Annotated in this window: 41 protein-coding genes and 1 tRNA gene (1 of these 42 running past the window's edge); 26 read left to right on the top strand and 16 right to left on the bottom strand. The window is 42.8% G+C overall.

Features of this window, described 5'->3' with window-relative positions:
• Positions 1 to 161: 161 nt before the first annotated feature.
• Positions 162 to 788, bottom strand: a complete 627-nt coding sequence (gene upp / locus IEY48_RS11550; protein WP_188920446.1) for a uracil phosphoribosyltransferase — start codon at positions 786 to 788, stop codon at positions 162 to 164.
• 239 nt (positions 789 to 1027) lie between these two features.
• Between upp and purM the strand changes: the two genes are divergently transcribed.
• On the top strand, positions 1028 to 2065 hold the full coding sequence (purM, locus tag IEY48_RS11555; protein WP_188920448.1) for a phosphoribosylformylglycinamidine cyclo-ligase: 1038 nt from the start codon (positions 1028 to 1030) through the stop codon (positions 2063 to 2065).
• Positions 2065 to 2709: a phosphoribosylglycinamide formyltransferase gene (purN, locus tag IEY48_RS11560; protein ID WP_188920450.1), complete on the top strand. Its 645-nt coding sequence runs from the start codon at positions 2065 to 2067 to the stop codon at positions 2707 to 2709. The genes purM and purN overlap by 1 nt, the downstream gene beginning before the upstream one ends.
• A gap of 69 nt (positions 2710 to 2778) precedes the next feature.
• Here purN and cysB read toward each other — a convergent pair whose 3' ends face one another.
• On the bottom strand, positions 2779 to 3753 hold the full coding sequence (gene cysB, locus IEY48_RS11565) for an HTH-type transcriptional regulator CysB (RefSeq protein ID WP_188920452.1): 975 nt from the start codon (positions 3751 to 3753) through the stop codon (positions 2779 to 2781).
• 617 nt (positions 3754 to 4370) lie between these two features.
• On the opposite strand from cysB, the gene IEY48_RS11570 reads away from it, so the two are divergent.
• The 3 genes from IEY48_RS11570 (at position 4371) to IEY48_RS11580 (ending at position 7000) form a co-directional block, all read left to right on the top strand.
• Positions 4371 to 5150 (top strand): hypothetical protein, encoded by a 780-nt coding sequence (locus IEY48_RS11570; protein WP_188920454.1) that lies wholly within the window; start codon positions 4371 to 4373, stop codon positions 5148 to 5150.
• Positions 5151 to 5348: 198 nt separating this feature from the next.
• Entirely contained in the window at positions 5349 to 5756 is a 408-nt protein-coding gene (locus IEY48_RS11575; protein ID WP_188920456.1) for a LexA family protein, read from the top strand.
• Positions 5744 to 7000, top strand: a complete 1257-nt coding sequence (locus IEY48_RS11580) for a Y-family DNA polymerase (RefSeq protein WP_188920457.1) — start codon at positions 5744 to 5746, stop codon at positions 6998 to 7000. Before IEY48_RS11575 ends, IEY48_RS11580 begins: the two co-directional genes overlap by 13 nt.
• Before the next feature lie 73 nt (positions 7001 to 7073).
• Here the strand turns inward: IEY48_RS11580 and topA are convergent, their stop codons facing one another.
• Complete coding sequence (topA, locus tag IEY48_RS11585; RefSeq protein WP_188920459.1) at positions 7074 to 9713, bottom strand: type I DNA topoisomerase; 2640 nt, start codon at positions 9711 to 9713, stop codon at positions 7074 to 7076.
• A 382-nt stretch (positions 9714 to 10095) separates the two neighbouring features.
• Here topA and astB point away from each other — a divergent pair, with 382 nt between their 5' ends.
• The gene (gene astB / locus IEY48_RS11590; protein ID WP_188920461.1) at positions 10096 to 11430 is read left to right on the top strand and encodes an N-succinylarginine dihydrolase; all 1335 of its coding nucleotides are present in this window, start codon (positions 10096 to 10098) and stop codon (positions 11428 to 11430) included.
• Between the two features lie 137 nt (positions 11431 to 11567).
• Here the strand turns inward: astB and IEY48_RS11595 are convergent, their stop codons facing one another.
• A complete protein-coding gene (locus IEY48_RS11595; RefSeq protein ID WP_188920463.1) occupies positions 11568 to 14024 on the bottom strand; it encodes an Ig-like domain-containing protein in 2457 nt (818 codons plus the stop codon).
• Between the two features lie 222 nt (positions 14025 to 14246).
• On the opposite strand from IEY48_RS11595, the gene IEY48_RS11600 reads away from it, so the two are divergent.
• Both IEY48_RS11600 and IEY48_RS11605 read left to right on the top strand, forming a co-directional pair.
• A complete protein-coding gene (locus IEY48_RS11600) occupies positions 14247 to 15554 on the top strand; it encodes a dicarboxylate/amino acid:cation symporter (RefSeq protein ID WP_188920464.1) in 1308 nt (435 codons plus the stop codon).
• 128 nt (positions 15555 to 15682) lie between these two features.
• Complete coding sequence (locus tag IEY48_RS11605; protein WP_188920467.1) at positions 15683 to 16348, top strand: LysE family translocator; 666 nt, start codon at positions 15683 to 15685, stop codon at positions 16346 to 16348.
• Positions 16349 to 16359: 11 nt separating this feature from the next.
• On the opposite strand, the gene IEY48_RS11610 is transcribed toward IEY48_RS11605, so the two are convergent.
• The 3 genes from IEY48_RS11610 to IEY48_RS11620 are packed head-to-tail and all read right to left on the bottom strand — an operon-like array spanning position 16360 to position 19419.
• Entirely contained in the window at positions 16360 to 17877 is a 1518-nt protein-coding gene (locus tag IEY48_RS11610; protein WP_188920541.1) for a PhnE/PtxC family ABC transporter permease, read from the bottom strand.
• Between the two features lie 10 nt (positions 17878 to 17887).
• Entirely contained in the window at positions 17888 to 18565 is a 678-nt protein-coding gene (locus tag IEY48_RS11615) for an ATP-binding cassette domain-containing protein (protein WP_188920469.1), read from the bottom strand.
• Complete coding sequence (locus IEY48_RS11620) at positions 18565 to 19419, bottom strand: putative selenate ABC transporter substrate-binding protein (protein ID WP_188920471.1); 855 nt, start codon at positions 19417 to 19419, stop codon at positions 18565 to 18567. Before IEY48_RS11620 ends, IEY48_RS11615 begins: the two co-directional genes overlap by 1 nt.
• Before the next feature lie 270 nt (positions 19420 to 19689).
• Between IEY48_RS11620 and IEY48_RS11625 the strand changes: the two genes are divergently transcribed.
• Positions 19690 to 20364, top strand: a complete 675-nt coding sequence (locus IEY48_RS11625) for a response regulator (RefSeq protein ID WP_188920473.1) — start codon at positions 19690 to 19692, stop codon at positions 20362 to 20364.
• Entirely contained in the window at positions 20355 to 21716 is a 1362-nt protein-coding gene (locus IEY48_RS11630) for an ATP-binding protein (protein WP_188920475.1), read from the top strand. Before IEY48_RS11625 ends, IEY48_RS11630 begins: the two co-directional genes overlap by 10 nt.
• Here the strand turns inward: IEY48_RS11630 and IEY48_RS11635 are convergent.
• On the bottom strand, positions 21713 to 22408 hold the full coding sequence (locus IEY48_RS11635; RefSeq protein ID WP_188920477.1) for a 2OG-Fe(II) oxygenase: 696 nt from the start codon (positions 22406 to 22408) through the stop codon (positions 21713 to 21715). The two genes, IEY48_RS11630 and IEY48_RS11635, sit on opposite strands and share 4 nt — an antisense overlap.
• A 115-nt stretch (positions 22409 to 22523) precedes the next feature.
• On the opposite strand from IEY48_RS11635, the gene IEY48_RS11640 reads away from it, so the two are divergent.
• The gene (locus tag IEY48_RS11640; RefSeq protein WP_188920479.1) at positions 22524 to 23771 is read left to right on the top strand and encodes a cyclic di-GMP phosphodiesterase; all 1248 of its coding nucleotides are present in this window, start codon (positions 22524 to 22526) and stop codon (positions 23769 to 23771) included.
• 107 nt (positions 23772 to 23878) lie between these two features.
• On the opposite strand, the gene corA is transcribed toward IEY48_RS11640, so the two are convergent.
• Both corA and yejK read right to left on the bottom strand, forming a co-directional pair.
• Positions 23879 to 24826, bottom strand: a complete 948-nt coding sequence (gene corA, locus IEY48_RS11645) for a magnesium/cobalt transporter CorA (RefSeq protein ID WP_188920481.1) — start codon at positions 24824 to 24826, stop codon at positions 23879 to 23881.
• Between the two features lie 212 nt (positions 24827 to 25038).
• Positions 25039 to 26067 (bottom strand): nucleoid-associated protein YejK, encoded by a 1029-nt coding sequence (gene yejK, locus IEY48_RS11650; RefSeq protein WP_188920483.1) that lies wholly within the window; start codon positions 26065 to 26067, stop codon positions 25039 to 25041.
• A gap of 182 nt (positions 26068 to 26249) precedes the next feature.
• Here yejK and IEY48_RS11655 point away from each other — a divergent pair, with 182 nt between their 5' ends.
• The 4 genes from IEY48_RS11655 (at position 26250) to IEY48_RS11670 (ending at position 30034) form a co-directional block, all read left to right on the top strand.
• Positions 26250 to 26462: a YejL family protein gene (locus IEY48_RS11655; protein ID WP_188920485.1), complete on the top strand. Its 213-nt coding sequence runs from the start codon at positions 26250 to 26252 to the stop codon at positions 26460 to 26462.
• An 83-nt stretch (positions 26463 to 26545) separates the two neighbouring features.
• Positions 26546 to 28336: a DUF3413 domain-containing protein gene (locus IEY48_RS11660; RefSeq protein ID WP_188920487.1), complete on the top strand. Its 1791-nt coding sequence runs from the start codon at positions 26546 to 26548 to the stop codon at positions 28334 to 28336.
• A gap of 246 nt (positions 28337 to 28582) precedes the next feature.
• Positions 28583 to 28659: transfer RNA gene (locus IEY48_RS11665), tRNA-Pro, on the top strand.
• 436 nt (positions 28660 to 29095) lie between these two features.
• Positions 29096 to 30034 carry an alpha/beta hydrolase gene (locus IEY48_RS11670; protein WP_188920489.1) on the top strand — a complete coding sequence of 313 codons (939 nt, stop codon included), beginning with the start codon at positions 29096 to 29098 and terminating at the stop codon, positions 30032 to 30034.
• Between the two features lie 154 nt (positions 30035 to 30188).
• Here IEY48_RS11670 and IEY48_RS11675 read toward each other — a convergent pair whose 3' ends face one another.
• Positions 30189 to 31898: an AMP-binding protein gene (locus IEY48_RS11675; RefSeq protein ID WP_188920492.1), complete on the bottom strand. Its 1710-nt coding sequence runs from the start codon at positions 31896 to 31898 to the stop codon at positions 30189 to 30191.
• Between the two features lie 323 nt (positions 31899 to 32221).
• On the opposite strand from IEY48_RS11675, the gene IEY48_RS11680 reads away from it, so the two are divergent.
• Positions 32222 to 35578 carry an MHYT domain-containing protein gene (locus IEY48_RS11680; protein ID WP_188920494.1) on the top strand — a complete coding sequence of 1119 codons (3357 nt, stop codon included), beginning with the start codon at positions 32222 to 32224 and terminating at the stop codon, positions 35576 to 35578.
• Positions 35579 to 35590: 12 nt separating this feature from the next.
• Positions 35591 to 36586: a response regulator gene (locus IEY48_RS11685; RefSeq protein WP_283106252.1), complete on the top strand. Its 996-nt coding sequence runs from the start codon at positions 35591 to 35593 to the stop codon at positions 36584 to 36586.
• Positions 36587 to 36824: 238 nt separating this feature from the next.
• On the opposite strand, the gene IEY48_RS11690 is transcribed toward IEY48_RS11685, so the two are convergent.
• From IEY48_RS11690 to IEY48_RS11700, 3 genes are all read right to left on the bottom strand, one after another.
• Positions 36825 to 38438, bottom strand: coding sequence for a PepSY-associated TM helix domain-containing protein (locus IEY48_RS11690; protein WP_188920496.1), 1614 nt, complete (start codon positions 38436 to 38438; stop codon positions 36825 to 36827).
• Positions 38435 to 38734 carry a hypothetical protein gene (locus tag IEY48_RS11695; protein WP_188920498.1) on the bottom strand — a complete coding sequence of 100 codons (300 nt, stop codon included), beginning with the start codon at positions 38732 to 38734 and terminating at the stop codon, positions 38435 to 38437. The genes IEY48_RS11690 and IEY48_RS11695 overlap by 4 nt, the downstream gene beginning before the upstream one ends.
• Positions 38735 to 39105: 371 nt before the next feature.
• On the bottom strand, positions 39106 to 41241 hold the full coding sequence (locus tag IEY48_RS11700; RefSeq protein WP_229786415.1) for a TonB-dependent siderophore receptor: 2136 nt from the start codon (positions 41239 to 41241) through the stop codon (positions 39106 to 39108).
• A 272-nt stretch (positions 41242 to 41513) separates the two neighbouring features.
• On the opposite strand from IEY48_RS11700, the gene IEY48_RS11705 reads away from it, so the two are divergent.
• Both IEY48_RS11705 and IEY48_RS11710 read left to right on the top strand, forming a co-directional pair.
• Positions 41514 to 41690 (top strand): DUF6435 family protein, encoded by a 177-nt coding sequence (locus IEY48_RS11705; RefSeq protein WP_188920500.1) that lies wholly within the window; start codon positions 41514 to 41516, stop codon positions 41688 to 41690.
• Between the two features lie 244 nt (positions 41691 to 41934).
• Entirely contained in the window at positions 41935 to 42264 is a 330-nt protein-coding gene (locus tag IEY48_RS11710; protein WP_188920502.1) for a hypothetical protein, read from the top strand.
• 8 nt (positions 42265 to 42272) lie between these two features.
• Here IEY48_RS11710 and msrQ read toward each other — a convergent pair whose 3' ends face one another.
• The gene (gene msrQ, locus IEY48_RS11715; RefSeq protein ID WP_188920504.1) at positions 42273 to 42878 is read right to left on the bottom strand and encodes a protein-methionine-sulfoxide reductase heme-binding subunit MsrQ; all 606 of its coding nucleotides are present in this window, start codon (positions 42876 to 42878) and stop codon (positions 42273 to 42275) included.
• Positions 42878 to 43915, bottom strand: a complete 1038-nt coding sequence (gene msrP, locus IEY48_RS11720; RefSeq protein WP_188920506.1) for a protein-methionine-sulfoxide reductase catalytic subunit MsrP — start codon at positions 43913 to 43915, stop codon at positions 42878 to 42880. Before msrP ends, msrQ begins: the two co-directional genes overlap by 1 nt.
• A gap of 267 nt (positions 43916 to 44182) precedes the next feature.
• Here msrP and rmuC point away from each other — a divergent pair, with 267 nt between their 5' ends.
• The 7 genes from rmuC to recB form a co-directional block, all read left to right on the top strand.
• Positions 44183 to 45700 (top strand): DNA recombination protein RmuC, encoded by a 1518-nt coding sequence (gene rmuC / locus IEY48_RS11725; protein WP_188920508.1) that lies wholly within the window; start codon positions 44183 to 44185, stop codon positions 45698 to 45700.
• Between the two features lie 97 nt (positions 45701 to 45797).
• Entirely contained in the window at positions 45798 to 47726 is a 1929-nt protein-coding gene (locus IEY48_RS11730) for a transglycosylase SLT domain-containing protein (protein WP_188920510.1), read from the top strand.
• 116 nt (positions 47727 to 47842) lie between these two features.
• The gene (locus tag IEY48_RS11735) at positions 47843 to 48754 is read left to right on the top strand and encodes an AAA family ATPase (RefSeq protein ID WP_188920513.1); all 912 of its coding nucleotides are present in this window, start codon (positions 47843 to 47845) and stop codon (positions 48752 to 48754) included.
• A gap of 20 nt (positions 48755 to 48774) precedes the next feature.
• On the top strand, positions 48775 to 49869 hold the full coding sequence (locus IEY48_RS11740; RefSeq protein ID WP_188920515.1) for a DUF58 domain-containing protein: 1095 nt from the start codon (positions 48775 to 48777) through the stop codon (positions 49867 to 49869).
• Positions 49869 to 51920, top strand: a complete 2052-nt coding sequence (locus IEY48_RS11745) for a transglutaminase TgpA family protein (protein ID WP_188920517.1) — start codon at positions 49869 to 49871, stop codon at positions 51918 to 51920. Before IEY48_RS11740 ends, IEY48_RS11745 begins: the two co-directional genes overlap by 1 nt.
• Before the next feature lie 126 nt (positions 51921 to 52046).
• Entirely contained in the window at positions 52047 to 55802 is a 3756-nt protein-coding gene (recC, locus tag IEY48_RS11750; protein WP_188920519.1) for an exodeoxyribonuclease V subunit gamma, read from the top strand.
• Positions 55799 to 57671, top strand: partial view of an exodeoxyribonuclease V subunit beta gene (recB, locus tag IEY48_RS11755; RefSeq protein ID WP_188920521.1) — the start only. It continues 1916 nt past the right edge of the window; only the first 1873 of its 3789 coding nucleotides appear in the window; the start codon lies at positions 55799 to 55801; its stop codon lies beyond the right edge, outside the window. Before recC ends, recB begins: the two co-directional genes overlap by 4 nt.

The following is a 57671-nucleotide window of genomic DNA, read 5'->3' on the forward strand; positions in this document are numbered from 1 at the left end:
CGGAAAGCGATTAATCCTACCGAAAAAAAGAAAGCGGAAACCATTTCCAAGACAAGTGCTATATAAAGCACCACGCTACCCCCATAAGAAAAGAGCCGCTCACTGTTAAGCGAGCGGCATTAAGCCAACTGGCTCCCATTTTTTACGGCATCATAATGGTGCTATTTAGTACCAAATATCTTATCACCCGCATCACCTAAACCCGGTAAAATATAACCTTGTTCGTTAAGGCATTCATCGATTGCTGCTGTGTAAAGCTCAATATCAGGGTGCGCTTCTTCTAATGCTTTAATCCCTTCTGGTGCAGCGACAAGCACTAATGCTTTAATTGAAGTACAACCGCGCTTTTTCAACAAATCGATAGTCGCAATCATTGAGCCGCCAGTGGCGAGCATAGGGTCAACCACTAATGCGATACGCTCTTCTACATTACTGACGATTTTTTCAAAGTAAGGCACAGGTTGAAGCGTTTCTTCGTCACGGTAAATACCTACAACTGAAATACGCGCACTAGGGATATGCTCTAATACACCGTCCATCATGCCTAAGCCCGCACGTAGAATAGGCACTACTGTGACTTTTTTACCTTTTAATTGCTCAATACTGACTGGACCATTCCAACCATCAATGGTTACGGTTTCAGTTTCAAAATCAGCTGTTGCTTCATAGGTTAATAAACTGCCCACTTCTGTGGCCAATTCACGAAATCGTTTGGTGCTGATATCCGCTTCACGCATCAAACCGACTTTATGACGAACCAGTGGATGCTTAACTTCAACGACTTTCATTTCTTTCTCCTAGATTTCCGACTTTTCAGGCAAATTTGACAAATGTTAGTCGATTTACCTCATCTATAAAACATAAAGTTTCAAAATTGCAGTAAATCGTGAGCTAAACCAATAAAAAATAGGCAATTCATCGTTTTCTTTTAAGGATAAAGTAAAAACATGGCTTTCGACTGATGAGACAAACTGGTAGAATACTGCCGCATAAAATTCCTAAAACGATGTACCCTAGAGGATCCTCCGTGAGCACTCCTACCCCCCTAAGTTACAAAGACGCCGGCGTTGATATCGATGCAGGTAATGCGTTAGTAAGCAACATTAAATCTGCGGTAAAACGCACTCGCCGTCCAGAAGTTATGGGCAATTTAGGCGGTTTTGGCGCACTTTGCGAATTACCGACTAAATACAAACATCCTGTATTAGTTTCTGGTACTGATGGCGTTGGTACTAAATTACGTTTAGCCATTGATTACAAAAAGCACGACACCGTTGGTGTTGATTTAGTTGCTATGTGCGTTAATGACTTAATCGTATCTGGTGCTGAACCATTGTTCTTCCTTGACTACTATGCCACTGGCAAACTTGACGTTGAAACAGCGACCTCTGTAGTTAATGGTATTGCTGAAGGTTGTTTCCAGTCTGGTTGTGCATTAATTGGTGGTGAAACGGCTGAAATGCCTGGCATGTACGAAGGCGAAGATTACGATCTTGCAGGCTTTTGTGTAGGTGTTGCTGAAAAAGCAGACATTATCGATGGCACTAAAGTTAACGCTGGCGATGCGCTAATTGCGTTAGGTTCAAGTGGTCCTCACTCAAACGGTTACTCGTTAATTCGTAAAGTGTTAGAAGTTAGCCAAGCAGATCCTAAACAAGATCTTGCGGGTAAGCCATTAATTGACCACTTACTTGAGCCAACAAAAATTTATGTTAAGCCATTATTAAAACTGATTGAACAATCAGAAATCCATGCAATGGCTCACATCACTGGCGGTGGCTTCTGGGAAAACATCCCTCGCGTATTACCAGACAATTGCAAAGCTGTCGTCAAAGGTGATTCTTGGAAATGGCCTGTGGTATTTGACTGGTTAATGCAAAACGGTAACATCGCTCAACATGAAATGTACCTAACCTTTAACTGTGGTGTTGGCATGGTTATCGCGCTGCCCGCAGACAAAGTTGATGCGGCATTAGCACTGCTTAAAGCTGAAGGTGAAAACGCATGGTTAATTGGTGAAATTGCGACTCGTCAAGATGACGAAGAGCAAGTGGAGATCATCTAATGAGCCAAAGCTGTCGTGTTGTTGTGCTGATTTCTGGCGCTGGCAGTAATCTTCAAGCCATTATTGATGGCTGTGATGATAACGTAAACGCTGATGTTGTCGGAGTGATCAGCAACAAACCGGATGCTTATGGTTTAATTCGCGCTCACCATAGTGAAATTGATACCAGCTGCGTTATTGCTTACAAAAACGAGTCACGTAGCGAATACGATGCTCGTTTGTTGGCGGCGATCGACAAATACCAGCCAGATTTAATTGTACTCGCTGGATTTATGCGTATTTTAACTGATGAGTTTGTCAGCCGTTTTATTGGTAAGATGATCAATATCCATCCATCATTATTACCAAAGTATACCGGATTAAATACCCATCAGCGCGCCATAGATGCTGGAGATAGTGAACACGGTGCCAGTGTGCATTTTGTGATCCCAGAGTTAGACTCAGGCCCTGTGATATTACAGGCTAAAGTGCCTGTTTACCCTGGTGAAGATGCTTCTGTATTAGCAGAACGTGTACACGAGCAAGAACACGCTATATACCCATTAGTGGTAAAGTGGTTCAGCTTAGGTCGATTAACAATGACTGACGGTAACGCGTTTTTAGATGGTGAGTTAATTGGTCCTTCAGGCTTTGCGCCTGACTAACTTTAATTAACCTGCACGACTCAAACATAAAAAAACCTCGCCGCGGCGAGGTTTTTTATTACGTCAGGATTAACGTACTGGCAAAGTGATATCGGCAAACATCTCGTCAATCAATTGTTGGTCACGCAGTGCGACCGCCTTTTCGACTACATCACGGGTTAAATGAGGCGCAAAATGCAGCATAAAGTCATACATGTAACCCCGTAAAAAACTGCCCCGTCTAAAACCAATCTTAGTGGTACTGTGAGCAAATAAATGACTGGCATCAATCGCAACTAAATCGTTGTCTACTGCGGGATCAATCGCCATAGAAGCTATCACCCCAACCCCAAGCCCGAGTCTGACATAGGTTTTAAGCACATCTGCACTAGTCGCACTAAACACCACTCTAGGGTCTAGGTTCGCACGATTAAATGACTTTTCAATTTCTGAGGCTTTGTCAAAACCAAATACATAGGTCACTAACGGGTGTTCAGCTAAATCTTCGATGCTGATTGTCGTTCTGCTTGCAAGCGGGTGATCGCGCTTAACCACAATAGAGCGATTCCAGTGATAACAAGGCAGCATAATTAAATCGGTATACAGATGCATCGCTTCTGTTGCAATCGCAAAGTCCGCATCTCCTCTGGCTGCTTGCTCGCTGATCTGTGACGGCGTGCCCTGATGCATATGTAAATTGACTTTGGGATAACGCTTAATAAATTCACGAATGATTTGCGGCAATGCATAACGTGCTTGTGTATCTGTGGTCGCAATATTCAGCTCACCTTGATTTGGCTTGGTGTACTCTTCAGATACTTTTTTAATACTGTCGACTTTGCTTAATATGTCATTTGCTATATCAATAACTTGCTGGCCTGCAGGTGTCACATGGGTTAAATGTTTGCCACTTCGACCAAATATTTGGATACCTAACTCATCTTCCAGCATACGTACTTGCTTACTTATACCTGGTTGTGAGGTATAAAGGTTTTCAGCGGTCGTAGATACATTAAGATTATGTTTAACGACTTCTGCAATATATCTTAGCTGCTGCAGTTTCATGGTTTTATCCTTGATTGACCTTTAGCTATTCACACAATATTGGAATAGTATTCAATCGTTCGGGGCTCACCAAAGCAGAACCACTGTTCAACTATGACGAAACGTTATACTTAATGTGAAATATAATATAAACAGTAATAACGAGCAAGTAAAAAGCCGTGCAAAAATGCGATATCGATATTAGATAAAAGGTTTAATTGATCTGTTTAATGAATTATCACCAAAACGACTTATTATTCAACGACAGCCGCAATAACATACGCTAAGATATAAAGTACTTTTGAGCCAACTATTTTGGCTGCTTTTACCCTGCTAAATGCTAGGGCCTGTTGATCTTTCAAGGTTGTTTTTGCAGCGAATTGTTGACCATTATTCACATTTACAACTGCGCGGCAGAGACTTCGAGGTGTAGTTATTCTACATAAAAAGTCGATAACGCAGTAAAAATGGCCAACAAACGCGACCCGAAGGGTTCGGCTAAAAACGTTTTACTCTTTGTTGAATGAATTTTGCTTAGATGACTAGGCATCAATCCATTCGCCTCGATTAACACGTTTTTGACTCGAACAAAATTTAACCTGCAAAGATCAATAGTCCCTCGATAAAATGGAACCTTTATGTCCTTAATTGTAGTATTAATTCTTATTGGTGCACTGCTATTACTCATCATTGGTTTTAGTATTGTCCAACAACAAAAAGAGCGTGCTGAAGCTGAACGCCGTATTGAAGTATCTCGTCAACGTGCCATTATTGACGAAACCGATGCAGTGCTGTCCAACACAGGTATGGCACCATGCTCCAGCCATATTATGTTAGTGCTTTACCGCCGCATTCAAGACGCACTGGAACAATCACTAACCCATGCTAGTGGTCAATTAAAATCAGACTATGAACGTCGCCTCGGTGATATCAAAGCACAAGTCACCACAGTGTCAAATTCACCAAGCCAAGTTCCTGCCGTCGAAAACTTTCGCTTGCCCGATAACGACAGACAAATCCTTGAATTAGTCAAAACGCTTAAAAAGCTGAAAGCGATATTGCGCGCTGAGCATAATAAAGGAAAAGTTGACCCTACAGTGTTTGCCGAAGAAGAAATGCGCATCGACAATTTGCAACTACGAATTAACGTTGAGTCGATGATAAGCCGTGCTCGTGCAGCCTGCTTTATGAAACAATATGGCTCGAGTAAACAAATGGTGACTAAAGCATTAAACACCTTACACACCATTAAAGCGCAAACCCCAAACGACCCATTTATTGCACGTAAAGTTGATGAAGCAAAGCAATTACTCGATGAAATTATGGGCGCGCAACGTCGTACAGAACCAAGTACGCCAGCACCGAAAAAAGAAGGTGATGATATCGACATGCTGTTTCAGCCTAAAAAGAAATGGTAATGGCGTTCACCTCCATCTGTTTGTCATCTAATTAGCCTCGTTAAGAGGCTTTTTTGTACCCTCTGTTCGCATTCATCGCCCTTCACAACAATCTTTCGCAATCATTATTTGATCATTTCTGTTTCACTGCTAAAATACTGTCTATTTATACAGTGTTATTGTTTACACAATGCAATTATGTGATGGCTTGGTGCAGATATGAAAGTGATCCCGATATACATAGCTGGCGGCATTAGCGGTTTTGAGTCGCCTGCGGCAGAATACCAACAAAGACCATTAAGCCTAGATGAGCTACTGATTACGCACCCAAGTGCAACGTTTATTGGTAAAGTTCAGGGTGATTCGATGACAGGCATTGGTATTTTTGATGGTGACTTAGTCATTGTTGACCGCAGTTGCTCTATTAAAAATGGTCAAGTGATTGTCGCCAATCTTAATGGCGAATTCGTGTGTAAAATGATCGACCTTAAGCGGCGATTATTGCTCTCCTCAAACGATGCTTACCCCGATGTTGTGATTAATCAATATGATGATTTTAGTATCGAAGGCTGTGTAGTTTATTCAATACGATGCCATGATGAGGCAATTAACTTATGTTCGCGCTAGTCGATGCAACCTCGTACTATTGTAGTGCAGAACAGGTATTTAGGCCTGAATGGCGTCATCGTCCGGTGATTGTATTGTCCAATAATGATGGTTGTGTGGTGGCCGCAAATCGTCTCGCAATTGAATTAGGGGTGCCCAAATTTAAGCCTTATTTTCAAATTGCCAACCTTTGTCGCCAACATCAAGTCGTCGTGCTATCCAGCAATTATGAGTTGTACGCAGACCTATCCGCCAAGATGATGCAAGTGATTGGCCGTTTTGCCCCAGAGCAACATATTTATAGTATTGATGAGTCCTTTTTATCTTTTAAACATTGCCAACAAGCGATTCCCTGCTTGGCCACTCATGCAAGACTCATTAGGCAAACCGTTTGGCAATATACTCGGCTGCCGGTGTGTGTGGGTATAGGGCCAACATTAACCCTCGCAAAAGTGGCCAACAAAGCCGCTAAATTATCAGCATCATCGGGTGGGGTTTGCGTTATCGATAATGACGTCGTGCGCCAAGCAACACTAGCCTCGCTGTCTGTAAGCGATGTCTGGGGAATTGGCCGTAAAACCGCTGCCAAGTTAACCCTAATGAACATCAATACCGCCTGGGAGCTAGCAAACACCTCTCCGACTATGATGCGTAAGCAATTTAGCATTGAAATAGAGCGTACCATTCGTGAACTTAATGGCGTGGTATGTAAACAATGGGATGAAGCCAAAGCCGACAAACAACAAATATTTTCAACCCGCAGCGTCGGTGAACGAATTACCGATATCGACAGCTTGCACCAGGCGTTGTGCATGCATATCTCTATCGCGGCTGCCAAAGCCAGAAAACAGCAATCATTATGCAAGGTAATGATGTTATTCGCCCATAACTCACCTCATGATAATTACCCGCAAAGTTTTAAAGTGAATGTTAACTTTACCTGTGCCACGCACTGTAGCGCCGAAATGACCCATGCTGCATCAGCAGTAATCCAACAGCTGTATCGTCCCGGTGTTCATTATTACAAAGTGGGCGTCGGCTTACTTGACTTAGTCAGTAGCCAGCATCAACAACTAGACTTATTTAATGCTAGCAAAGCGAAGCCACAATTGATGCAGGTGCTCGATAACATCAATCACCGTTATGGCAGCGACACCCTATTTTTAGGTGCGCAAGGAGCACAACAAAAATGGGCAATGCATCGCGATTTTTTAACGCCACAGTACACCACTGATTGGCGCCATATTCCGATTATTCACTGTTAGTTAATTTATTTATTAAATAGCAGGCATAAAAAAGCGCTACCCGCAGGTAACGCTATTTTGATTGAAGTAAAAATTACTTCTTAGCTTTTTTCTTGGTCGTTTCACTCACCCATTTGCCGTTAACAAACTTAGAAGACCAACCCGTTGCTTTGCCGTCAACTTCAGTCGCAACGTATTGCTCTTTAGTTTTACGGCTGAATTTAACAGCGGCTTTGTTACCGTCATCATCTTCAACAGGTGCATCTGCAAGGTAAGCGTACTTAGGCCATAACAGTTCGCGATACTTAACCAGTTCTTCCACTAAAGGCGCACGTGTTTCGCGTGATTTAGGGAAAGTACTTGCCGCTAAAAATATACCTGCTGCACCATCTCTTAACACAAAATGGGCATCTGACTTAGTACATTTTAATTCTGGCAGGTAAATAGGATCTTCTTTTGGAGGTGCAGCTTCACCGTTTTTCAACAGTTTACGGGTGTTTTTACACTCGCTATTAGTGCAACCAAAATATTTACCAAAACGGCCATTTTTAAGTTCCATATCATTGCCGCAACGATCGCACTCAATGATAGGGCCTTCATAACCTTTAATTTTGAACTGGCCAGCTTCGACTTCATAACCGTCACATGATGGGTTATTGCCACACACATGCAGTTTACGAGACTCATCAATGAGGTAACTGTCCATTGCTGTGCCACACTTGCCACAACGATGTTTAGCGCGTAATGCTTCTGTTTCACCATCTTCGTTATCGCTAACCGCTTCTTCACCAGGGGTTAAGTTAAGCGTGGTTTTACAACGCTCTTTAGGCGGCAATGCATAACCTGAACAGCCTAAGAATACCCCAGTAGAGCCGGTACGGATCCCCATTGGACGACCACATGTTGGGCATTTAATGTCTTCTGTTAACACCATCTCATTCGGGCGCATACCGCCCTCACTTGGGTCTAACTCAGCCAACAACAGTTGTTTGGTAAAGTCACCGTAAAAACCGTCGAGTACTTTTTTCCAATCCAACTTACCTTGAGCAACATCATCTAATGTTTGCTCCATGCTGGCGGTAAAATCGTAACTCATTAAATCTTTAAAGCTGTCAACTAAACGTTCGCTAACAATCTCGCCCATTTTCTCGGCGAAGAAACGGCGGTTATCCACTTTCACATAGCCACGGTCTTGAATGGTCGAAATAATCGTTGCATAAGTCGATGGACGACCAATGCCACGTTTTTCAAGTTCTTTAACTAATGATGCTTCGCTGTAACGTGCTGGCGGCTTGGTAAAGTGCTGCTTTGGCAGTAACTTATCAAGTGTTAGCTTGTCGCCCTTCTCAACCACTGGCAAGGTGTTATCATCATCGTTTTTCTTACCCATTGGTGGTTGCACACGAGTCCAACCATCAAAACGTAACGTACGGCCACTGGCTTTTAACTCATAATCACCTGCGGTAACCGTTAATCGCGTCGCATCGTATTGTGCTGGTGTCATTTGACAAGCAACAAACTGACGCCAAATAAGCTCATACAAACGCTGAGCGTCACGTTCCATATCGGTCAGTGATGCAGACTGCACTGCAACGTTTGACGGTCTAATCGCTTCGTGAGCCTCTTGTGCGCCTTCTTTGCTGCCATAACGAATAGGATCGGCAGGCAAATACTTAGCACCAAACTCAGAGCCAATCATTTCACGGACATTTTCGACCGCTTCTTGGCTTAAGTTTGTTGAGTCGGTACGCATATAAGTAATATGCCCGGCTTCATACAAACGTTGCGCCATCATCATTGTTTTCTTCACACCAAAACTCAGACGCGTACTCGCCGCTTGTTGCAGTGTAGAGGTAATAAAGGGGGCTGAAGGTTTGCTTGACGTTGCTTTGTCTTCACGAGCTGAAACCACAAACGTTTCATTACGTAGCGCATCAACTGCAACTTGAGCTTGCGCTTCATTAATCGGTTCAAATGCTGCAGATTGATATTTCATCACCTGCATTTTTAAACTTTGCGCTTTAGTGGTATTTAAATCGGCATGAATATCCCAAAACTCTTCAGGAACAAATGCCTTAATTTCACTTTCACGCTCAACCACTAAGCGTACAGCAACCGATTGTACACGACCGGCAGATAATCCACGGGCCACCTTTTTCCATAATAATGGCGACACCATAAAGCCAACGACGCGGTCTAAAAAGCGGCGCGCTTGTTGAGCATTAACCATGTTGGTATCAAGTACCGACGGTTTGCTAAAGGCATCTTGAATGGCTGTTTTGGTAATTTCGTTAAATACCACACGTTGATACCGCGAAGCGTCGCCACCAATGATTTCCTGTAAATGCCAGGCAATGGCTTCCCCTTCACGGTCCAAATCCGTTGCGAGATAGATTTGGTCAGCTGACTCAGCTAAGGTTTTGAGTTCTTTAACGACTTTCTCTTTGCCAGGTAAAATTTGGTACTTAGCAGCCCAACCTTTATCTGGGTTGACGCCCATGCGCGCCACAAGTGCTTGTTTGTCTCTGATTAGCTTGTATTTAGCTTTTTCTTCAGGTGACATTTTTCTGACTTCAGCCGCGGTTTTAGTCGCGGTTGTACCGTCAGAAGTAGACGAAGTCGGTAAGTCACGGATGTGACCTACACTCGACTTCACGATGAAATCTTTACCAAGATATTTATTAATTGTCTTGGCTTTGGCCGGCGATTCGACAATAACTAGCGATTTACCCATAGTTTTATTTGCGCCAAAAAGTCTCAGAATATAGAAAATTGGTTCCATATATAGAGGGTTGAGACAATAGTTTCAAGTTAATCCCTCTTTTATATAGGTTGTTAAGTCATTTTTTAAACAATAATAAAAAATGTAAAAAATAATATGCGTTTTTTAAACGTAATTTTTCACTTAATGATACTTCGGAGCATCTTCAGTGCATTTTTAGTCATTTAAGCGTGTTTATGTGAATTTAGCACACCTTGTTAACCCTTATAGCTTCAGTATACTGACGTTAAATTAGCGTTAACTGACATGAGTAATCACGTTTCCTTTTTTATAAGTAACACAAAAAAGTGTAACTACAATAATAATTATTCACAAAATTTCTCAAGGATCACGAATGAAGCATTTTGAAGCAAACTTTGATGGCTTGGTTGGACCAACCCATAACTATGCTGGACTATCGTTTGGTAATGTCGCCTCGTTAAACAATGCGGCGCTTACCTCAAACCCTAAAGCAGCAGCTAAACAAGGTTTGCAAAAAGCCAAGTCATTAGCAGATTTAGGTATGGTGCAAGGCGTATTAGCCCCTCAGGAGCGCCCTGACCTATACACATTACGTCGAATTGGTTTTTCAGGGTCAGATGCTGAAGTTTTACAAAAAGCGGCTCAACAAGCTCCTGCATTGCTTAATGCTTGTTGCAGCGCATCAAGTATGTGGACCGCAAATGCAGCCACTGTTTCACCCAGTGCCGACACCCGTGACGGAAAAGTACATTTTACTCCGGCCAATTTAGTCGATAAGTTGCACCGCAGTATCGAACCCGTCACCACAGGCAATATTCTACAAGCCACATTTAATAACGATCGCCACTTTAGACATCATCAACATCTCCCTGAACACACAAGCTTTGGTGATGAAGGCGCTGCAAACCATACGCGATTGTGCAGCGAATATGGACACGCTGGGGTTGAGTTATTTGTTTATGGCCAACAAGCCACCAACCCAAGCGCAGTAAAACCAACAAAGTATCCGGCACGCCAAACATTAGAAGCCTCACAAGCGGTGGCACGTTTACATCAGCTTGAAGATGAAAGTTGTGTGTTTATGCAGCAAAACCCTGATGTTATCGATCAAGGTGTATTCCATAATGACGTGATTTCTGTCGGTAACCAAAATGTGCTGTTTTACCATGAGCAAGCCTTTTTAAATACCGCCGCAAAATTTGATGAAATTCGTCGTAAAATGAATACCGAGATGCATTTTGTTAAAGTGTCAACAGAACAAGTATCAATTGATGATGCTGTTCGTAGCTACTTGTTTAATACACAGATTATTACTTTACCTTCTGGTGAAATGGCCATTATCGCCCCAACTAATTGCCAAGAAAACCCTGCAGTATTTGCTTACTTAAATGAACTCGTCACCTTAGGTACACCGATTAAGCAAGTGCGCTACTACGATGTAAAACAAAGTATGCAAAATGGTGGTGGACCAGCTTGTTTACGTTTACGCGTCGCAATGAACGAGCAAGAAGTGGAAGCGGTGAATCAAAACACCTTAATGAATAACGCTCTATTTACCCGTTTAAACACCTGGGTAGATAAACATTACCGCGACCAACTCACAGTAAGCGACTTGGCAGACCCGCAATTGATTATCGAATCACGTACTGCATTAGATGAGTTAACACAAATTTTAAAGCTTGGCAGTGTATATCAGTTCCAAAAATAATCTCTTAAAAGCATCAACAAAAAAGCCAGTGACTTTCATCACTGGCTTTTTATTTATGGTGAATCTAATCTAAAAACAAAAAGGCGCCCTTTGGAGTATAGAGTCAATAATGCGCCTTTCTTTTATCACCAGTTCAATTAGAGAATCGTTACACCAATTGATACAACCTGAGTAGCTACACCATTAGGCGATTCAACTTCAACAATGAATACCCCTGTGTTAGCTTCATCTTCACCTTTAATCGTCGCCGTAAATTGACGTCCACCATTGTAATTAGAGCTCGGCCATGTGTACTCACTGGTGCTCACAACGGAACCTGCTGAAGTGGTAAACCTAACGATTGAACCTGCGGGCATTTGCTGATTGTGTAAATCAGAAATGGTAAATGTTGCTGTTGCAGAACCTTTACCTACAATAGTCATGCTGCTTTCGCCCGAGTGAGTCCCAGTACTATCAACAACAATAATATCGGCTGGTGCAGTAGCAAAGGCGGTACTGCCAGACATCACTAAGGTTACGCTACGACGGACGAACAATGACTTAGATTCATTGACACCATCAGCACAAGCACTATGTACAGGATCAGAGCACAGCACACCGTTGTATTTACCGTCTTTTACGTCAAACACACCGTTAGAGTTGAAATCAACTAACTCTTCTAATGAACCGCCTGTCTGACCACCGGTTTGCTGAGGGTTAAAGAAACCATCCTCGTTATAATCATTATACGCATCATTTAAATCAAACGATTGACCAGTCACATCTGTACCAGAGGTAAACTCTGTTGCTTCAGAAGCATCAAAACGACCATTACCATTTAAGTCAGGAAATGACTCTTCACCAATAGCAGTCGCGGTAATCGTTGCACGGCCACCGTACTTTTGACCGTAAATGTTGCCATAAAGGTCCAATGTCGAATCATAACCTAATGTCGCATCTGGATTACGGGTCATTTGTCCTGCAGCATTCAGAATAGTCTGCCCTTCAGGTCTTGGTAATTGGCTGGTCCAGGTGACAGAACAGGCACCATCAAGCGTTTGACAGGCATCTTCAATAGAACCACCTTCAGTGGTAAAAGACACTGTCGTTCCATCAGGAACAGGGTTGTTAAAGGCATCAGCCATACGTGCAGTAACCGTCACTTCTGTACCGTCAACATCCCAGCCTTCAGGATTGAGTGTTTCTGCCGAAACAGAAAAGCTGTCTTGATCTGGAATACCTGTTGATACAATAAGTTGACTTGATTGGCTCGAAATTGCTGGCACCGAATCGTTATCAACAGTAGCAGTAACACGTAAAGATGTGGAGACAGTACCTGTATTTACCACTGTCTGGACTAAACCACCGCTATCTGTTGTCGCTTCGATAGGATCAATAGCCACACCACCCACACTGGTATTTAACGCAAACAACACATTTTGGTTAGCAACCACGTTGTTGTTCTTATCTAATACTTTAAATTGAACAACCGATGATTCAGTCCCGCCGGTGCCCAAAATACTGATATTTTCAGGTGTGGCGGATACAAACACGATACTGCCCACATCAGATTGCAATACATTAAGCGTACCTACTGCGGATAAACTAATGCCACCAGCACTGGCCGTAACATTAATTTGATCTTCACCCACACAGCCTTCAGCACGGTAAGTTGTCGTTGCGACACCATTGCTTGACGAAACAGGAGAGCTTATCACCGCCTGAGCCGGGCTTTTATTGGCACAGGTTGATGAAAAGTTAACATCAACAGGCTCAGTGTAAGGGTTACCCTCATCATCTTGAATCAATACAGAAACTGTTGTTGTACCGCCTGCAGATAAATCGGTTGCACTAATCGATGCCACGCCTTCTTCAAAAGGATCGCCGCTGCCCATCACCACGTTTGTCGCACCAACGACAACAATGGTTGAGCCGGTTTCATTGGTAGATAAGGTTGCAGTGGCTTCACCAGCGCCGAGGGAGCTACCTGCGTATATATCAACAGTTGCTTTACCTGAAGAGTCAGTCACTGCGGTGGTCACGGGTAAATCACCAATTGAACTGGCAAACGTTACAATTGAGGTTTTGCTTATGCCAGACACAGTCGCTGTTAACTTACCTGGGGATAAAGTGCTAATTGAGTCAATACTATTACCCGAAGCGTCAGTTAACACCAATGACACTTGAGCACCGCCATCAGCAGCGCCGCCATCACCGGCCATGGTCACATAAACAGTCGCAGAATCGCCATCAGAGGTTGTTGCGGTAACTGTTGCACCAGTATTAATCTCGGCGGTATCCAACTGAATCGTTGCAACACCATTAGAATTGGTCACCACTTCCCCGGTATTGGGTGTAAATGTACCGTAAGAATCGTCATTAAGGGCAAAGGTGACTAAGGTGTTAACCGCATCACCATCGGAATCTAAAACGGTAGCGGTAAGAATTGCGGGTTCGGCAACTGAGATTTGAGTGTTGTCGATAGTTAAGGTTATTGTTGTCGTTGTATCTGTACCATCTCCCGAGTCATCATCTGTAATACTACCTCCACCGCCACAAGCGAAGAGAAAAAACGAACATAAAAGTGCAAAATATACTTTATATGCTGACCTCATTGTCAGGCTCCCTGTTGCATTAAGTTTAAACTAAATGGTTATTATAGTTACTTATAGATTAACAATACGCAAATATCTTGTAACTTTAGCATAACTCTAATGTTTTCTGTGTTATTTATCCGCTAAAACTTTCACTTTCTGCCATTTCCTAAAAGATTGATTCCTGCTAGTCTTTAGCCCATTCAACAAAATTTAAAATAATATGATGAGAAGGACTACTCCGTGAGTAAACAACGCAAGCTCGGACTCACGAGCAAAATTTTAATTGGCATGGGATTAGGCATTGTTTTTGGCCTCATGTTAAGAAACATGCTCCCAGACAGCCAGTTTATCCAAGAATACATCACAGATGGATTCTTACATGTCATCGGTACCATCTTTATTTCCAGCTTAAAAATGCTCGTCGTGCCCTTGGTATTTATCTCACTTGTCTGTGGTACAAGTTCTCTCAGTGACCCATCAAAACTGGGCCGCCTCGGAGGAAAAACCATTTCTTTCTATCTTTTTACTACCGCGATTGCACTTACCGTCGCCATTTTAGCGGCAGTCATCATTCATCCAGGCAATGCAAGTCTTGCTGGCAATGCGCTTGAATATTCAGTAAAAGATGCACCTAGCCTGTCTGAAGTCCTTATTAATATCGTACCGACAAACCCGATGCAAGCGATGAGTGAAGGCAATATGCTGCAGATCATTCTATTTGCTGTTATTTTTGGTTTTGCAATCTCGCACATTGGTGAACGCGGTACCCGAGTCGCATCATTTTTTAATGATCTTAACGAAGTGATCATGCGAGTAGTAACACTTATTATGCAGCTCGCACCTTATGGTGTGTTTGCGTTAATGGCAAAGTTGAGTTTAACCCTGGGCCTTGAAACCTTTGGCAGTGTGGTTAAATACTTCTTCCTAGTCGTTGCCGTATTATTAATTCAAGGTTTAGTGGTATACCCAACACTATTAAAACTGTTCTCAGGCCTTAGCCCATTGATGTTCTTGCGTAAAATTCGCGACGTACAACTATTTGCCTTTAGTACAGCAAGCTCCAATGCCACCTTACCTGTGACCATTGAAACCTGTGAGCACAGAATGGGCGTAGACAATAAAATCGCATCATTTACATTGCCACTTGGCGCTACGCTTAACATGGATGGTACCGCCATTATGCAAGGTGTTGCGACGGTATTTATTGCCCAAGTGTTTGGCATTGAATTAAGCATTATGGATTATGCAACAGTGGTTGTGACCGCGACTCTGGCCTCAATAGGTACAGCGGGTGTACCTGGTGTTGGATTAATTATGCTTGCAATGGTACTTAATCAAGTCGGTTTACCGGTTGAAGGCATTGCATTAATTATTGGTGTAGACAGAATGCTCGATATGATCCGCACCGCGGTAAACGTGACAGGCGACGCTGTAGGTACTGTTATTATTGCTAAATCTGAAGGTGAATTTAACCAAGATACCTTTAATAACTCACAAGCGGGTAAAGCAGCCCAAAGCTTTGAAGAGCAAGTGCTAAACAGCAAATAACTGGCTTAATAAGCACAAATATAAAAAAGCGCTAATATAGCGCTTTTTTGTTATCTATTATTTATATAACTGTGCCATTATCATTGGCTTAGCCCATAACAAACAAGCAATAACAGAGCAAAATCAATATGGACATGACTTTATTAGCCAGCTTAGCGGTGATACATATCGTTGCCTTAATGAGCCCAGGCCCAGACTTTGCCATTGTTGTCAAAATGGCCACGCAACAGACACGAATTACCGCCGTTTATTGTGCACTAGGCATTGCCGCCGCTATCTTGGTTCACACGTTATTGTCACTCTTGGGGATCAGCGTGATGATCCAACAATCACCTGTGGCTTATATTGTGGTTCAACTTGTTGGGAGTGGTTATTTGGCTTGGATGGGATTTGGTGCGCTAACATCAGCTTTCAAAGCACTTAAATTAAAACGTCAACCCTCTACTGTAGTGACTTCACCGATTGACAATGTGGCACAAATGTCGTCATTTAAGGGGTTTAAAATTGGCTTGTATACCAATTTACTCAATCCCAAAGCATTAATCTTTTTTATTACGCTGTTTACGGTACTCATTACCCCACAAGTGAGTTTTGCCACTAAAACAGCCGCGGCAATATTATTATTTAGTCTGTCTTTTATTTGGTTTGGCTTATTAGCATTAGTGTTATCTAAACCGCGTATTCAACAAAAACTACTCGCGGCCAATACCATTATTGATTTATTAGTGGGGATCATTTTTATTGTAGTCGCTGTCACTATTGCCAGCAATATAGTGAGTCAGTGGCTCGCTTGATAATCACAGGGTTAACACGCTTGTAATTTGTCCCGCGGCGCTTGAAGTAGCCTGCGGGCAATGTAATCAACCAGCACATTTAATCCTGCCGTGAACATCAATAACAATAACGCACCACTAAAGCGGATTTCCGCAAAGTTACTGTCCACATAAAATCCTAATGTCATTACGCCTAACATACCTAAAATGGCAGTTTCGCGAATAATAACCTCAAAGCGGTAAAATAATAACCCCATAAAGTGAGGATAAATTGCAGGCAACACCACATAGCTATAATGATCTAATCGCGCACGATAAGTTAACGGCACAATAATGTCGTCAGACTGCCTAGCCATTAAAAAGACCATTAAGCCGCTATTGTGCAATGCTAGCGCAATGATTGCCGGTAGCATTGATGGGCCAAGTAACAACATAAACACAAACGCTAATAAGTATTCGGGCAATGAACGCAATATTAAATTCACCCCACGCATTAGCATGATGACCCATTTGGGCATCATCAATGTCGTATTGAGCGGTAACATTATTAAGGTTAAGACATGGGTTAAACCCAACGCACAGCAAGCTAAAACTAACGTAGCGATAATCCCCGGCCACACTTGGTCGCGCACTAACTCATAAGCCCATTCACAGACAGCAATAAACGTGTCTGCTGCAAACCAGGCAGTGAGCGTTTGCCCTTGGAGCATCGGTGGTAAAATATCTATCGAGATAAAGCGCCAAATCAATTGCGGTTGAAGCACGGGTAACTCAGGTAAAAAATACACGGCTAACGGTAAGTAAACCCATAACATCGCAGGCTTCGCCCAAAAACGGATAGTCCCTATCAAGGCAATAAACAAGATCAACAGCGCCCCGCCCTGCTGGTAATGGCCTTGACGAAACGCAGACTCTAAATAAAACCCTAGCGTCGGCATACCAATAAACCCTAATACCGCACTGCTTCGAAGCGCACACTCAAAACGATAACGAATATATGCCACAATTTGCGGATACATATGCATCCAGCGGCCATAAATCAGTGCAGATAACCTGTCCGTGCCTTTAGGCAGAGCAAACACGGTTTGCGGGGGAGCTTGTTGTAAAATATCGGCAAGCACGCGAGCAAATGTGGCGGCATATGGCAGACCAATGGCTAAAATACCGGTAAGCGGTGATAACCCAAACACTTGTAAAAAAATCAGCGCCCAAAAAATTTCATGAATAGCCCGAATAAAGGCGCACATAGCCGCAATCAAAGGGTGTTGATAGGCTAGCGCTAATGGAAATCCAAGCAATAGCCCCAAGCAAATTCCTAATAACGCAAAGCTGATGGTTTGCCACACGGCCTCTAATAAATATTCGGTTGCGCCAAAATCAGGTGTGATAAACCCCGTAAACATCCGCCCAAGTTCAGCCCAAGGCTCTAATGCAATCACTTCTGTGTCGGCAAAAAACCAACAAACAAGCACCAGTAAAAATAACCCTAGGGTTATTTTTTGCCAGTGGCCAATAAAAGGAAAAAAACGTGTCGAAGCGGTATTTGCCATTTTGTTAGGGTTAATCTGCACGATGAGGCGATTCATCGGCCACAACATAATGCTGAGACAAATGCGCCAGTGTGAGTTGATTAGCGTTAGCATCTAGCGCCACTTTGCCTGCACTAATCACAATAATGCGATCAAAATGCGCCAACGCCAGCTCAGCATCGTGCAAAACACAAATAACACTTTGATGTGATTGTTTAACTAAATTGAGTAACCTAACACCCATAAGCGGATCTAACGCCGAAAAAGGCTCATCACCCATAAACACCGGTTGCTGCTGAAACAACGCACGAGCAAGTGCAACACGTTGGCGTTGACCGCCAGAGAGCTCGCTGACTTTTTTTTGCAGTGGCATAGTCAATTCAAGCTGTTGGCAAATAGCGCTAATGTGTTGCTGTGGTTGTGTAAACGGTAGCAACAAATTAACCATATTATACCAACGAGAATGACGTGCTAATCCGCCGATAAACACATTATGAAAAATAGACAAATTGTCGACTAAACCTTGTGCCTGTGAACACAAACACGTTTGCTCAGCCAGTTGTTGATACAGATGATGTAACAAGGTCGTTTTACCGACACCCGACGGCCCCAAAATCGCAACATGCTCATTGGCATTAAGTGCCAAGCTGATGTTGGGCAAAATAATTTTTTGCCCATAACCTAAATCGGTATCAACAACGGTCAGCATTAATCTAACATTCCAATCGCTTTCGCCACACGTTCAATAGGCTCGTAATCACTGTTACTCGCTGGTACAAATGATTCGCGTGGAAAACTGTCTAATAAATCTTTATCTTTCATGCCGATTAAGGTTTTGGTTAGCTTGTCTTTAAAGCCTGCACCATAAACAGTGTCGACACCAGAATGCACTGTCCATTGGTAATCTGGATAAGTCGGGCTTTGCCAAATCACGCTGACTTTTGACGTATCAACTTCGCCTTTTTCAACAGCGGTGTCCCACACTTTGTAATTTACCGCGCCCACTTGGTATACGCCGGCTTCAACCTGGCTAATAGTACGGCTATGGTCGCCCGAAAAACCAATGCGCTTAAAGATTTTATCGACAGATTGCCCCACGCTACTTTCAATAAAATACTGCGGCATTAAACGCCCAGATGTTGAGTCTTTTGAACCGAAGGTAAAGGTGTAATCGTTCAATAGCGGAAAACTATCACTGGCCGCTAATTCAGTTGAATGATGCGCAATAATGTAGCTTTTAAAAAACTGATCTTCAAAACCTTGAGCAATGGCCTCAGACCCCGGCACTAATCGACGCGCCTGTACTCCCGACAAACCACCAAACCAGGCTAACTGAACTTGATTATTACGAAACGCCGTAACCGCTGCAGAGTATGACTTAACAGGCACATACTTAACCTCTACGCCCAATTGCTCAGATAAGTACACCGCAACTTTATCAAAACGGGTGCGCAATTGGCTCTCATCTTCATCAGGGATAGCGGTAAAGGTGAATGTTTCGCTTATCGCGACTGTTGAAAACAAGCTTAAAACGCCTGCTAATATAAATCCGGTTAATTTCATCTTAATCCTTAAGTCATCCGTTAATTGCACTATTCTAACTTACGCCCAACAACTTAACCTAGGACAAACCAATAATACTGTTGGATATTTATTGTAACCCGTCATCCAAAGCTAAGGGTGATGATGTATTCAATCATCAAGATCCACCCTATCGAGAAAAGAGCTCACAGATAAACAAACACTACCCTAGGCGGCATAATTACGGTTAGTATTTAACCGTAAACAGAGATAAGTTAGAACCTAGTGCTTGGGCTTAGATAAGGATAATCCATGCGTATACTTGTTATCGAAGACGACCCCATATTGTCACACCATTTACAGGTGCAACTCACCGAGGCGGGCAATCAGGTACAAGTGGCCACAACCGCAAAAGAAGGCTTTTATCAAGCCACAAATTATCCTATTGATGTAGCTATCATTGATATTGGCTTACCCGACCTAGACGGCATTAGCTTAATCAAATCATTACGCCAGGCCGAAGTGAAAACACCACTATTGATTTTAACTGCACGGTTAACCTGGCAAGATAAAGTTGAGGGACTCAACGCCGGTGCAGATGATTACCTAGTTAAACCATTTCAAAAAGAAGAGCTTATCGCAAGACTCGATGCCATAGTGCGACGCAGTGGCGGTTTTGTTCGATCATTAATAACCAGCGGACCATTACAAGTCGATTTAGCCGCCAAACAAGTCAGCCTGCAACAAACACCCTTAGAGATAACCGCATTTGAATATCAAATTTTAGAATACCTTATGCGCCACTGTCACGAGGTCGTCGCCAAGCAACGTCTGCTTGATGTGATTTATGCCGACAAAGAAGGCGATCCTAACACCATCGAAGTGATGATAAGCCGCCTACGTAAAAAACTCAGTCAAGGCGGAATGAATCAACCCATCACCACCATTCGCGGCCAAGGATATAAATTCAATCACCCATGCGACTAACTTTACGCCCTAAAAAACGTTTACTCACAAGGATGTTTGTCACCTCCTTGTGCATCATTACCCTGGTAGGCTTTGGTCTCGCATGGTTAATTAACTTGTTGCATGCACAAAACCGCTACAATCAAACCACCAGCTCGTTAATTGCTAAACTGCCAATCATTGCTGCAGAGTTTCGAGAAAATAATTTAATTCCCATCACCCAGGCTCGTGAAGGTGATGATGTGGACACGCAATACATCATGGCAACGTGCAATGATGATTACGACAGCCTCTGGCGCTCAGACTACGCAATAAGCCTTAATTTGACCAAAATATGCGAACAATACCAATCGATTAAAGATGACTTACCGCCGTTTTATCTCAACTTTGGCAGCCAAAGCTATTTGGCTTATTTATTAAGTATTGACGTAGAAACCGACATATACCACTTGCTCATTTTACAAGACGCCAGCGCCCTTAAAACTGAGCTGAGCCAATTTAATCGGCTGACTTATTTTAGATTGGCAATTGTGCTGTTGATTGCATTGCTTTTGCTTATCAGTGCGGCTTACTGGGGCATGCGACCACTAACGCAATTAAAACAAGAGTTAACCTTATTACAACGAGGGCAAAAAAACAGCCTATCTCAAGATTATCCAGTTGAATTACAAGGTATAACTACAGCTCTTAACCAATTACTCAACCAATCAGATGCGCGGCAAACCCGTTATCAAAATGCAATGAACGATCTTGCCCACAGTCTTAAAACCCGACTCGCGGCCAGCATCGCAATCATTGATGACCCAAGTTTGAACAAGCAACAACAAAACCAAAAAATTCTTGAGCAAATTAATGACATGGACCACTTAGTAAAATATCAGCTCAAACGGGCCATGTTAGGGCAACAAGGGCTGCACTTATTGCAAACTCAACCCTTAGAGATTGTAAAGTCGCTGACTCAAATGCTCGATAAAGTTTATCAACACAAACACATCAACATACTGATTAACATTGCAGACGATATTGAATTACCACTCAGTAAAGGCGATGTCATGGAGCTATTTGGAAATCTACTCGAAAATGCATGTCGCTTTTGTATCAATCAGGTGAGCGTTAAAGTGCAACGGCTTAATAACAACCAGATCCAAATTTGTATAGAAGACGACGGCCCAGGAATAGCTGACGACATTAAACAAAAAATCATTCAACGCGGCATACGCGCTGACACTCAATCACCAGGGCAAGGGATCGGGCTGGCAGTTTGTCACGAGCTTATCAGTAGTTACGGCGGCACCATGACAATAAGCACCAGCGTACTCGGAGGGGCGGCATTTGTAATCGAGCTTCCGGCTGTCACCCAACACCAAAGCTAGCTCAGTGGCGCGTATAACTGCTCTGCACGATTAAACATGGCCCAAGACGTTGCAATATATTTATCATTGCTAATGGGCACATTACCCCGATGGCTGTGAGTAAAACCGGCAGGTGCAATCACCATAGTGCCTTTTTTAGGACTGATTTTACGTTGTTGGTAATAAAACTCTGTCTCTCCGCCCTCTGGCACATCGTTAAGGTAAAACATATACAACACCACGCGGTGTAGGGCTTCGTTATGGCCATTTTGTGGGAACTGCTCAGAGTGCCAATGAGGATACCCACCGACACCTTTTTGATAATGCTGAATATTGATTGTGCCACTGCGATATAAATACTTGGTTAAAGTGCTCGCTCTGGGCTTACCTAACGCATCGAAGTTGTCGGGTGTTAATGTTTGAGCTTGCCCTTGCTCGTCGGTTACTTGCACCGACACCGCGCCCATTAATGCTAATGAATATTGGGTGAAGTAATCCGTCATCTGTGTAAACGTCGCAGCTAAAAGCTCATTTTTCAATTCTGCTAAATCGGTAAAAGCATCTAACATTAAATCACTGCTACGCTTTTTCTCGTTATCCACCCCAAAACCAGTTTGACCCGGGCCGACATTAGGGTGCGCATTAAATGTTGCAATTAAGCGGTCACACAAATCATCGCTAATCACATTGGGATATACTTCAATAAAATCCATAGAGGGTAACTATTACTTGTCCATTTATAGTATTATGCTGCCACGTCAACAAAGCTGCTGTAAAGCATAAAGATAAACATAGCTTGTTGTTTAATAACGTCACTATGACTAAATCATGAAAAAAAACCAAAAAGTCGCTGTAGAACAACTTGAAGTGGGCACGTTTATCCGTCTACCTATTTCGTGGAAAGACCATCCATTCTTGTTTAGCAGTTTTAAAATCAAAAATAGCGCCCAAATTGAGCTAATCAAAGGATTAGGACTCAAGGATGTGTTTTTTGACTCTGAAAAAAGCGATATTGAGCCTGTCACCTCAGATAAGCCAGAACAAGCTCCCACCGAAGAAGAACTCACTGCACTAAAAGAGCAAATGCTTAGCGACAAAACAGCCAAAATAGATGAACAAAAAAAACTCAAGCGTGATTTAAAGAAAACCGAACAACAATTTGAACGTTCTGTCGCCATGATGCGCTCGATGGTGTCAAAAATCAGTAGCCGTCCGCTTAATGCCGTGACAGAAGCAAAAGATCTCATAAACAACCTCACCAATATGCTACTCAATAGTGACAACCTTGCATTGCATTTAATGGGCGATGCCAAAAACGAAGAGCATATTTATCACCACTCGCTAAACGTTGCGATACTTTGCATGTTGATGGCAAAAGAGCTTGGTTGGAGCCGTGAAGAAGTTGAAACCATAGGTATTGGAGCCTTATTTCACGACATAGGCAAACTCAAAGTGCCCAGTACAATTCTTAATAAACGCGTGCCATTATCTGCGCCAGAAGAAAACTTTATCAAACAACACCCATTGATGAGTATTAACTTCTTAAAATTAGCCGACAGTTTCCCCGAGGAAGCTAAGCCGTTAATCGCCAATCACCATGAGTTTTTAGATGGTAGTGGTTTCCCACAAGGACTTAAAGCAGACAAACTCGACAAACTGTCGCAATTAATTGCCGTAGTGAACGAGTACGATATGTTATGTAATGGTACAAGCCAAGTTAAAGCCAAACCACCGAGTATCGCCCTTGGCATGCTATACAAAAATTATAATAACAAGCTCAATAACGAATACGTGAGTAAACTTATTAAAATGTTAGGTATTTACCCGCCAGGGAGTATTATCGAATTGTCTAGTGGCCAATTTGCGATGGTGATGTCGGTCAATTTACAGCAATTACTGTACCCTAATGTGATTGTTTACGATCAACTCGTACCTAAAGACCAAGCGCCTATTATCAGCTTACAAAATCATAATATGAGCATTGTCCGCAGTTTACCCGCGGCGGCATTACCTAAAAAAATTCATGCTTACCTCAGCCCAAGAGATAAAATCAGCTTCGGCATCGGTGCTAATTAAGCCGGTTGATAAAAGATTACAAGCCACAAAAAAGCCACCTCATTATGCAGGTGGCTTTTTACTGTAACGAGATAATCAATAATCTAATCACAAAATGGCTTTAATCATTACAACCAACCTTTACGTTTAAAGAAAAAGTAGGTTCCGGCAGCACTGGCTAACATCAGCCCAACCGCCATAGGGTAACCCAATCGCCAATCAAGCTCTGGCATAATATGAAAGTTCATCCCATAACTACTGGCGATTAAGGTCGGCGGTAAAAACACCACCGCTGATACTGAAAATATCTTAATAATCTTGTTTTGTTGTAAACCACTAAAGCCCATCGCCGCATCGAGTAAAAACTGTAACTTATCGAAAATAAATTGGCTGTGAGGCATTAAAGACTCAATGTCTGACAACATCTCACGAATGTCTTTTAAATTTTCATCCGACAAGCTTTCACGATAATAACGTTGCATATATCGTAACGAGCGTTGGGTATCGAGCAAACTTAAACGAATTTTACCGTTAGAGTCTTCCTGCAAAGTAATAAGCTTAAACACATCATCGAGCTCTTCGTCATTAAAGACTTGCTCACCGACATTTTCTAACACGCTATACACGTCTTCGATTAAGTCAGATAAGTAATCTACTTTTAGATTAAATAACTCTAACAACAAGCCTTGCGGCGTGGTGATGTCTAAACGGCCTAAACGTAAATAGTTACGCAATAAACGGATTAAACCGACATCTTCTTCACGAATGGTCAGTAAAAAAGCTTTACGTAAGTTAAACGATACGTTTACCGCACGTACATCTGAGCTCACACGTTGCGGAAATAATGAGTTAATGTGCAAACCATCTTGGTTTTGATAAAAACGGGCCGATGCCTCAATTTCTTTAATATCTTCTTCGTCGGGCACTTCTTCAGCAGAAAACGAACTCAACCAGTCTCGCTCTTTATCATCAGGTTTTAATAAATCTAACCACAAAGTCGACTCTGGCACATTGTCACCCACTTTTAATTCAGTGGTCACAAGTTGTCTATCTTGATAGGCGTATGCTGTGATCATCGCTCCCCCAAAGTGTGTTAAGTTAAGTCAACTTAACAACATAAAATGTGCAAAATTTGGCGCTAGTTTACTCAACTAAAGCGTAATGAAAAGCAAAAAACGGATCCTCGTTGAATAATCGTACCCGTTGATACAAAAAAAATGATGATTCAATATAAAAAAGCGCCCTTATTGGACGCTAATTTAACGATATAAATAACCCCAATAGATGATTACTCGCCTTTTAAACGTCGATCTAATTGATCTTTTAAATTGGCCGGCAGACTTTTAATTAAAATGGTATCAGACACCGGGTCGTATATAACGCGCTCACCTAAATGACCGCCGTCAAAACTTAACGTCACACCGCCACCAGTACCCGAAAACTTCTTCAAACTGCGTAAACTGGCTTTATCTGCCGGAAACTCTTCATCTAACTCATAACTGCCACCACAGGCAAAGTCATAAAAAGAATCCATGCCAGAGTCAGCTAATTCATCGGCTAAATCTTTAACCTCAATCACCTCACCTGAATCTGCGCGCTCAGAGCAATACTCAAACACTTTATTACGACACTCTTGACGCTCATCTTTAGTTAGCTCACTGCCGGCAACAAAATCTTCAACAGCATGAATTAACGTTTTGTTTTGCGCTTTAGTATTAACGCCTTCAACGCAGCCCATAAAATCTAAAAAGAAATCAGCCACTTTACGACCGGCGCGGCCGCGAATAAACGAAATATATTTGCGTGAACTCTTGTCCGCTTGCCACTCAGTTAAATCAATACGTGCGGCTAGTTGAATATTGCTTAAATCTAAATGATTGTTTTGCGACAGTTCCATATCATCTAATACTGTCATTGATGATTTAGCACTTAATAATGCCACAAACAAATAGTCGCTGGTCATACTGGTGTAGCATGACATCAACAAAAAGCCACCCTGGCTAAAATCGTACTTGGCTAACTCTTGTTGCAATAACTGACTTGCTTGACCACTAAACTCAACAAAGCCTAAATCGCCACTGCGGTAACCGGTTAACGCATTTGCAAATTCATCATTGGCTTCGCCATCATCACCGTGAGTACCAAAAAAGCCAAACCCTTTACCCGCTTTACCCGAGTATGTCTGGTGTAACTCTTCTAACATGGTTTCAACAGCGTTGGTATTCAACAGCGGTTGTGGACGTAAACGACAGCGCATTTGCCCCTGACCATCTTGAGAGATTTCGTGAATAATTGCTTGCTCAATACTAATCGCCATAAGCCTTGTTAACCTATTCTGTCGCTGAAGATAATTTTAAAAAGAATGATATCAGACCCGCCGTATAAATCGAACAAGGGTTTGCTATATTCCTCACATAGCGCGAATAAAACTTGAGGCGATAAAGCGCTAAATCCGTTATTATGTGCAGCTAATTCATTCTTTATTGAAGTTTTCTGACTATGGCAATTCAATCTAAATACACTAACACCCAAGTTGAAGCTCTTATCAGCGAGATGCTTGCTGTATTAGCTAAGCACCAAGCTCCTACCGATTTAAGCCTAATGGTATTAGGTAACTGTGTGACCCATTTACTCGACAAAAAAGTCCCAAATGAGTCGCGCCAGCAAGTTGCAGAGCAATTTGCCAAAGCGTTAACACAGTCGATTAAGTAATCGACAAAATAAAATTTATCACTACGCTAACAATCAGTTACACTGAATTAGTCTGTGATAATAACGTAGGAATACCCGTAAACATGATCGAGCGCAAAAAGCAGCAAATGACGCGTGACAAAGTGTCACGCTTAGTTAATTGGGGTCACTGGTTTGCCTTTTTTAATGGCATATTGGCGATGCTAATTGGCGCTCGATATATTGGCAGTGTGGGCTACCCAGAAAGCGTTATCGGCTGGGCCTACCTGACCATCAGTACCATAGGGCATTTTACTTTTTTAGCCTTTATTGGTTACTTAATATTTATTTTCCCGATTACTTTACTCCTACCCTACTCTAAAATTTTACGTGGTTTTGCCGCCTTTATTGCATCACTCGGACTCTACACTCTACTGTATGACACCATAATTTATGACGACTACGGTATTCATTTAAGTCCTTTTGCATTCGACCTAGCCTGGCAAGACCTCAACGCATTGCTGCACAGCACCTCATACATTGTAACCCCCATCGTCATTGTGTTAATTGAGTTAACAGCAGCCAACTTTTTATGGAAGCGCATCGATAAAATACAGAAAAAACAGTGGGGTAACCGCGTTGTGCTTTTTGTCGGTGCTTGCTTTGTCAGTAGCCACTTGTTCCACATTTGGGCCGACGCCACCAACATGACCGAAGTCACCCGTTTCGACGACGCTTATCCTGTGTCTTATCCTGCAACTGCGCGCTCGTTTATGGAAAATCACGGCATTGACAGCAGCATGCAATCGGTTGAATCACGCTCATCTACATCGCGCAAATTAAGCTATCCACTCAATCCTTTGCAGTGCAGCGCAGACAGCCAACCCAACATCTTATTTATCACTATCGACAGCTTACGTGCGGATATGGTCGACAATGTCACCATGCCTTACTTAACCCAATACCGTAATCAAAATCAGCGCTTTAGTCATCATTTTAGCGGTGGCACTGACTTTGACACCAGCATGTTCACCTTAATGTACGGATTACAAGGCAATTACAGCGACCGCAAAGAATTTACCAGCACAGCGCCAATATTAACCAGCGAGCTGAGTAAACAAGGATATCAACAAGCGTTTTTTGCCCCTAAAATGAGTGACGACATCACCAATGCAGCCATATTCAAAGGCATGCAAATGCACACCAGCGCCGGTGATAATGGCAGTGCAGATGCAGACATCAACACGATTAATGCCGTAAATGCGTGGCAATCAAGTCAAACACAACCTTGGTTTGCACTGGTAAACCTCACCGCGCCTGAAGATTACGACACCCCAATAGGCTTTTTAGGTGTACAAACTATTAAGCCGAATATGGCATTAAAGCCCGCGCAAAAAGTATTGTTTAATCAATACCGTCAATCGCTTAATTTTATCGACCAGCAACTCGCCATTTTGCTTGATAATGTCAGTGACGACACAATCGTGTTGATTACCGGCACATATGGTCAGGTCTTTACCAGTAACACCAGCGATGCCCGTAACGATTTATCGCCTGGTAATGTTAAAGTGCCGCTGATTATTCATTGGCCAGACGGACATGGAAATAAAATTAATTACCGCACCAGTCATTACGGTATTGCCCCCACTTTGCTCAGCCAGGTATTAGGTTGCACCAACCCAAGTACTGATTACAGCTCTGGGCGTAGCTTGCTAGAGCCCAACAGCGAAACCTGGGTGTATATTGGTGACAGTAGCCGTTTTGCGATTTACCAAAAGTCAGAAATCACTGTGCTTGACCGTTTTGGTAAGTACCGAATTTACGATTTAGAGTATAAAAAACGCTTAAACAAGAAGATGAGCGCGCCAGAGTTAATCCAAGTCATGCGTGAAGGTCGGAGGCTCTACAATCAGTAGCACGACCAATGCTCAATAATAACGTGTTACGCCAAAGCATTGATGTTTTAAATCGTAAAGTTACAACATTGAATTAATACGCTTTTCAATACAGCTGGATAGTTTATAGTCAATCGACAATGAGCTGATAACTAACAGCTTGCACTAGGCAAATACAGTTGCTAAAGTGCATATCCACTTAGTGACCCCAGTATAAAATACTCGCTAAGTTATGATGTTTGTATCAACACATGCATTAACAAAATTCGGTATGTAGCGCAGCCCGGTAGCGCACTGTCATGGGGTGTCAGGGGTCGGAGGTTCGAATCCTCTCATACCGACCAAATTAAAATCTAATGTCGATTGATTATTGATAATAGAAACAACAAAACCCCGTATTAGCCTAGCTGATACGGGGTTTTGTTTTTATACCTTAAAGAAAATAAATCCAGCTAAGGCTTGTCCGTAAGTATGGCATGGCTATGAACGATATGCCCGTTTGAATGAATTCGTTTCGTGAAAACTAAGTATAAGATTTCAGTTAATAACTACTGAGTTTCTAATACATTGTATTCAGCTAACTATTAATGAACCCGTTGTGTATAAATTTGTAACTTAGCTTCTCAAAGTGACAATGTTCATTTTATCTATGTCCCTAGTGCGGGGGTGATCGCGTCAATCGTAAATACCTTTTGTTAATCCTTAACGATACATACGTATTCACACTGAATTAACATAATGGCATGTAAGAATGAATTTTTATGATAATAAGGCGTTGCCATGAAATTCGTGATTTTATTATTTAGCTTGTCGTTTTTTTTATCCGCTCCAGCTAATGCTGACGCCCCGTCTCCAAGTGTCAGCAAAGGCCAAATCGATACCATTCAGCCATTTAAGTCTACCTATGTAAAAGACCGTTTTTTAAGCGTTTGGTTACCACCTGGGTATAACAAACAAAGTCAGTATGACGTGCTTTACATGCACGATGGCCGCATGTTGTTTGATGCCAATAGCACCTGGAACAAGCAAGAGTGGCGAGTAGATGAAGTCGCTGGCGAGCTGATTGAACAAGGAAAAATCCGCCCAATAATTGTGGTGGGTATTCCTAATGCGGTCGAAAATCGCCACAGTGAGTTTTTTCCACAGCAACCGTTTGAACGTTTCTCGCCATCAAAACAGCAAGCCTTATATAAAATCAAAAAGTACGCTGATCACCCGTTATTCGCTTCAAAAGTGTATTCAGACAACTACAGCCTTTTTATTGTCAACGAAGTCATCCCTTACATTGAAGCCAACTACCCGGTGAATAAAGGGCAGCAACATCGTTATTTAGGTGGCTCAAGCATGGGCGGGCTAATCTCGTGGTACACCTTATTAAATTACCCTGACCAATTTGCTGGTGCGATTAATATGTCGACTCATTGGCCTGGGACCTTTAGTGCAGAAGATAAGGTTTTTCCTGTATTTCAACAATATATAGCGGCCAATTTGCATAAACTGACAAATCAAAAAGTCTATTTTGATTATGGTGATAGCACCCTGGATGCCATGTACCCAGAGTTACAAAAACAAATCGATAAGCTATTTATTGAACAACAATACCCAAAAGATCAGTGGCGCAGCCTTTATTTTCCAGGAGCAGATCACACAGAGAACGCATGGGCTAAGCGCTTGCACGTACCGTTAATCTTTATGTTTGGAACGAATAAATCATCATAAAACGGTCCGATGGGTATCATCATTTATATAAAAGGCACTGCGAATGTTGCTTTGTGGGTATTGCCCCACAAAGCAAAACGTTCAGCCCAATTACGACTTCATTTCCACTAAAAGCTCACTCAACAACGACTCAGTTTTATTCCTAAAATAACGCTTAATTTATCGCCTGATAGAGTTCTTGGTACATCAACTCGCGCATTTTAAATTTTTGAATTTTCCCCGTTACTGTCATTGGGTATTGATCGACAAATTTGATGTAGCGCGGCACTTTAAAATAAGCGAATTTTTCGGTTAAAAAGTGGCGAATATCGTCTTCGGTAATCGCTGCATTGGCGCGAACTTTAATCCAGGCACAGACTTCCTCACCATATTTGTCACTTTGCACGCCAAATACTGCGGCATCTTGTACATCTTTGTGAGTGTAAAGTTTTTCTTCAATCTCCCTTGGGTAAATATTCTCACCGCCGCGAATGATCATGTCTTTAATACGACCCACAATTTGTACATAACCCAGCTCATCCATTTGGCCGATATCACCAGAATGTAACCAACCGGCACTGTCAATGGTGGCCGCCGTTTTCACCGGGTCATTCCAATACCCTTGCATAACACAGTAACCGCGACTGCAAACCTCACCCGGTTGGCCAATCGGCAATACCTCACCAAACTCATTTATAATTTTAACCTCGGTATGCGGTAATGCACGGCCAACGGTAAGCACTTGTTTTTCTATGGGTGAGTCAATTTCGGTAATGTGATTCAGTGGGCTGCATTCAGTTTGGCCATAACCAATTAACACTTCCTTCATGTACATCAAATCTTGTACGCGGCGCATCACTTCTTCAGGACACGTCGCCCCAGCCATAATGCCAGTGCGCAATGAACTGAGATCAAATGAACTAAATTGCGGATGCTCTAACAAGGCAATAAACATGGTTGGTACGCCATGTAATGCGGTGCAGCGCTCTTTGGCAACCACGTGCAACGTTGTTATTGGGTCAAATGATTCACCGGGATATATCGCTGCCGTGGCATGAATCACACTCGCTAAACTACCTAGCACCATGCCAAAGCAATGATACAAAGGCACTGGAATGCATAATTTATCTGTTTGGCTCAACCCCATCGCATCAGCCACTAAATACGCATTATTTAAGATATTATGATGCGATAGCGTCGCACCTTTAGGGCTGCCCGTGGTACCCGAAGTAAATTGAATATTAATTGCATCATTGGGTGTTAACGACTCTGCGATGCATGCCAATGTGTGTTTATCTTCTGCGCTAACACTTTGCAATAAATCATTAAAATTAAGCATGCCCGGCGACGTTTCGCTGCCCATTCGAATAACATAATCGAGTTCAGGTAACGCTGTAGACTGGAGTTCACCTATCTTGCTACAGGCGAGTTCAGGTAGGAGTTCATTTAACATCTGCAGGTAATCACTAGACTTAAATTTATCAGCACAGATCACCGCACGACAACCTACATTACCTAATGCATATGCTAACTCTTCGGGTCGATAAGCCGGGTTAATACACACCATAATCGCGCCAATTTTTGCGGTGGCAAACTGCGTTAAACACCACTCAATATTATTAGGTGACCATATCCCAACTCTATCTCCGGGTTCAATGCCCAACTTAATCAATCCCGTCGCTAACGCATCAATTTGTTCACAATATTGGCGATAGGTCCAACGGATGTTTTGATGGTGCACTACTACCGCTAAATTTTCAGGATACTCGCTCGCAATGTCAGTTAAATACTGCCCAATGGTTTTAGAGATAAGCGGCGTGGAATAATTACCATGGTATTCACTTAACGTGAGTGGGAATTGTGTTTGATGATGTTTGATGGTCATTTAAGCCTCCTTGCGTGCCATTGTATTAGGACAAACTACCTAAAGAACGACATCAGTCACAAGCAAAATAACCCTTCATTAGACTAAAGAGGCATGGAGAATATTCTTTCCAATTAACATAACAATCGAGTCGTAACCCAAGACAAATGTTAACAATGCAAGGGGTAACGAGCAAAACCCTACATAATAACGTAAAGATTATAAGTAAATATTGATTTGACGCATACTTTAATTAAAAATCAACCAAATGACTGGTGTTTTTACTTTTGGCGCCGATACACACTTTATCAATCACTTTAATAGCGGCTCTCATCAACAACATTATGCCTGAAACACTAACGACATTATTTTCTGTTACAGATGAAAGTCTACTCATTGTTGGTAATTTTCAACCTCTTGTTGTATTCATCTCAATAGCTATTGCGGTGTTTGCCTCCTATATGGCAATGCAAGTGGCCTCACAAGCGACCGTGACAGTCAACGTCGTTAAACGCCATTTATTGCTCTCTTGTGGCAGCATCGCGTTGGGCGGTGGTGTTTGGTCAATGCACTTTATTGGTATGTTGGCATTTAGCCTATGTACACCAGTGAGTTATAACGTCGGGATCACAGCATTATCATTTATCCCTAGCATTGCTGCATCTTGGGTTGCGCTCAATGTCATCGCGATACACAAGCCAAGAGTCAGTCACTTTATTGTGGGAGGGGTTTTAGTCGGCGCTGGCATTGGCACTATGCATTATGTGGGCATGTCAGCAATGGAAATGGCGCCACTGTTACGTTATGACCTGCTTTATTTTGGCTTATCGATTGTCGTTGCCATTGTGCTGGCCATCTTTGCTTTGTGGGTCCGTTTTAGCCTAAATCATTTAGGCAGTTTGCGTTTAACAGAGTTACATAAAAATATCATCGCAGCATGGGTCATGGGCTGTGCAATTTCAGCGATGCATTATATCGGTATGGCAGCGGCGCGTTTTGTAAGGCCACCTGGGTTTGAGTTTTCAGAACAAACCACAATGGTGTCACTCTACTTAGGCATTGCGGTTGCTACGATTACCATGGTGATCATTCTCTTTGTACTCACCGTTAACATGTTAATTAAGTACCAAGCCTCTTTGCACGCTGCAAAACTCAGTGAAGCACGTTATCGCGCCACCATTAGCACCGCCATTGACGGCATAATAACCTTTAACGACAAAGGGCAAATAGAAAGCGGCAACCAAGCTGTAGAACATCTATTAGGTTGGCGCCTCGATGATATTTGTCACCAAAATATACGCCAGTTTATCCCTGCAACTTTTATCGACGACTTTAATTCCTATCTGCGCAGTTATTCAGATGACACATTAAGCAATCAAATAAGTGATGGCCGCGATGTTGAAGCCATACACGTTAACGGACATACCATTCCTGTTAGAGTGTCTATTGGCCATGCCTGCATTGAAGGCAAAAGTCTGTTTGTAATGTACATCAGTGATTTGCGTCATCGTATTGAAATGCAGCGAGCGCTGATAAAAAGCGAAGCACAATTTAGGTCATTAATAGCCAACATTCCAGGTATTGCTTATCGTTGTTTAAATACCAAAAACTGGCCCATGGTCTTTATCAGTGATGCCGTTGAAAGCATTACTGGCTACCCTGCAAGTGACTATCTCGGAGAACAACCCAAACGTAGTTTTTATGAACATGTTCATCCAGATGATGTGGAGCAAATTACTCATCAAGTCACTTCAAATAAAGTGTTTATTCTTGAATTTCGTATTTTTAACGCCAATGGCGATATTCGTTGGCTGATGGGCTATGGTACCCATGTTGATGATATAAGTGTTGATGATATAGACAGTAATAGTCATTGGCTCGACGGCTTTATTATGGACATTACCCAGCGCAAAGAATTGGAGCAATCGCTGATGATTGCTAAAGATAAAGCGGAACAAGCTGCATCGTCGCGCGCCGCGTTTTTAGCTAACATGAGCCATGAAATTAGAACACCAATGAATGCCATTATTGGCTTTAGTGACATTTTACTCGACGACAAATTACCTGCTGCACAACACAAACATCTGCATACCATTAATCAGTCTGCCAAATCATTATTGCACTTGCTTAATGATGTTCTCGACAGCGCCAAACTCGACAAAGGTAAATTTGAATTAGAACTGCGTGATTTCTCTGTTATTGAAGAAGTCGACTCTGTGGTATCAACCTTGTGGCTACAAGCAAGCAGCAAAGGACTGTATTTAGATGTGAATGTGACTCCCGATGTAGCCCAGTCTTATCACGGCGCCCCCGATAGGATCCGTCAAGTCCTCACCAACCTTATCGGTAATGCCATTAAGTTTACCCAAGAGGGTGGCGTGAACATTAATGTCAGCGTGAAACCTAAAAGTGGTTGCATTGAATTTGCCATAAACGATACCGGCATTGGTATGACACAAGCACAATTAGCCTTGGTATTTGATGCATTTGCTCAGGCAGATGCCAGTATGAATCGCCGTTTTGGTGGAACCGGTTTAGGCACAACCATTAGCCAACAATTAGTTGAGTTAATGGGTGGAAAAATCACCGCCAACAGTACTTATGGCAAAGGCAGTTGCTTTAAATTTGCCTTACCATTAGCTGCGCCTAAACAAATACAGCCTGTAACTGAACAACTATCGAGTTATGCCATTAATCCATTAACCGTATTAGTGGTAGATGACATTCAGCAAAATATTGATTTATTGACTATTGTAATGAAGCGCCAAGGTCATACAGTGATAACCGCACGCGACGGCAAACAAGCCCTACTGCGCATGCAGAGCGATAACATCGATATCGTATTGATGGACGTGCAAATGCCCATTATGGATGGATTAACCGCATCTCGCCTGCGCCGCGAGCAAGAAGCAACCCAACAATTAACCCACATGCCCATCATTGCGTTAACGGCCAGCGTGCTACCTGAAGATAGAATCGCGGCTATGGATGCCGGCATGGACGGATTTGCCAATAAACCCATTGATATTGCATTGTTAAATCATGAAATAGCGCAAGTATTAAAACTTGATATCAATATAAACACGCCTGAAACAACGCAAAACACCACAGAAAAACCACAAGTGGTTAACGACAAAAAAGGCATGAACCTGTGGGGCGACAAAGCCACATTAATCAAAGAGATTAACGGCTTTATCCTCAAGCAACAGCATTGCATTGCCGCGCTAACACAGCTAATTATTGAAGATAACTGGTCAGCAATACAAGCACAACTGCATGGATTAAAAGGGTTAGCCGGTAATTTAGCTCTGCCGCAATTAACCCGCTTACTCACCGATGCTGAGCGGCTAGCAATGACAAAGTCAGCTCAAGATTTACTGGCCACATTGCCCAATATTGAACACGCCTTTAGCAAGGTAAGTGACTATATTAAACAACAACCAATAGCGTCTAAAAGCGTCGAAAACACGCAACAAGAAACCTGTATCAACCCTGTTACGTTGAAACAGATTATTAATCGAATACGCCTTGCAGCCAAAGATAACGAATACAATGAGGCCGATCTTAACTCGTTGATGACAAGCATACCTTCAGTGTATCGCCTTAAATGTATATCAATTCAACATGCCTTAGACGATTTTGAATTTGAACAAGCGTTAATTGAGCTCGATAATCTCGACGCACACATTAATGCACAATAAAGAATTAAGCAGATGATATTTAACCGACAAGATAGTAAACAAACCATCCTGATTGTGGATGACGAGCCAGCAAACCTTAGAGTATTAAAAAAAATGCTCGAGGATCAATACCGCCTCATTTTTGCTAAAAGTGGTGAAGAAGCATTGCGCCTAGTACAACGTGAACTGCCAAACCTGATTTTGCTTGATGTTATGATGCCAGGCATGACAGGGTTTGAAGTATGCGAACAGCTCAAAGCGGACATGCTTAGCAAAGCTGTACCGGTTATTTTTGTCACCGCGCTTAATGACGAAGTTGATGAAACCAAAGGATTTGAAGTCGGCGCCGTTGACTACATCACCAAGCCAGTATCACCAGCAATCGTTAAAGCACGAGTACGTACTCACCTTTCACTGGTGCAGGCAGACGATTTACGCCGTACCCGTTTACAGGTTATTCAACGTTTAGGCCGCGCATCAGAATATAAAGACAATGAAACAGGCATGCACATTATGCGCATGAGCCACTATTCAAAAATCATTGCCCTCGCCTACGGTTTATCTGATTTTGCCGCCGACAATTTACTCCACGCCGCGCCTATGCACGACATAGGTAAAATCGGTATTCCAGACAGCATTATGCTTAAGCCGGGAAAACTCACCGACGAAGAATTTACCATCATGAAGACTCACCCAGAAATTGGTGCTGAAATTCTCGGTGATTCTGACTCAGACTTAATCGCATTGGCCAAAGTGGTGTCCTTAACTCACCACGAAAAGTTCGATGGCAGTGGTTACCCTAACGGCTTAAAAGGCAAAAACATCCCGATTGAGGGGCGCATTGTGGCCATTGCTGACGTATTTGACGCGCTTACTAGTAAACGGCCTTACAAAGAAGCCTGGACAGTAGAACAAGCGATGGACTTTATCGAAAGCCAAAGCGGTATTCACTTTGACCCCGATTTAGTCGTCTTATTACAGCAATGTTTACCCAGTATCTTGTACATTAAACAGCGCTGGCAAGACTAAGTCATTAACAAAAAATGCACTCGCAAACTTTTAAATAGCTCAATTTATGCCAACTAAACCCGCAACACTGGTTTATAGCGTGTTTATCCATAGGGTTTTATGGCACCGGCTAACACCCCGACAGCCACACTCAATCGCAGTGCCATTGCCATTTTACTCGCGGCAGAGATTGCCCCACAAAATAAACGTCTAGCAATATGTATCAAGCTTGTTCATGGGCTTAACCGATTGCCGCTATTTATGCTTTGCTTAGCATTATGGAATCCACTGGTTTCTCTGGATTGGGTAAGGCCCATATGCTATTTCTTTCACCTTGGAATGCTCTTTTTCTGGTTTTAAGAAAACCATAAAAGAATACCGCAGAAAAAAACAATGCTATCCCCTCAATAACGAAACTTGAAAAGATTAGAGGTTGCAGCAACCCAATACTCGGAAACAACAAAGCAATAACGGAAGTTAGCGGGATCAATAAACAACTCACAAATAATATCAACTGTAAATCAATCGCACTTTTAGCCGCCCCACGAATAAAACTGTATAGCAGAGCACTTAAAAAGCAAACGTAATAACACCAAAGGTAATGAGTATTAACCTCTGAACCAAACAGATATAACCATTTACTGACTAATAAAGTAACCACAACGGCCATCATTGAACCTAAGCAGGTTCCAACCGTAAGTGACGCCATAATACGGCTAGATTGACTTTGTTGAGGTTGCTTTTTACGACGTTTTTCCAACCAAAGTAAGTTACCACTATAAAATATAAAGGCGCCTAGTAACCCTAAAATGAAATATACCCACCGCCCAACGTCCCCAGCGAAGCCGCCAAAGTGTAATGAGAAAAATCCAGATACGATGGGTGTGTATACCTCTTCATCGCTCAATGGGATACTGCTGTAATTAACGTTTAGAGTATAAGGATTCATGTAAATGAAATCCCCCGAACTCACTCTCATCATTTCCTGTTGATTAATAATAGTGATACCGACACTAGGATTTGCTGATGATAAACGTGAAAAAGCCATTGATTCAATTTTATACCCTTCTGCAATATCATCAATTTTATTAAGGTAAGTCGAAATAGGCGGGAGCTGTTCAACAGTATATTCAATAGTGGGCTTATCTCTTATTTCAAACATAGGTTCATCGCCATAAACAAGACTTAAACCATCATAGAAAAAATCATGAAAAGCGAATACGATAACCGTCCAAGCGATAATCAAATGAAATGGTAAACTAATAATGCCCACTAAATTATGACTATCAAGCCACAGTCGATTGCTGCCTTTATTTGGCCTTAATGCAAAAAAACTTTTTACTAAGGTCGGCAGTAAAATCACCACACCAGAAACTAATGCTAGAAAATATAACACGGATGCGACGCCTAAAATTAACACACCAACATCTTCATGCCCTGCTTTACCGGGTATGCCAGCGGTTCGATGCAGCATATCAATTAACTCACCCAACTCATTTGTTGGATTAACTTGAGTGATTAATTGACCATCCTCGGATAGCGTTGCATGTTGCATCACATTATTAAGAGCCAACTCTCGTCCACCACCGCGTTCAAACCAAGTTAATGGTGACAAGTGCTCATTAAAATTAACGGTAAAGTCTTGTTCTGCTTTAGCAAATGTTGATGAGGCTTGTTGTATCAGTTTGTCGAACTTCTCAATAGGGATCTGTGGTAACTGGTGGCTCGCGGGCGTAGCCCAGTGAGTGATCTCATGTTTAAACATGGTTAGCGAGCCAGCATAAAATCCAATAAATAGCACTAAGCCCGCAATGATGCCGGTCCAAGTATGAATCGACTGATAGGTACGTAAAATATCTCCACGAACTCTCATGACAACCACCTTAAGATGAAAAAAATACCATAAACAATGGCATTTAAAGAGAGTAAATAAACCACCGCATTAACACCTGTTTTAAATAAATAACTCAATGATAAAACCAAGATCCAAATAGGACAGATCATCCACATGTTAAATTGAACTTTTACTGGCGCATCAATTCCGCCATAACCATACCAAGCAAAAATGCCGACAATGCCATAAGCCAACATTAAACCGAAGAGAAGTCCCGCGAGCGTTTTACTCCACCAATGCGGCTGAATCTTTTCATTAGCTGATAACCTGACCATTATTGATTACCTTTAACATAAAATAAGTGATTAAGGCTTAATAGAGGGATAACCGTAAGGGCGATAATGATTGTCAATATCCAAATAAAAATCGCGGCACTGACCACAAACAAAGAAAGCCATAAAAATAAGGATATGCTCCAACAAAAAAGAGTTATCCACCTCCAATATTTAACCAATGGCTTAGTCATTAAGTTCTGATTTTTGTTGGTGAGATAAAGAACTGCCGCACCTGTAAATGTCAACAGTAATGATAAAAATGTAAACATCGATATAAACCTTTAAATAAATAACAAACCATGAATATCTGCCGCGAATAAATGATTTATTCGCGGCAAATTAATCGTTGGATAATGTGTGTTAAACGATATTTAAATACTCATTTTTACTTTTACCGCAAAAGTACGTGGCTCACCAATGCGTAATGCACCGTATGCGTCACCAACGGCCCAAAACTCTTTATCAAACAGGTTATCTACAGAGCCAATAATCGTTAACGACTTATCATAAAGAGTAGTGTTGTAGCTTGCCCCTGCATAAAATAAGTTATATGCAGGTAACTCCCAATTATTATTGGAATCTAATGTTGTTTTTCCAAAATGTTTAGCGCCTAAATTAACCGCTAAACCTGGTATGGCGTCAAAATCATAATTAGTTTGTATCGTAAATTGTTCGTTAGGTGTACCAGCAACATCATTACCTTCCACTGCACTATTGGTTTTATCGTATGTCGCATCTAACAACATTAAATCGCCATATAAAGATAAATTATCGGTCACTTCCCATGCGGCACTAAATTCAAAACCTTGGTAAATACTCAGTCCATCCTGAATAAGGTAATTATCATCCGTGACCAATGTTGCACCACGTTCAATACGGAACAGTGCAGACGTCATTGACCAACCGTCACCTGCGGTTTTAACGCCTAATTCATATTGCAGGCTTTCTAAAGGTGGCAATAATTCATCAGCATTGGCATACGTTTCACCCACATAGGAAGTCGTACCTTCAAATGATTCAACATAACTAACATAATAGGTTGTATTCGTATCAGGCTTGTACATTAATGCCGCAGTTGGAGTCACGGCGCTGTCTTCATTATATGCTTGATATGAAGAGAAATACTCGCTTGGAGTGTGCTCAATTTGAGTGCCCCTAATACCTAATAACACTTCCCATTCGTCAGTAAGCGATATAAAGTCACTAACATAAAAAGACTCTTGTTTATCAGTCCAAGCCAGCGATAAATTATCTTCTAAGGTTGAATTGTAAGCGGGTAAATCGACTGGGTCGTAAAGATTATCGGTGCCATACCCCCAAGTCACTTTGCGATTAGGGTCATTTCGGTAGGTAGTCGACTTTTGATAAGACGCGCCAACTAATAAGCTGTGGCTTATGCTGCCAGTGTCAAATTCGCCATTAGCTTGTACCTGTACTTGGTCATAATTAACATCAAAATATTGGTCATATAAGGCAATATCGATATCGCCGGTGGAACTTTCTAAATACGCTAAGGTTTTTACCCAACGAGTTTCATTTTTAGAATAGTCATACTCAAAACGAACACTCCACGTTTCATCAATGTCCCAATTTAAGCTCGTAAGTGCCACGATATTTTTATAATCGTCAAAGGTACCTTCAGGGGCAATGCTACGAGTACCACTTACAGTATCAGGCAATGATTCGCTGCTATCTAAATTATTGCTCATGGTTGTCCATGAGTTTTCAGTTAAACGATCACTGTAAATAACATCAACGGTCCAATAAAGAGAATCGGTGAGTTGCGCATCAAACGCTAATGAGGCGGTTTCACGATCAATGGTGCCATTTTCTAAATAAGTGTCACCTTCTTCTTTAACTAAATTAACTCTAATACCATATTCATCATCTTCACCGATTCGAGTACTGGCATCGATATGCCCACTGAAGACACTGTCACTGCGCAAACCAAAATCAACAATAAGTTGATCTTCTTTGGCTTTTTTAGTGACATAATTCACTACCCCACCCGGTGCGGCCATGCCATACATGAAACCAGAAGCCCCCTTAAGTAAGGTGACTTGTTCAAAAGCTTCATAAGGTAATTCGCCACTAAAATTATTAATAGACATGCCATTTATTTTAAAGCTATTGGTATAATCTAATGGCAGACCACGCACCCGAATAGTCGAACCAAAGGTGCTGTATGCGCTACCATCAACTGATACTGAAGCTTCTCGGCTAAAAAGACTATCTAGCGTATTGACCTGACGGATCTCCATATCTTCAAGCGAAATCACATCGACCGAAAAAGGGGTTTCTAAGAGCGTTTTATTGCCTAACGCCCCCCCATTATTACCAGCGCTTAGCTCTGTCAATTTATGGCCGACAACACTGATCGATTCAATGTCATTATTATGTTGTTCAACGTCATCCTCTGCGGTCTCTGCGTAACTGTTTAGAGACAATGCACAAGCACATAAAGCAGCTAATTTGTTTTTGGAAAAGTGTAAACTATTGTTCTTCATCGAATATCCTATTTAGTATTTATAAAAAATACACCTCTAAATAGATGTTTGCTTACTCGTTCAACATCACAAGATGAAAAAACTTTAATACTAATGATAATCGTTATCAATATTATTTACACTACGGCTGTAATCTTTACTTTACTAAAGGCGGATGATGAAAATTAAAGCAACAAAATAGTGAACTTCAACCAATAAATAAAAGCGGAAAACGTAAACCACGAACCGATTTACGTCGTATCAGTAACACTACCAATAACAGAGTGCCTTAAATGTTTTCATTCTTAAAATCAGACCCAATCAAAAAACTGCGTAAAACCTACGATCAAAAGCTTGAGCAAGCCATGCAAGCACAGCGTAAAGGCGACATTAAAACCTACTCACTATTAACCGCTGAGTCAGAAAACCTTTGGCAACAGATTGAAGCGCTAGAAAAATCGAGCAAATAAGTTAACGACAAAGTGAATAACTGGCTATGTTTTGAAATACTGCAGTCTCGCTCAGACAGGATAATAATGGGGGAACAGCAAAAAAGCCGGCTACTTTAGTACAGGCCAAAGTTGGCTATAAAAGGTAGTAAAAAATGATATCTCATTAAATAAACATGAGTAATTTGTGAACAAACATAAGGAATAAATTAACCATAAGGCTTATGCTGACTACCAAATCGATCGTCAGTTTGAGGACAACATTATGTGGTGGCGTGTCATCATTATTACCTTAGCCTTTTTATTGTTAGGTGCGCACTTTGTTCGCTTTAGTCAAACTGAGTGGGCTATCATCGCTTGTGTGATGCCGTTATTGATGTTTATCCGTCACAATATCATCAGTCAATTATTAAAGTTTACCCTACTATTAAGCGTTATTTTTATCTGGGCAGTCACCACGTTTAACTTTATAGACATGCGCATTAGCTTGTCTGAACCTTGGCTCAGACTGGCAATGATTATGGGTGGAGTGATGATATTTACCTTGTTTGCTGCGTTTTGTACCAATGGTTTAAACCAACGATTACGTCATTAATTGGCTCATTATCGCTTTGGCATCAGCCATTTTTTGATACTGACTCTGCGGTAAAGTAGTAATCCAACAAACAACGCAATATAAATACTCGGCTCAATAATTTCAGACTTTACTGACCAGTAAAAATGAATAGGCGCCAATAACGCAACCACATAAATCCAATTATGCAATGGTTGCCATTGTTTGCCCATTTTGCGTTTAATCTTGTTTGGTGATGTCAGCGCAAGCAAAGTCACAATCATTAACGCGGCGGCACCCACTAAAATGTACGGCCGTTTAATCACCTCTTCAAACAATAATCCCCATGCAAACAACAAATCTAAGCTAATAAATGCAACAATGTGCAATAGAGCATAAGCAAACACATACAAGCCGACTAAACGGCGTGTTTGCATAAGCGCTGCCAACTTAAAATGTTTGGCAATGGGTGAAATCAATAAGGTGGCAAGTAAGCTATTTATCGCCCCCATGCCGGTGTAATGGATAATATATTGCACCGGGTCGCCACCCGCATTGTCTGTCATCACTAACGCAACAAGATACAGAGCAGGCAATAAAAACACTACGTGCAGCACAACCTTAAGCCAAAACACACCGCGGGGGCTTAAACGCATTAGTAAAACTTCCTTAAATCTATGTTTTTATATAAATCAGCAACAAAGTCACCGTAACCATTGAACATTTGCGTAGGAATACGCTTAGCCGAAAAGAGTCCGCCCTCACCAATGCTACGTTCGCTTGCTTGCGACCAGCGCGGATGATCAACCTCAGGGTTCACGTTGGCATAAAAGCCATACTCATGTGAGGCTAATTGGTTCCAGCTTGTTGGTGGCTGTTTATCCATCACACGAATGCGCACTACCGACTTAATGCTCTTAAAGCCGTATTTCCATGGCACAACTAAACGGATCGGCGCGCCATTTTGTGGCGGCAGAGTCTTACCGTACAAGCCCACGGCTAAAAACGGTAATTCATTCATTGCTTCTGCAATGGTTAAACCTTCAACATACGGATAATGAATACCACCGCCCATTAAACGGCTTTTTTGCCCTGGCATTTGCTCAGGATCAAACAAGGTTTCAAATGCTACATGGGTGGCATTTTGTTTCACCCCAGCCTCTTTTAATAAAGTCGCCAGTGAAAAACCGACCCAAGGTACCACCATCGACCACGCTTCAACGCAGCGTAATCGATAGGTCCGCTCCTCAAGAGCAAAGCGTTTAGTCAGTGCCGCTAAGTCAAGGGTAATGGGCTTATCAACTAAGCCATCAATGACCAATGTCCATGGGTCGACGTTAAAATCTTGGGCATTGTCATATGGGTCAGACTTACCGGTACCAAACTCATAAAAGTTATTGTGGCGTGTGACTTTATCTTCTGGCGTTTTCACATCAGGCAACACAAATTGACGAGGTGTAGAGTAATTTAAGCTTTGAGTGGTAAATGCATTTTTGGCTTTTTGCTCGCCAAATAAATCAAATATGCCCGCTTGTACTTGCCCTGGTAAACTGGCGCCTAACGCACCTAAACCTAATACTTTTATAATATTACGGCGGTCATTAAATACAGATTCAGGAGTCACTTGATTGTCAGCGACATGCCAAGGGGCCCGCTGCAATATGCCTGGAGTAAATCGATTTTTACGCGCCATAAATCACCTCTTAAAAGCTTATTTTGTTATTTTCTGCCATCTGTAATGAATAGACAGGTAAACGAATGTATTTATTTCAAATGACATAAAAAATAATGATTAATACTTTTTAACAAAAGCCTGATATCACTGACTATACGGCTTTACCAGTGGATTAGTTTTAAATTTAATCATTAACAATAAAAAATCATTAATTCCTTATTTTGCCCCTTGCAGGCAATTATTAGCCGTGCGACCCTTAACCATTATTTTCTATCGGTTTTTGTTATGCCTTTTGCTGTGTCGTTAACTCCTCCTCAAATTGCAGCGCTGATTGCGGTTGCGTTTCTTGGCTTTTTAATTGGAGCATTAATCAATCAACGTTTAACTCGTCAACGCTGGGAACAATTAAAAGAGCAACATGAACAAGAACACCTTGCATTAATCAACGAAGCCCATGCTGAAGTGTCGAGATTGCAAGATATGCTCGACGACAAAACGGATCACAGTAATCATCTGCAAAATAAAATCGAAAGCTTAATTTCACAACTCTCAACAGCAGAAACCAAAGCCGATCGGGTTTATACCGTCGAACAGCAGCTAGTCGATGCTCAACATCGCTTGATGGAGTCTCAACTAAACTTAGCTAAATCAAATGCTATCCAACAAACCATATTGGTGAAAGCCGAAACCGAGCAAAAGTCATTACAAGACAAAATCGCCCTACTCGAATCAGCAGAAGAACGGCTTAAACTGCAATTTGAAAATTTAGCCAATCGTATATTTGACGAGCGTAGCGAGAACTTTAAACAACAAAACGTCTCACAAATGGACGGCGTGCTTGGACCATTAAAACAACAGCTTGAGGGCTTTAGACGCCAAATTCACGAGTCTTATACCCATGAACAGTCTGAACGTAGCGCGTTAAAACACCAGTTAGACCACCTGCGTGAACTTAATCTAAAAATGAGTCAGGATGCCATCAACCTCACTAAGGCATTAAAAGGCGATAACAAGCAGCAAGGCAACTGGGGCGAAGTGATTTTAGAGCGCGTACTACAAGAAAGTGGTCTACGCGAAGGCCATGAATACCATATTCAACAAGATTTAAAAGACGACAACGGCAAACGTTTTAAACCCGATGTTATCGTCCATTTGCCAGAACAAAAAGATGTGGTGATTGACGCTAAAATGTCGCTAGTCAGCTATGAGCGTTATTTTAATAGCGAAGACAAAGACATCCGTGAGCAAGCCATCAAAGAACATGCACTGTCGATTAGGCAGCACATCAAGGGCTTGAGCCAAAAGGACTATCACAAACTGCATGGGCTTAAGAGTCTTGATTATGTGTTGATGTTTATTCCTATTGAGCCGGCCTTTTTGTTAGCCATTGAATACGACCCAAGCCTGGTTAATTTTGCCCTTGAACATAACATTATGCTGGTTAGCCCAACCAATTTATTAGTGGCCTTGCGAACTATTAACAACATTTGGCGCTATGAGTATCAAAACCAAAATGCCCAAAACATTGCCAAGCAAGCTAGCCGCATTTACGACAAGCTTTGTGGCTACCTAGAAGACATGGAAAAGCTTGGCCGCGCATTAGACAGTGCAGATAAAAGCTATCAAAACGCCATGTCAAAACTGTCTTCGGGTAAAGGCAACCTAATTAGACAAGCGCATGTTATGCAGCAGTTAGGTGTCGACACCAGCAAGCAACTTGATAAACAGCTGTTAAACCGCGCGTTAGATGAGTCTATTGACGCTGGCGATGATGAAACTGACACACAATCAGTACAAAATTAATCTTTATTTAATTAATACGCGCAATAGTAACCCTTAGGCGTAAGTAAACCGTATACCTTATCGCAAACGAAGTATTGAGGCGGAGATTCTCTTTTAAATGCGTAACACTTGGGCTAAAAAACTGATTACTGGTGCATTAATTTTGGCAGCTCCCTTGGCTTTTATTAGCCAAGCCTGCGCGCTAACAACGCAGCAACAAACGTACCTTGACGCTCGCAAAGCGCTCGACAACAAACAACTGGATAAGTACCAAACATTACGCAATAAATTAGCCGACTATCCGCTCACCGTTTACCTTGATTACCATGCCAAAATGGATGGTATTATGCAATCATCAGGTAACTCTGCGCTCACTGCAATTAACCAGTTTGATACCACCCCGCTGTACAACAATCTTCGTTATCGTTACCTGCTCAATGCAGGTAAAAAACAGCGCTGGCAAGACTTTTTAGTGGTCTCTCCCGACACGCCAAACGACATTCGTCTGCAATGTTATTTTTATCAGGCACAGCTTGATGCGGGTAATAAAGACATGGCATATAAAGGCATCGAGCGCTTATGGGTACATGGCTACTCGCGCCCCAATGAATGCGATCCAGTATTTGATAAGTGGACAAAAGCGGGTCATCGCAGCCAAGAAGTCATTTGGCAACGCATGCTACTGAGCTTTAATGCCGGTCAATCTAGCCTATTGAGCTATTTATCGAAAAAAATCACTCAACATAAAACCCAGGCTAAATTATTGATGTCGGTGTATCGCGACCCCAATATATTGCGCCACATGAACAAATTTGACAGTTCAAAGCCGATTATCGGCAATATTGTCGATGTGGGATTACGAAAACTGGCCCGTAAAGACTTACATCAAGCCATAAAATTGTATGTAAAGTATCAAAAAGCCAACCGTTTTAGTGACGTTGAAGCGCGCCAGCTTAACCGTTATTTAGTACGCCGAGCATTAATAAAACAAGACACTCAGCTGGTCAGCCATATCGACAACATGCTGCCATTACTGGCATCTGACGATTTATACGAAATGCGTTTACGCTGGGCACTGCGCGAGCTTGACTACAGCACAGTAGACACCTATTTGGGTTTATTAAGTGATAAGGGTAAAGCCAATCCACGTTGGCTTTACTGGCAGGCTAAAATGCTTGCCCGCAAAGACAAAACTAAAGCAACAGAGTTACAGTCGGCGTTAAGTAGCCAACGTAATTTTTACGGTTTTAGTGCCGCAGAAGCGTTAGGTAATCCATTGTCGATGAACAATGACAATCTGGCGTCTAACCCTGAACTACAAGCTAAGCTGCATCAAGACAAAGGCCTTGCTCGAGTGATTGAACTCATGGCATTAGACAAAATTATCGACGCTCGTAATGAATGGGTTTACCTAATGCGCCGACATAACAATGACATGACTGGGCAGTACGGATTATACGCGCTACAACAGGGCTGGCATGGCTTTAGTGTTGAGTCGAGTATTCAAGGTAAATTGTGGGACTCATTGGCACTGCGTTTCCCTCTGGCTGCCAATGATGAATTTGTTAAAGCCAGTAAAAAATATAACGTCAACATTGATGAAATTAGAGCGATATCACGCCGCGAAAGTGCATTTTATCCTTATGCAACATCAGGCGTGGGCGCGCGCGGTTTAATGCAATTAATGCCAGCAACCGCTAAACAAACTGCTAAAAAGAATAAAATTGCCTATAAGCAGGTTAAAGACTTATACGACCCTAAAGTCAACATCATGTTAGGCAGTGCTTATTACAGCGAGTTGCTCAAACAGTTTGACCAAAACAGAGTCTTGGCCACCGCAGCCTACAACGCAGGTCCTGGCAGTGTGCGTCGCTGGCTTAAAGCGTCAGATGGCACCTTAGATGCCATGACATTTATTGAAACCATTCCATACACCGAAACCCGAGAGTACGTGCAAGCCGTATTCAGTTATCGGATGATATTTCAACAAGATGGTCAATCAACCAATAGCATGTTTAGCCCTAAAGAACTGAGTTATCGATACTAGCTTTACACTCGCGCTCAGGGTAACGTATTAGATTGATGATCGATGGGATCATCAATCTGCAAACCACCACTTAGCTACAACCTCAATCTCTAGAGGTTAAAATACTGGGAGCGTTCGTGTCGCAATCAACTATCGAAACCTTATTAAAACAACTAGCAAGCGTATTGTTAGGCAAGCCAGAGCAAATTAAACTGGCGGTAACCTGTATTCTTGCAAAAGGTCATTTACTGATTGAAGACTTGCCAGGTATGGGTAAAACCAGTTTATCCCAAGGCATTGCCAGCAGTTTAGGCATGAGCTACCAACGTATTCAGTTTACCAGCGACATGCTACCTGCCGACATTCTTGGGGTGTCGATTTACAGCAAAGAGCAGCAACAGTTTGTGTTTCATAAAGGCCCAGTATTTAACCAAATGCTGCTTGCCGATGAAATCAACCGTGCCAGCCCCAAAACTCAAAGTGCGCTGCTTGAAGCTATGGCTGAGCAACAAATCACTATCGATGGTATCACCCATCATTTAAGCTCACCTTTTTTTGTGATTGCCACTCAAAACCCATTAGATCAAGCCGGTACTTTCCCGCTGCCAGAGTCACAACTTGATCGCTTTATGATGCGTATTTCGATTGGTTACCCAAGTCATGACGCCGAATTGGCCATGCTAAAAACCCACACTCAAGCCACTAAACAAGCTGCATTATCCCAATGCATTACCCCACAAGAGTTGTTATTGCTACAGCAACAAGTGGCGCAAGTGTCGGCGTCGGATGCGGTGCTGAATTACCTTATTGCCTTAGTCGATTATTCGCGCCAGCACGATGTGGCCAGTGGTTTATCGCCAAGGGCCAGCATTGCACTGTTGCAAGCAGCAAAAGCATGGGCGTTTATTCACCAGCGCCAATATGTGGTACCAGAAGACATTCAAGCGGTATTTGCCTCGGTTGCAGAGCATCGTATTCGAAGCAGCAGTCAGTTTCAGGGGCAGGCACTGTCTGACACTATACTGGCCAGTGTTAACCCCATTCGCTAACGCTAAGGGTCAACATTAACATGAGCAAACAAAACGCCAACAAAGCTCAGTCAGGTTCTAGCAAACCGTCGTGGCTGCAACGCCTTATCCCCGCGTCAGTGACAAAACGCTGGGATCGTTGGCTCACTCGGCGTTTACCGCCGCAAAAGCACATCACCTTAAGCCATCGCAGTATTTTTATTTTACCCAGCGGCTTTGGTTTATTTTGGATGGGGCTGATTGTGCTGCTCTACTTATTTGGCACAAACTACCAAAACAACTTAGTGATAGGTCTAAGCTTATTGTTAGCCAGCGTGTTTCACACCTGTATTATTTACAGCTACAAAAATCTTGCAGGCCTCAGTTTTAATGCGGTGAATCCGCCAATAGCCTATGCCGGCGACGACAGCCCATTTCCGATCATGCTAACCGGTCATACACGCAATAAACACAGTGACACTTCCCATCAACAAATCTGTTTGCAGTTTAGCCACCAGCGTCATGTGCGCTTAAAACACATGGAGCAACAATCCGTGGCTGCGGTGCCATTTGAACATCCAAAACGTGGTCACTTAAATCCCGGGCGTATAAAAGTGTCATCCAATTTTCCGTTAGGCTTATGCCGAGCATGGTCATACGTCGACCTTGATATTCATCATGTGATTTTTGCCAAACCCGAAGCCAGCGACATAGTGCTCTCTAGCCAAGTGAGTGACAGCGACAGCCAATATGAACACGGCAAATTACGCCCAGGTGTCGATGATTACAAAGGTCTACGTGCTTATGTTCCGGGAGAATCTCTTAAACAAGTCGCGTGGAAACAATGGGCCCAAGATAAAGGCATGTTGTCAAAAGAGTTTGCCGAGCCAGAAGGCCTACCCGTTTGGCTTTCGTTAGCCCAAACCAATGGTAAAGATCTTGAGCAGCAGCTCAGTCGCCTTGCCTGGCAAGTCGATAAACTCAGCCAAACCCAGCAAATTTTTGGTTTAATACTTGGAAACACTGTCATCAATCAACACACTGGTGAAGCACATCGCATTGCCTGTCAAACGGCAATAGCAACTTATCAAGCCTACGGCAGTATCAATCCCGACTTTACCCCAAGCTCGGCCAACCTCGATACAGAGGCGACATAATGAAAGATAATTTTGACGCCATCATTAGCCGTAATACCCTGTTTTGGTTATTAGTCACCAATGTAGCTGTGTTAAGCCCACTGTATCAACAAGCCACGCTGTGGAGCATCGGCATCTGTGCTATTTGCTTTGTCTGGCGAGTCGGAATTTACCTGGGTAAAGTGGCCGCACCGCCAAAGTTACTAGTGACATCACTGGCCATCGGAGCGGCAACAACCCTCGCCTTAGTCTCATCCGAAATCGGTTTACTGAACGCATTAGTCAATTTACTGATTTTAGGCTACGCCCTTAAATACATCGAAATGCGCGAGCAACGAGATGTTAAAGCCATTGTGCTAGTGGGGTATTTTTTGATTGCCCTCACCTTGCTCGACCAGCAAGGCATGCTCAACACCTTGCATTTATTTACGGTGGTTATCATTAACACCGGCATTTTGATCAGCGTCTATCAAGATAAATCTAATAAGTTCGCCAACCTTGGCTTTAGCGTTAAATTAGTCTTACAAAGTCTACCATTAGCTATTTTATTGTTTGTGGTGTTTCCACGCTTGGGCCCTTTATGGCTAGTGCCTAATATGAAATCGGCTACCACTGGTTTATCTGACGAAGTGTCTTTTGGCGACATCAGTAAATTGACCCGCTCAGCAGAGCTGGCCTTTCGAGCTGGCTTTGAAAACCTAGACGGCAGTACCACAGGCCCTGCAAACCAAGATTTATATTGGCGCACCTTGGTAATGGAAAGCTACGACGGCAAAACATGGCGTCAGGACCCGAGCATTAAAAATTTACAACGTCAGGCGTTTTTTCAAAAACCACAACGCGATAAAGCCATACTTACTGGGCAAAGCCGTAAAATTGATTACATCGTCATTAGCGAACCCAGTCATCAAAAATGGTTATATGGCCTCGACGAAGCCTTTAGTGACAACAGCCAAGTGGTTGAGCTGCCAGACTATAGCTTGTATTCGCTCAGACCTGTCGATCAGCGTATGAGCTATCGTGTTACCTCATACCCAGACAGCGTCATGGAGCCAACGTTAAAAGACAATACCAAAAAGTTGAATTTGGCTTTGCCGCCCAACAGTAATCTTAAAACCCAAGCTTTAGCGAAAAAATTTGCGCAAGATTATCCCGATCCACAAGCGCGTTTAAACGCCATGATGAATTACTTTGCCGAGCAAGCTTATTATTATACCTTGAGCCCGCCGCCGGTTGGCGAGCAGCAAATTGATGATTTTTTATTTGAAAATCGCGCCGGATTTTGTGCACATTACGCTTCAGCAATGGTGTTTATGGCCCGAGCGAGTGGCCTACCGGCACGTATGGTGACCGGTTATCAAGGCGGCGAATACAATCCACAAGCGGGCTATTACAGCATTTATCAATACATGGCCCATGCCTGGACAGAAGTGTGGCTAGAAGGCAAAGGCTGGCAGCGTTTTGACCCCACCGCCATGATTGCACCACAGCGCATTTTAGATGGCTTTGACGCCACATTCGACAGCCAAAGTAGCTACCTGCAAGACAGCCCATTTAGCACCTTAAGAATGAAGCAATACCCCTGGCTTAACGAATTACGCCAGCAGCTCTCTAGCCTCGATTACTATTGGAGCGTGTGGGTACTGGGCTTTGATGAAGAGCGTAAACAGCAGGTGTTATCAAAACTGCTAGGGGATGTCACCAGCAGTAAAATTGCTTTAATGATGATTTTTAGCTTTATCATCATTGCTTTAGTGATTGGTTACTATGCCGGATTATTTAGTCAAAACACCCAGCAAGATCCGCTGAATAAACGTTATCAGTTGGTGTGTCAGCGTTTAGCTAAACGAGGTATACCGCGCCCGCAAGGCCAGGCACCACAAGATTACGCTAACGATGTAGTGGCACGTCTCAGTGACAAACATCCACGTTTAGCGGCCGACTTTAACGCACTAAGCCAGGCCTTTATGGCACTCAAATATCAACCGTTGACGCCAGAGCAAAGCCAGCAACAACAGCAGCAATTTTTGCGCTTATACCGCAAATTACGCCTACGTTTATTACGCAGTTAACCTTCTACATAGATTGAGTAAAACAGTGCATATTAGTTCAGCAAGTAATATGCGATTACACAGTTTTGATTGCTGAAATTCTCTAGAGTCCATAGAATGAATTAATGTCAAATCAGCGAGTTGCTCATGCTTACCTTAATTCAATCAAATCAAATGGAAGTGTTATCACAGCAGCTAGCAAAATTGCTGGCAATTAGCTCCGATAACCTGAGTGTATTGAGCGGTGAACATATTCTGGTGCAAAGTCCCGGTATGTCGACCTGGTTACGATTAGAAGTGGCCAAGCACAATGGTATTGCGGCGGCGTTAACCTTTCCGCTGCCATCGAGTTTTACCTGGCAGTTATGCCATGACTTACTGCCCAACGTGCCAAAAGATAATGCGTTTACTAAAGCGGCAATGACCTGGAAACTAATGGATTTATTGCCAAGTTTGATAGACAACAGCGACTTTAGCCCATTAAAGCAATACTTAAGCCCGCAGATCACCCCAGACAATAATCTACCTGACGCGTTAGTCATCGATCTCGAAGCGACAAGTAGCCCAGAAGGAGCCAGTAAAAACAGCCACACACTGCAAACTAACGACACCGCCCACGAGGCGATTAAGTTATTTCAATTATGTGGTCGCATTGCCGATATATTTGACCAATATTTGGTGTATCGCCCTGAGTGGATTCTCGCCTGGGAGCAAAACATTCCGCTCAGCCAAATCAATAGCCAACTTGAACTCGATGACAATCAACGCTGGCAACCTATTTTGTGGCGTGCACTGGTCGATTACAATCGCCACCAGCTACAAGCTAGCCATTATCATCGCGCTAATTTACACGCCGACTTACTGGCCGCACTGATAAACCCTGACACCGATTTATCCATGTTACCTGAGCGCTTATATGTGTTTGGTATTTCATCCATGCCGCCACAAACCCTTGAGGTGCTTTACCATTTAGCATCAAGAATAGACGTGATTATGTTGTCGCTAAGCCCGTGTCAGCATTATTGGGGCGACATCATCGAGCCCAAAGCCAGAGCGCGCATGGCACTGCAATATGCCAACAAAAAACAACTCGACCAGGGCTGGGAAGACAAACTAGAAGTGGGTAACCCTTTACTGGCCAACAATGGTCAAATGGGCCGCGAATTACTCGATTTAATGCTCAGTTTACCGCCCGAGCACACCGACTTTGGTTACGATTGTTATGTTGAACCCACACCAGACAACCTATTGCATGGCGTACAGTACGACATTTTACAAATGGAAACCCTCGGGCAACCATTAGGGCCAGATGCTGACATTTACCAGGACTTAGGCGCCAGACGAGAACTGCACACTAACGACAATTCCATTACCCTTCGCAGTTGTCACAGTGCTTTAAGAGAAGTCGAAACCCTGCACGATCATTTGCTTGAGTTGTTGTCCAACGACAGCAGTTTACGCCCTAAAGATATTGTGGTTATGATGCCAGATGTCGCTGCATACGCACCGTTTATCGACGCCGTATTTGGCACAGCAAACAGCCAATACTTTGCTGACACCAATCCACAAAAAGGCGACTACTACCTGCCCTACGCCATTGCCGATCGCGGCGCAGCGCAAGAGTCACCACTGATTAATAGCTTTTTAACTCTGCTTAATATCAACCAAAGCCGCTTTGGCTTAACTGAAATTATCAGTATTTTAGAAGTGCCGGCCATTTTACGCCGTTTCGATCTCGATGATGACGAGCTATCACTTATCCGCCGTTGGTTAGATCAGGCCAATGTTCGTTGGGGCCGCGATCAAGATACACGCAGCCAATTAGGTGTGGCGCCCTTTGCACAAAACTCATGGGCATTTGGCATTAAACGCCTAATTTTAGGTTATGCGTTTAACGACCAGGCTGAGATATATCAAGGCACGTTAACCGTACAAGGCGTTGAAGGTCAGTCGTCGCAAGCATTAGGTAAATTGCTTAACTTTTTAGAAACTATCGACACCTACTACAGCTTATTTGCCGGCGACTTTAGCACCCAACAACGTTTGGCCCAATTACAGCAATTATTGGCCGACTGTTACGACACCAATGATGATGAACGCGAACAAATCCAAGCGATACGTGACGCTTTAGTCGTCTTAGAAACAGAACTCGAAAGCGCCGGACACCAGGGTAAAGTCAATATTGAAGTATTAAAGCAATGGTTTAACCAACGCCTTACCGAGTCTCGTGTTGGCCAACGCTACCTTGCCGGCAGCATTAATTTTTGCACCTTGATGCCAATGCGCTCAATCCCATTTAATGTTGTATGCTTATTAGGTATGAACGATGGCGTATACCCCCGAGTTCAGCACCCTGTAGGTTTTGATTTAATGGCCCACTTTGGCCCTAAAAAAGGTGACCGCTCACGCCGTTTAGACGACAGATACTTATTTTTAGAAGCGCTCTTATCTGCCAGGCAACAACTGTATATCAGCTATATTGGCCACAGCGAACGCGACAATGCCGAACGGATTGCCTCAATGCTAGTGTCAGAATTAATTGAATATTGCCAATTAAGTTACTTGCCATCAACGCTTAAACATCAGCTTGAAAACGGCTATGAGGTCAGCAATGATGACGCCGACAACCTCGTGTTACAGCAACTGATCCAAGCACAGCCATTACAACCGTTTGATGCTAAATTATTTCGCATAAACCGCAATAACACCCCACTACAGCAAAGCTATAATTCACAGTGGTGTCCACCTGCTAAACAAGGATCGATGAGTATGCCATTTTTCAATCAACCGTTGCCATTATCAGCCGAACAAGCCGACGAAGTGTTTGCGCATAGCCATATTGATAGCCAAGGTAATAAAGTGGTCGAATTAGAGTTGTCATCGCTGATCCGCTTTTATCGAAACCCAGCTCAGTTCTTTTTTAATCGCAGTTTAAAAGTGGATTTATCATTAGATATTCAAGCAGATGATAACGATGAGCCATTCAGTCTCAATGCATTAGAGCGCTTTATATTGCAATTATCGATGATAGATAACGCCATCGACAACAAGCTCAGTGTGCCAAACGACGCGCTGATTAACCGCCTTAAAGCCAGCGGCGAACTGCCCATGGCACCGTTTGATAATATCTTGTTAGCGCAATATCAGCGCGACATTGTGCCATTAATTAACCGAGTGCAGTTTTTGCAAGACGAGCAACCCATGCACACGGTGAATATCGATCTCAATTTTGACTTGAATCTCGAGTCAGGCACTGAAGATGACAGCCCCAACATTCGGGTTAATTTGGTTGGCCGCATAGACGATATCTTGCCAAAAGGTCTGGTTAATTATCGCCCGGGCACCGCACACGGCCGCGACTTTATTAGAGTGTATTTACGCCACTTATGCCTTAATGCTATGGCCGTTCAAGCCACACCCACAGCGCAACATAAAGCCAAACAAGGCTACAGTTATTTGCTCGATATTGGTCATTTTCATGCTTTTGCCCCCATCACCGCCGAGCAAGCCCGCGAACAACTGATGCGCTTTATTGTGTGCTTTATTCAAGGTCAGCGCCAACCATTGTGCTTTATGCCTAAAACCGCCTTTGCTTACGCAGAAGCTGAAGGTGAGCACGAAGATAAACTGCTTAAAGCCGAAGCGAAATGGGACGATGGTCAGACCCAATTTGGCGAAGCCTTTGACCCGCACAATCAGCGTTTATTTACCTTCCCCGATGATTTTAGCCAGGAAGGTTTTGGTCAACTGGTGGAGCATTTATTGCAGCCCATGATCAGTCTGTATCACAAAGATAAACTGGCTGAACTTGAAAGCTTTGTCAGTGAAATAACCACCCCTAATGCGCCAAAATCAGCTGATGTAGTCAGTATTACCCGTTCGAGCTCGGGATCGAAACAATGAAGCAAGCCAGCAGCGACAATAAAGTCACCCCGTTAGACGCATTAACCCTGCCCTTTGCAGGCTCCAGTTTAATAGAGGCCAGCGCCGGCACGGGTAAAACCTATACCATATCAGGTTTGTATTTACGTTTATTACTCGGCCATGGCGGCAATGCACCACTGAGTTGTGAACAAATTTTGGTAGTGACCTTTACCAATGCCGCAACCGAAGAGCTACGCGACCGGATCCGCAAACGTATCAACCTCGCATTTAAGCGTTTTTTAGGCTTACCCATTAACGATCCGTTTATTGAACAGCTATATCAAGACATTAGCGAAGATGAACGCCCTATCGCGCTGCGCCGCCTGGATTTAGCCTTAAAATCGTTAGACGAAGCCGCCATTTTTACCATACATGGTTTTTGTCAGCGTATTTTATCCGACATGGCTTTTGAATCCTCACTCCTGTTTGAGTCAGAATTCACCCTTGATGACAGCGAGTTTTTACATCATGCCGTGCGCGATTTTTGGCGTGAGGTCTGTTATCCACTGCCACCTTTTTTAGCCGAAGCCATTAGCGATAAATTTGCCGAGCCCGATGCCCTGGCACAAAATTTACGCCCATTACTTGGTGCCAGTCAGGCGCAATTATCAAACCAACCACTGGCATTTGATAAACTCAGCTCAGATTTGAGCGTAAGCCTAAATCGCTTTAATTTATTATGGCGAGGCAAACACAACGACACCCTGGCATTACTGCATAAACTGCCTCTTAATGGTCAACGTTTTGGTAAAGCAAGTGATGGTTACCCCAAGCTTGCCAAGGTGTTTGACGACATAAGCAACTGGGCAACATTCGGCCAGGGGTTACCGCCGATTAAAGCCTTAGAACAAATTGCATTATCAGAGCTTAAGCTCAATAAAGGCGGTGTGCTGCCCAGCGCAGCTGAAGCCCCCTTGCTTGAACATATCGACAAGTTACTTGAGCTCATTAATCAATTAATTCCGTCATTTTTAGTACGCGCTCGTGAAGGGATCCGCCAACGTTTTGCCGGACAAAAGCAGCAACGCAACTTAATGACGCCCGATGATTTGCTACTCAGTTTAGCCATGGCATTAAGCCAAAATCCGCACACCTTAGGCCAGGCAATAGCCAAGCGATTTCCGGTGGCATTAATTGATGAATTCCAAGATACCGATCCGCTGCAATTTACTATTTTCAACCAGGTCTACCAGCAACCGCTGGCCTCTCAACTTGAACTTGCGGCAGAGCACAGCCTTGAGCAGATTGAAGCAAACAGCCCTGAGCAAGCTGATGCAAACAGCCAGCAAACAGGCAAGCTCAGTTTGTTAATGATTGGCGATCCTAAACAAGCCATTTACGCCTTTCGCGGCGCCGATATTTACACCTATATTGCCGCTAGGCAGCAAACACAAGCGCACTATAATTTAGAGACAAACTATCGCTCATCGACCAAGTTAGTAGACGGCGTTAATCAATTATTTAGTCAGCACAGCAATCCGTTTATTAGCGATGAAATTCCTTATGATCAAGTCAATACGCCACCAGCTTCGGCTCATAAGCAGCTAAAAGAAGCCAATACAGACCTAAGCGCGTTACGGATTAAATTACTCGCCGAAGACAGTGAGCTTGGCTTAAATAAAGCCACCGCCAGACAAATACTTGCCGCCGACGCCGCCCGTGAAATAAAACGCTTATTAACCGAAGCGCAGCAAGGTTTATGCACCATAAACAGCAAAGGCAACTCTGAAGGCGAACCGCTCATTGCGAAACACATTGCTGTGTTGGTGCGCGATCGCAACGAAGCTGCGGTGATGAAAGCTGAGCTATCAGCACGAAAAATTGGCGCAGTATTTTTAAGCCGCGACA

Source organism: Shewanella saliphila, assembly GCF_014648295.1.
Lineage (GTDB): Bacteria > Pseudomonadota > Gammaproteobacteria > Enterobacterales > Shewanellaceae > Shewanella > Shewanella saliphila.

Bases quoted from the DNA above. Each gene is read 5' to 3' on its own strand.
- msrP (WP_188920506.1), bottom strand. From the start codon at position 43,915: ATGGCGCGTAAAAATCGATTTACTCCAGGCATATTGCAGCGGGCCCCT.
- IEY48_RS11620 (WP_188920471.1), bottom strand. From the start codon at position 19,419: ATGAAATTAACCGGATTTATATTAGCAGGCGTTTTAAGCTTGTTTTCA.
- IEY48_RS11690 (WP_188920496.1), bottom strand. From the start codon at position 38,438: ATGAGAGTTCGTGGAGATATTTTACGTACCTATCAGTCGATTCATACT.
- upp (WP_188920446.1), bottom strand. From the start codon at position 788: ATGAAAGTCGTTGAAGTTAAGCATCCACTGGTTCGTCATAAAGTCGGT.
- IEY48_RS11570 (WP_188920454.1), top strand. From the start codon at position 4,371: ATGTCCTTAATTGTAGTATTAATTCTTATTGGTGCACTGCTATTACTC.
- IEY48_RS11740 (WP_188920515.1), top strand. From the start codon at position 48,775: ATGAGCAAACAAAACGCCAACAAAGCTCAGTCAGGTTCTAGCAAACCG.
- IEY48_RS11705 (WP_188920500.1), top strand. From the start codon at position 41,514: ATGTTTTCATTCTTAAAATCAGACCCAATCAAAAAACTGCGTAAAACC.
- yejK (WP_188920483.1), bottom strand. From the start codon at position 26,067: ATGGCGATTAGTATTGAGCAAGCAATTATTCACGAAATCTCTCAAGAT.
- IEY48_RS11700 (WP_229786415.1), bottom strand. From the start codon at position 41,241: ATGAAGAACAATAGTTTACACTTTTCCAAAAACAAATTAGCTGCTTTA.
- corA (WP_188920481.1), bottom strand. From the start codon at position 24,826: ATGATCACAGCATACGCCTATCAAGATAGACAACTTGTGACCACTGAA.
- IEY48_RS11595 (WP_188920463.1), bottom strand. From the start codon at position 14,024: ATGAGGTCAGCATATAAAGTATATTTTGCACTTTTATGTTCGTTTTTT.
- rmuC (WP_188920508.1), top strand. From the start codon at position 44,183: ATGCCTTTTGCTGTGTCGTTAACTCCTCCTCAAATTGCAGCGCTGATT.
- IEY48_RS11640 (WP_188920479.1), top strand. From the start codon at position 22,524: ATGAAAAAAAACCAAAAAGTCGCTGTAGAACAACTTGAAGTGGGCACG.
- IEY48_RS11745 (WP_188920517.1), top strand. From the start codon at position 49,869: ATGAAAGATAATTTTGACGCCATCATTAGCCGTAATACCCTGTTTTGG.
- IEY48_RS11615 (WP_188920469.1), bottom strand. From the start codon at position 18,565: ATGCTGACCGTTGTTGATACCGATTTAGGTTATGGGCAAAAAATTATT.
- topA (WP_188920459.1), bottom strand. From the start codon at position 9,713: ATGGGTAAATCGCTAGTTATTGTCGAATCGCCGGCCAAAGCCAAGACA.
- IEY48_RS11685 (WP_283106252.1), top strand. From the start codon at position 35,591: ATGATATTTAACCGACAAGATAGTAAACAAACCATCCTGATTGTGGAT.
- IEY48_RS11680 (WP_188920494.1), top strand. From the start codon at position 32,222: ATGCCTGAAACACTAACGACATTATTTTCTGTTACAGATGAAAGTCTA.
- recC (WP_188920519.1), top strand. From the start codon at position 52,047: ATGCTTACCTTAATTCAATCAAATCAAATGGAAGTGTTATCACAGCAG.
- IEY48_RS11655 (WP_188920485.1), top strand. From the start codon at position 26,250: ATGGCAATTCAATCTAAATACACTAACACCCAAGTTGAAGCTCTTATC.
- IEY48_RS11675 (WP_188920492.1), bottom strand. From the start codon at position 31,898: ATGACCATCAAACATCATCAAACACAATTCCCACTCACGTTAAGTGAA.
- IEY48_RS11635 (WP_188920477.1), bottom strand. From the start codon at position 22,408: ATGGATTTTATTGAAGTATATCCCAATGTGATTAGCGATGATTTGTGT.
- IEY48_RS11610 (WP_188920541.1), bottom strand. From the start codon at position 17,877: ATGGCAAATACCGCTTCGACACGTTTTTTTCCTTTTATTGGCCACTGG.
- IEY48_RS11660 (WP_188920487.1), top strand. From the start codon at position 26,546: ATGATCGAGCGCAAAAAGCAGCAAATGACGCGTGACAAAGTGTCACGC.
- purN (WP_188920450.1), top strand. From the start codon at position 2,065: ATGAGCCAAAGCTGTCGTGTTGTTGTGCTGATTTCTGGCGCTGGCAGT.
- IEY48_RS11625 (WP_188920473.1), top strand. From the start codon at position 19,690: ATGCGTATACTTGTTATCGAAGACGACCCCATATTGTCACACCATTTA.
- IEY48_RS11575 (WP_188920456.1), top strand. From the start codon at position 5,349: ATGAAAGTGATCCCGATATACATAGCTGGCGGCATTAGCGGTTTTGAG.
- astB (WP_188920461.1), top strand. From the start codon at position 10,096: ATGAAGCATTTTGAAGCAAACTTTGATGGCTTGGTTGGACCAACCCAT.
- IEY48_RS11710 (WP_188920502.1), top strand. From the start codon at position 41,935: ATGTGGTGGCGTGTCATCATTATTACCTTAGCCTTTTTATTGTTAGGT.
- IEY48_RS11695 (WP_188920498.1), bottom strand. From the start codon at position 38,734: ATGGTCAGGTTATCAGCTAATGAAAAGATTCAGCCGCATTGGTGGAGT.
- IEY48_RS11730 (WP_188920510.1), top strand. From the start codon at position 45,798: ATGCGTAACACTTGGGCTAAAAAACTGATTACTGGTGCATTAATTTTG.
- IEY48_RS11580 (WP_188920457.1), top strand. From the start codon at position 5,744: ATGTTCGCGCTAGTCGATGCAACCTCGTACTATTGTAGTGCAGAACAG.
- cysB (WP_188920452.1), bottom strand. From the start codon at position 3,753: ATGAAACTGCAGCAGCTAAGATATATTGCAGAAGTCGTTAAACATAAT.
- IEY48_RS11605 (WP_188920467.1), top strand. From the start codon at position 15,683: ATGGACATGACTTTATTAGCCAGCTTAGCGGTGATACATATCGTTGCC.
- msrQ (WP_188920504.1), bottom strand. From the start codon at position 42,878: ATGCGTTTAAGCCCCCGCGGTGTGTTTTGGCTTAAGGTTGTGCTGCAC.
- IEY48_RS11670 (WP_188920489.1), top strand. From the start codon at position 29,096: ATGAAATTCGTGATTTTATTATTTAGCTTGTCGTTTTTTTTATCCGCT.
- IEY48_RS11630 (WP_188920475.1), top strand. From the start codon at position 20,355: ATGCGACTAACTTTACGCCCTAAAAAACGTTTACTCACAAGGATGTTT.